The following is a 55,899-nucleotide window of genomic DNA, read 5'->3' as shown; positions in this document are numbered from 1 at the left end:
GACCTCACCTCCCTCGAGCCCGGCCCGCCGCACCGCGTGCGCAAGGGCATGTCCGGCAAGCTCCTGCGCCTGGGTGTCGTTGAACGCGCCGCGGTAAGCCTTTCCGATCGGCGTGCGTGCCGTCGAAACGATGACTGCTTCCCTCATGTCGCCTCACTGCTTCCTGTTGGCCCGGTTCGTCCGTCCGCCGGTTATATTTGAATTCGGCGTCAGGTTCAACCACGACCAGCTCTTGACAGTCCACCCTCACGACTGGAGGGTACCGACCAGTCGGTACGAAGAGGTGGGTCGTGACTCAGCTGAGCATCTCCACGGGGGCGGGCGTGTTCGACGCGATCGCGGCGGGTCCGCCCGAGGGCCGCCCGGCGCTGCTGCTGCACGGCTTCCCGCAGACCGGGCTGGTGTGGCGGCGGCAGATCGAGGCGCCGGCCGCGCACGGCTACCGCGTGGTGGCACCCGACCAGCGTGGGTACTCCCCCGGCTCCCGCCCCCAGCGGCCCGAGGACTATCGCATCAGCCTTCTCGTGGACGACGTGATCGCGATCAGTGAGGAACTGGGCTGGGCGGCATTCGACCTCGTCGGCCATGACTGGGGAGGCGCGGTGGCCTGGTGGACCGCGCACGCCCACCCCGGCCGCGTCCGCACCCTGACGGTGATCTCGACTCCGCACCCCGGCGCTCTGGCCACCACCCTGCGCACCGACCAGGATCAGCGCACACGCTCCCACTACATGATCGACTGGCGCGACACCCCCGCGACCGAGGAACGCATGCTCGCCCACGATGCCCAGGAGCTTCGCGATTTCTACGCCGGCAAGGTCCCGCAGGACAGCGCCGACGCCTACGTGTCGCACCTGTCCCAGCCGGGCGCCCTCACCGCGGCCCTGAACTGGTACCGGGCCGGCCGCCCCGACGGCGCGATCGGCGTCATCGACGTGCCCACGCTGTACGTCTGGAGCACGGAGGACAGCGCGTTCGGTCCGGCAGCCGCACAGGAGACCGAGCGATGGGTCAAGGGGCCGTACCGATTCGAGACCCTCCAGGGCGTCGGCCACTGGATCCCCGAGGAAGCGCCCGAAACGCTCAGCCGCCTGCTGCTCGAACACCTGCAGGCCCACGGCAAGTAGTGAACCCGCAGCGAATGTCCCACTCGCCGACTCTCCGAAGAGGTGACCCGATGCAGACCGCCCGCGCGGCCTGGCGCCGTCTCGAGCCCGTCCACGGCATGATCTACTTCGTCCCCGAGGCAAGGCGACGGTACGCCGACCTCGGCCTGAGCGGTCGCGCCGGGTACTTCACCTCCAGGAGCGCCGCATTCGGCCGGGCTTCCGCCGAGCTGGTCATCTCGACCTTCTACAACTTCAACCCCGATGTCGTACGGCAGGCGGTCGACGGGGCCTGGGACGCGACGACGCCGCAGCAGGTGCTGGACGCACGGTACGCCGCGGCGGGCGAAGCCCTGCGACGGGCGGGAATCCACGAGTTGCCCACCGTGGACGAGGTGCTGGCGCTGACCCGCCGGGCTGCCGAGGCGGCCTGTGAACACGCGCAGGGCCGCCCGCTGTTCGCGGCGCATGCCGCACTGCCGTGGCCGGAGGAGCCGGTGCTGCAGCTGTGGCATGCCCAGACACTGCTCCGGGAGTTCCGTGGAGACGGCCATGTCGCATGCCTGCTGAGCGAGGGTGTCGGAGGCCTGGAGGCGCTGATTCTGCACGCCGCGACCGGTGAGGTGCCCGTCGACTTCCTCAAAGCGAGTCGTGCATGGCCCGAGGAGGAGTGGGCCGGCACTCAGGAGCGCCTGCGCGAGCGAGGTCTCCTGGACGGCGACTTGCTCAGCCCGGAAGGCGTACGCCTGCGCCGGCACATCGAGGACCGCACCGACCGCCTGGCCCTTCCCGCCTACGCCGCCCTCGGTGACGCCGGCTGTGAGCGCCTCGCCGAACTCGCGGGCCCCTTCGGCAGTGCCGTCGTCGAAGCCGGCCTTCTCAAACTGGGCTGACCGGGCCCGCCCCTTCGAGCGGTCGACGGGCGGGCGGCAGTGTTCACAAGCAAGTCCCCGCCCGTCCGCGAGTCGGGGCAGGCCCGCTCGATGGTGGGGTTGATCTTTCCGTCAACGCACCCTTCCGCGCGGCCTCAGACGTGTCGATGGCAACTCGGGGGCCGGCAGCGGATCCCCGTCGTACCCCTTCACCTCGCCGAATCCCGACGCTTCCATCCAGTCCTGCCGCGAGGAGCAACTCAAGCACCGCAAGGTGGGCCGATCGGCTAGGGGCCGTCGACCGGCACGACCGCGTCGGCCCGGCCCATACCTGCAAGTGCAGCCGTCCGCCTTCTCTTGTCGATCGTTTGCCGAGTGTGGGGATACTCGGCAAACGATCCGACGTGTCGCCTTCCGAACCGTTCCTCCAGACCCAGCGGAGTTCCCCCTTGGTAGACCGCGCCGTACGCCGACGCCGTCGAGCTTTGTTCCTCTTGTTCTTCCTTCCAGGCATCGCCATGTCGTCCTGGGTCACGCGCACCCCCGATGTCCGCGATCAACTGGGCTTGTCCACTGGTCAGATGGGGCTGGTCCTGTTCGGTCTGTCCATCGGTTCCATGAGCGGCATCCTGTGTTCCGGCCGTTTCGTATCCCGGTTCGGCACCCGGCCGGTCATCGCGCTCGGCACTGTCCTGATCATCGCTGGCACGGTCGTCATCGGTATGGGCAGCGCCGTGCGGTCGGCACCCCTGGTCACCGCGGGGCTGTGCCTGTTCGGCGCGGGCATGGGCGGGGGCGAAGTGGCGGTCAACGTGGACGGCGCCGACGTGGAGCGCATCACCGGGACCGCGGTGCTGCCCACGCTGCACGGCTGTTTCAGCCTGGGCACGGTCATCGGGGGGTCGGCCGGAATGGCGGCCACCGCCGTCGCGTTCCCCGTCCACTGGCATCTGACCGTGGTCGCCCTGGTCGCCACGGGGATGCTGGTCCACGCTCTTCGTGCCGTTCCCGCCGGCACCGGCATCAGCGCCGCGCCGTCGACGCCGGGGCCGGTTCCGCGGCGACCATCCAAGCCGCAGGTGTGGAAGGACCGGAAATTGCTGCTGATCGGCGCCATCGTGCTGGCCATGGCGCTGGCCGAGGGCGCCGCCAACGACTGGCTGCCGCTGCTCATGGTCGACGGCCACGGCCTTGACGCCGCGATGGGCTCGCTCGTCTTCGTGGGGTTCGCGGCGGCGATGACCCTGGGCCGCTTCAGCGGCAGCTTCTTCCTCAGTCGTTTCGGGCGGGCCACTGTCGTGCGCGCGAGTGCCGTCTCCGGTGCCGTCGGACTCCTCCTGGTCATCTTCTCCGACAACGCTGTCGTAGCGGCAACAGCCGTGCTTTTCTGGGGGCTTGGGGCTTCCCTCGGTTTCCCGGTGGCTCTGTCGGCGGCGGGGGACTCGGGCCCCGACCAGACCGCCCGCGTCTCGCTGGTCGCCGTCATCGGCTACGTCGCCTTCCTCGTGGGGCCGCCCGCCCTCGGGTTCCTGGGCGACCACTACGGGCTGCGCTCGGCCATGGTGGTGGTTCTGGTGTTCGTGTCCGCCGCCATCGTCATCGCTCCCGCCGCCGACACCCGTGACCGCGCCGCCGCCGCGGTGGACCCGGCCCAGCGCAGGCGATCCGGCACAACTCCCGCAGGACAACACCAAGGAGACCACTCATGAGCCCGCAGGAAGCGTCCGGCACCATCGGCGTCCTCCTCCCCCGCGACATCCCCCGGGCCGACGTCATCGCCTTCGCCCAGGAGGCAGACGCCTACGGCTTCGACGAACTGTGGGTCGTCGAAGACCTCGGCTACCGCGGAGGCCTGGTGCAGGCCGCCACCGTGCTGGCCTGCACCCGCCGGATCCGTGTCGGAGTCGGGCTGCTGCCCGCCGCGGCCCGCAACGTCGCCTTTGCCGCGATGGAAGTGGCCACTCTCGCCCAACTCCACCCAGGCCGCCTCGACATCGCGGTCGGACACGGCATGCCCGACTGGATGCGCCGCGTCGGAGCCTGGCCGGCCAGCCCTCTGACATTGCTGGGCGAGTACATCCACACCCTCAGGACACTGCTGGCAGGTCGGCCGGCCGATACGGACGGTCGCTATATCCGGCTCGACGGACTCCTCCTGCACCCATCGGCGCTGCCCGAGCACGCCCCCGACATCTTCGCCGGCGTTCGCGGCCCCAAGTCGCTCGCCCTCGCGGGTGAAGTGGCCGACGGCACCCTGCTCGCCGAGCCGGTATCACCCGAGTACGTCCGCCAAGCCCTCACCAGCATCAACCCGCAGCGCCCGCACCGGATCACCGCCTACAACATCACCGTCGTCGACGACGACCCGCACAACGCCCTCCGCGCGGCACGGCCCGCCCTGCAACCCTTGGGCGATCCCGACTGGGCGCCCCACATCGTCCCCCTCGGCTTCCATGACGAGCTCGCCGCGCTGCGCCACACCAGCAAGAGTGCCGAGGCGTTCGCTCAAGCGGTACCCGAGGAGTGGGCACACCGGCTGGCCTTGACGGGCACCCCCGAGCAGGTCCGTGCCCGCGTACAAGACCTCTTCGAGTCAGGCGTCACCACCACCGTCCTCAGCCCGGTCGGCCCCGACTACCGGTCCGCGCTCGCCAGTCTGGCCAAGATCCTCTGACAGCGGGGCGAGTTCCCGTCCGGTGATCCAGTCCTGGTCACGGACGGAGGGGTCCCACACGTGGTGGTGTGTGTCGATGACGCCCTCAGCGTTGTTCGCCTCCAGGGCGGTCACCTCCACGACTTTTCGACTCCTCCTTCGGCCGATCGGCTTCGACGACCGGCATGGCAGCAGGGACCGGGACGCGCCGGGGCAGCAGCCCCTCGGCGCGCAGGCCGTCCCAGACCGCGGCCGGCATCGTTCGCCGCAGCTGATCCACCGTGTCGCGGACCTCCTCGGCGGAACGCGCGCCGGACAGTACGCTTGCGACCGCCGGATGGCCGAACGGGAAGCGCAGAGCGGCCGCGCGCAGCGGTACGCCGTGGCGTTCGACGACCGCCTTCATGTGCAGGGCCCGGTCGAGCACATCTGATGGAGTGGGCGCGTAGTCGTACATGGCCCCGGGCCTCGGGTCGGTGAGCAGACCGGAGTTGAACACCCCGCCGACGATGACACTCCTGCCGCGGGCGGCGGCCTCCGGCAGTACCTCCGCAAGCCCCTCCTGCTCCAGCAGGGTGTAGCGGCCGGCGAGCAGCACCACGTCGATGTCGGTCTCGCGCAGGAAACGGGCGGGGAGCGCGCACTGGTTCACTCCGATGCCGATCGCCTTGACGACACCTTCTCCGCGCAGCCGTTCCAGCGCCGGGTACGCCTCGGTGAGGGCCTGCTCGGCGTGGTGGTCCGGGTCGTGCAGCAAGGCGATGTCCACACGGTCCAGGCCGAGGCGGTCCAGGCTGGCTTCCAGGGAGCGCAGGACTCCGTCGGAGCTGAAGTCCCAGACGCGACGGTGGGTGTCGGGTACGGCGAAGCCGTGGGCGAGGTCGTCGCCGCGGCCACCTTCCGGGTGGGGTTCGAGCCGCCGCCCGACCTTGGTGGAGACGGTGTACGCGTCGCGGTCGCGTCCGCGCAGCGCGGCCCCCAGGCGTCGCTCGGACAGCCCGAGCCCGTAGTGCGGGGCGGTGTCGAAGGTGCGTACGCCCGCGTCCCAGGCCGCCTCCACCGCGGCGAACGCGGCCTCGTCGGTGACCGGGCGGAAGAGGTTGCCGATGCCGGCGGTCCCGAACGACAGCTCGGTGACCCTGACACCGGTGCCCCCCAGCGTGGTCGCTCTCATGCGCCGACCGCCGGGCGCAGCCGGAGCCCCTGCATGCCACCGTCGACGGCGAGGGCGATGCCGGTGACGGAGGCCGCGGCGGGGCTCGCCAGGTAGGACAGCCCGATGCCGGACGCGCCGCCGGTGACGACGGCCTTCAGCCCTGACAGGCCGCTCAAGCGGGTCAACTTGCTCAAGGGGGCGCCTTTCACGCTTGGCCGAAGGTCTGGCGCTGGGCGCCGAGGCCGTCTACGGAGAGCTCGACGGTGTCGCCGGGGCGGAGGTAGGGCAATGGAGGCGCTGGCGGCCGTCACGGTGTGCCGGGATCGCTCAGATGCCAGATCTCGGTCAGGTCCGACCAGCTGCCCCCGGCGCCGGTATCGGCCCAGGGCTCCTGGCAGGGGCCGGTGACCTTCCACCAGGCCTGCGTGGCCGCGTCGGCGCCGATCGCGGCCATGTCGGCCTCGAAGTCGTCGCCGTGGTACTCGAAGTAGCCGAACAGCGTGTCCTCGCGCAGAAAGATGCTGTAGTTGCGGATGTTCGCGGCCCGCAGCGCGGCCTCGACGCCCGGCCAGACCGCGGAGTGCAGGCGCAGATACGGCTCACGGTGCTCGGGCCGCAGGCGGATCGTCTGGGCAACACGTTTCATCGAGGTCCTTCCGGTGAGGGTGGGCGGCGTTGCCGGGCAGTTCTCCATGGGCCTGTCCGGTGACGCGGTGGCGTGGCCGTCCGCACGGCGTGGGGCTCGGCACGACGCCGACGTGAGGGAACGCCGGTTGAATACGACGGCGGCGCCGAGGGTGCGGCCGCCGCCTCACTCCTTTGTCGCGCCGGCGAGCATGCCGGCCACGAGAGCGCGTTGGGAGAAGAGGAACACGATCAGAACAGGGACGATGGTCACCAGGGTGGCCAGGGCCAGTTCGGGCCGCATGATCTGGTTTCCCGTGCCGCTGGAGGTGTTGAACAGCGGCGAGGCGGCGAGCAGGTTGTTCAGCCCCACCTGCGCCGGATATTGGGAGCTGTCGGGCAGCATCACGAACGGCAGGAAGAAGTTGTTCCAGTTGCCGACGAAGTTGAAGAAGCCGACCAGGGCGATCACGGGCTTGGCCAGCGGCATCGCGATGAGACGGAAGACCTGCCACTCCGAGCAGCCGTCGATGCGCGCTGCGGCCAGCAGGTCGGAGGGGACGTTGGAGGAGAAGTAGATGTAGGTGAGGTAGACCCCGAACGGGAAGAAGGAGAAGGGCAGGATGACCGACCAGATCGTGCCGTCCAGGTGCACGGCGTTCATCCCCAGGTACAGGGGCAGCACCATCGCGGCCGTCGGCATGAGCATCACGAGCATGGTGATGGTCAGCAGCGTCCGTCGCCCGATGAACTGGGTCAGAGCCAGCGCGTACCCGGCGGGAATCGACGTCACCAGGGTCACGGCCAGCGCGCCGAACGCGTAGAGCGCCGAGTTCAGCAGCCAGGTGAGGATGGCGCCGTCCTGGAACGCGTAGAGGTGGTGCCAGGTGTCGGTGACCGCGCCGAGAGAGCCGAAGGAGAACGGGTTGTCCCGCACGATCTGGCTGTCGGTCTTGGTCGGGGCCAGCAGGAGCCACACCACCGGCACACAGAAGAACAGCGCGGCCAGGGCCATGACGATGAGCCAGGCCAGCCGGGCCGCCAGTGAGCTCGGGCGGCGCTTCCGGCGCATGGGGTTCCTCGGGCTGGTGCGGGCGCCGGCGGTACGGGACGACGGGGTTCGGCGGGCTGTGGTCGTGGGAGCTGTGGTCATCCTTCGTCCCTGTCGAACAGGCCGGTACGGAAGACGACGAGCGCCGCGCAGGCGAGGCCCAGGGTGAGGAGGTCGACGGAGAGCGCCGCCGCGCCGTTGAAGTCGCCTGCCTGGAAGGCGTACTGGTAGGAGAGCTGGTTCGGTGACCAGCTGTCGGGGATCATGCCCCAGCTGGCGAGGGAGACCAGTTGCGGCTCGACGAAGAGCTGGGTGCCGGCCGCGAAGGCCAGGATCAGCATGTACGCGATCCACTTGGTGATCATCGGGATCTGGATGCGCAGGGCGATCTGGAGCGTACTGGCGCCGTCGATGCGAGCGGCCTCCAGGACCTCGTCGGGGATGCTGTTGAGCGCGCCGTACATGACCACGATCCAGCCGCCGGCGCCGGTCCAGAAGGCGATGACGGTGAAGAGCACCGGCAGGTGACCGGGGGCGTTGACCTGGGCGCGGGTGTTCCAGCCGAAGCTCTTCAGCAGCCAGCCGACGGGGCTGGCCGCCGGGTCGAGGAGGATCAGGAAGAGCAGTACGCTCGCCACCCCGGCGAGGGCACCCGGCAGGTAGAACAGGAACCGCAGGCTGGTGGAGGTCCTGCGCATGCGGCCGTGCAGCATCAGGGAGAGCAGCACCACCAGGATCATCAGGCTGGCCAGCCACACCACCAGGTACAGGCCGATGTGGAGGAAGGCCGGTCCGAAGCGGTAGTCGGTGAACGTCCGGGTGAAGTTGCCTAGTCCGACGAGCTGGTTGCGGGAGTTGGACAGCGCCAGCCACACCGCGTAACAGGTCGGCAGGACGCCGAAGGCGAACAGGAGGAGGACATAGCCGGAGACGAAGACGTAACCGGCGTGTCCGACCGGGTTGCGGGCCGAGCGGCCGCGGCGGCCGCTCCGCTCCGTTGCGAGGTGGGTGGTCATCGGTCCGCTTCGCTAGTTGACGGTGTATCCGAGGGACTTGGCCTTGTCGGTGATGGCCGTCTGCCAGATGTCCAGGGTGTCGGTGAGGGTCTTGCCGGAGTTCAGGGCGGGGACCACCGTGGAGGAGTAGATGGCTTCCTGGCTGTACTGCGTGGCGGACCAGCCGGGCCAGATCAGTTCCGCGGATTCCTTGAAGACGGGGCCGACGTCCTCGGCGAAGTAGCCGGTCTTCTTCTGGTTGGCGAGCCAGATGACCGCGGCCTTCTTGTATGCGGGGTAGGTGCCCGCGGTGCCCTGGTAGGCGTCGGAAGTCGTCATCCAGGTGACCAGGTCGGCCGCCGCCTTGAGGTTCTTGCTGTGGGAGGAGACGAACCACAGTCCGCCGCCGACGTTGCCGGTGTAGTTCTTGGCGTCGCCCTCGAACTTCAGCGGGGATGCGGCGGCGATCTGCCCCTTGGGGGTCTTGAAGGTGGAGTTGAAGAGCACCTGGCCGAACCAGGAGGGGCCAGGGAGCATCAGGACCTTGCTCGCCTTGTTCTTGATGAAGCCGGCGCTGAAGACGGTGTCCTTGGAGACCGAGCCCTTGGCGATCAGGCTGTCGAGCAGCTCGGCCATCCGGGTGCACCTGGAATCCTGCAGGTCGACCTTGACCTTCCTGGCACCGGTCGCCGTGCTGGCAGGGCACTGGCTCGCCCAGAAGTACACCTCGGGGCTCCAGGCGTCCCCGGCGGTTCCGACCAGGTAGCCGGGGTGCTCCTTGGCGACCTTCTTACCGAGTGCCTGGTACTCCTCCCAGGTGGTCGGGACGGAGTACCCGAACTTGTCCATGAGCGCTTTGTTGTACCAGAGCACGTTCTGCGCCAGGTCGTTGCGCAGGCAGTAGGTGGCGCCGTTGAAGGCGCAGGGTCCCAGCGCACCGTCGGCGAAGCCCTTGAGCGTGGACTGGGAGACCACGCCCTGGCTGAGGGGCGCGGCATAGGGGGTCTTGCCCTGGGATGCCCAGCTGGCGTCGTTGACATTGGCGCTGAAGGCGACGTCGGGCCACCCGCCGCCGGCCCGGTCGAACAGTTGGACCTTGGTCTGCAGATCGTTGGCACCGTTGGCGTCCCCGCTGTACGTGACGATCTTGATCTTCTCGTCCGGGTGAGCCTTCTGGTACGCCTGCACGCCAGGAACGCGGGTGGCGTCCGCCCAGACCGTGATCTCACTGCCTTCCTTCTGCGCGACAGGTTTGAACGCGGCGGGGGAGGAAGTCTTCGGCGGTGTGGGGTCCGCACTTCCGCAGGCAGCGAGCACGAGCAGGGAGACGGCGCCCAGGACAGCGACGGCCGAATGTCTGAGCGGGCGGCGGGAGGAAACCGGAACGTCGTCGTTCATGACTGACCTCAGATCTTGGGAAAAGACGCACAGCGGTGGGAGGCGCCGCGTTCGGGGAGCTCGGGACAGGCGGTCGGGCCTGGGGCTCCGGTCATCAGGCCCGGGGTGGGATGACAGTCTCCTTGTCGACAAATGCCTGAAGGGCGGGAGGGTAGTCCAAGCCCGCCGGAAGGGCGACGCCCGGACCGGTGGGGGCATAGACGAGGCCGTGGGCGTCGATGCCGCTCTCGCGACTGATGGGGTTGCCCATGACCAGCGACTCGTAGTAAGTGGTGTTCGAGATGGCCATGCACAGGTGCCGGTTGGGGATCTCCGGCCCGTGCACCTCGGCGCGCAGCCGGTAGGCGTCGGCGAGGTGGGCGGTGCGCATCGCGCCGGTGAAGCCGCCGCGCAGTTGGGTGGAGGCGCGGACTCCGAAGGTGGCGGCGCCGGCCTGGATGAAATCGGCCGAGTTCATGTGCGCCCCGTCGGAGGTCTCGGCCACGAGGAGGGGAACGGCCACCGCGTCGGCGAGGCGCTTGTACGCGGTGACACTGAACTCCCTCATCGGCTCCTCGTACCAGAGGTAGCCGGCGTCCGAGAGAGCGTGCCCGAGATGGATCGCGTCGGGGAGGTCGAAGCCCGCCGACCCGTCGAACATCAGCGGGATGTCGTCCCCCACATGCTCGCGCAGTGCCACCGACAGGCGGGCGTCGCGACGGGCGTCACCCCAGGCATGGAGCTTGATGGCGGGGTAGCCGAGCTCCAGGGCCTGGTCGGCGATGTCCAGGTACTCCTCGACCGAGGAGTACGTGACAGTGGAGGCGTAGGCGGGTATCGACGTGCGGTATCCGCCGAGCATCTGCCAGGTGGGCCGGTCGGCGAGTCGTCCGGCGAGGTCCCACAGCGCGATGTCGACCAGCCCCAGCAGGTAGAGCGGGAGCTCCTCCGTGCGGTCCAGCTCCCACATGCGGTGCCAGAGCCATTCCCGCTGCAGGGGATCGTGCCCCACCAACTCCTTGCGCAGTACGCGGTCCAGCAGATCCGTGAGGATCACACTGCTGCCCCGCCGGGGGGACATCGCCACCCCCTCGACCCCTTCGTCCGTGCAGATGCGCAGCACCGCGGCCTCACCCTCGGACGGGCTGCCCAGGAGTCCGTCCCGCCAGACGAAGGGCGGACTGACTCCCGGCACCCGGACCGGATGGCACTCGACTTCGGTGATGCGCACGGCTTGCACCCCTTGCACGGGAAAGTGCTGCTACGAAATTTCCGTGTAACGTAAGTCGTCATACGAATGCTGTCAAGGAGTTTCCGCGCAGTAGACTCGCCGTCATCCGCATCAGCAAGGGGATATCGCATGGCCAAGGACAGCACCGGCAGAACAGGAGAGCCTCCCGTTCTCAAGCCCTGGCCCAAGCGTCCGGCCCGACTGGCGCAGGCCGTCATGGAGAGCCTGACCGACACGATCGTGTCGGGCGCCATTCCACCAGGATCGACCCTGCCGGTGGAACCCGAGCTCTGCGAGACGTTCGGCGTCAGCCGGATCACCATCCGCGAGGCGGTCAAGTCCCTGGAGGCCAAGGGGCTGGTCCTGGCCCGGCAGGGCTACGGCACCACCGTCACCCCACCCGAGGAATGGAACCTCCTCGACCCCGTCGTGCTCGCCGCGACCGTCCAGCACGACGACCAGCTCGTCGTCCTGGACCAGTTGGTCGACATCCGGTCGACGCTGGAGGCCCAGATGACAGCCCAGGCCGCGACGCTGGCCACCGACGACGACCTGAGAGACATCGAGCGGCTGCTCGCCCGGCTCGACGAGGAGACCACCGTCCCGGCGCGCTTCATCGAGACCGATGTGGCCTTCCACGACCGGATCCTGCAGGCATCCCACAACAGGCTCGGCCGTTCCATCATCCGGATCCTCCACGCCCAGGCGCGCACGACGTTCCTGTACAACGGCACACCGGACGCGACCGCATGCGAGCGGGCGAACGAGGAGCACCGCGCGGTCGCCGAGCGCCTACTGGCCCGGGACTCCGACGGGGCCGCGCAGGCCATGGCGGCACACATCCAGAGCGCGTGGAGCCGTCGCCGCTTGCCGAACGTCGGCTCGCCCCCCTCCTGAGAGCACTGCCACCGACTCGCCCCCGAGCCACAGGCCGGGGGCGTTCGCATGTCGAGGTCCGGCCGAGCCGGCCGCGCGACCTATTGACGAAATTCGTATGACGTCTAATGTTACATCGCCGCTCTTACCCCTTCCCCCTCTTGCCGCTGGGCTCTCCCCCGCCCGCCAAGAGCACCACGGGCCCCCTGAACCTCCCGGAAGGTGCCACATGCGAACATCCCGCAGACGTCCCGCGGTTCCTGACCGTCTCCGATCATGGCTGGCCGCAGCCGCCGTCCTCACTGCCTCGACCGCGGCGGTCCTCACCCAGGCCGGCCCCGCCTCCGCGGCCGGCACGACGCTCTACGCCTCATCGAACGGCTCCGGGACCGCCTGCTCCGTGAGCCGGCCGTGCTCCGTCACCCAGGCCAAGACCAAGGTGCGGGCGACCAACAACTCCATGACAGGCGACATCACCGTCGAGCTCGCCGACGGCACCTACCGGCTCTCCGCGCCGCTCGCCTTCACCTCTGCGGACTCCGGCACAGGCGGCTACACGGTGACCTGGAAGGCCGCGCTGGGCGCCCATCCCGTCATCACCGGAGCGCAGAAGGCCACCGGCTGGACCGTGCAGGACTCGGCCAAGAACATCTGGAAGAGCAACGTCGGCACCGGCTTCGACACGCGCCATCTGTTCGTCGACGGCGTCCTGGCCACCCGGGCCCGCGCCGCGGTCCCCCGCTCGGACCTGACCGCGACCACCAGCGGCTACACGTTCACCAACAGCTCGCTGAGCTACCTCAACAGCCTCGCGCAGCCCGGCCGGACCGAGATCCACGGCATCGGCTCCTTCACCGACCGCTACGCCCCGGTGACCGGCATCAGCAGCGGCACCATCACCATGGCCCAGCCCGCGTGGGACAACAACACGTTCGGCTACGACACTCTTACGAGCCCCTTCCGGGCCGGCCCCCTCTACATCGAGAACGCCTACGAGTTCCTCGACACGGCCGGCGAGTGGTACCTCGACACCGCCACCGGCACCCTGTACTACAAGCCGCTCACCGGGCAGGACATGAGTGAGGCCGACGTCGAGGTGCCGAAGCTGGAGTCGCTCATCAGCGTCGGAGGGACGTACTCCTCCCCCGCCACCCACATCGCCTTCTCAGGGCTGCAGTTCTCCGGCACGAGTTGGCTGGACCCCACCGCCCACGGCTACGCCAGCCAGCAGACCGGCGCGTACCTCTCCGGTACCTGGGACCGTCCGTCGGACGCGCTGACCTCGTGTCAGAGCGGCTGCCCGCTCTTCGAGGCGGCACGCCCTCACTGGGAGCAGATGCCCTCCGCCGTCCAGGTCTCGGCCGCCGACCACATCGCGTTCACGGGTAACCGGTTCACCCAGCTCGGACAGAGCGGCCTCGGCATCGGCAACGACGCCAACGCCCACACCACCGGCGTGGGACTCGGCGCCCGCACCATCACCGCGACCGGCAACGTCTTCACCCAGAACGCGGGCGGCGGCATCGTCGTCGGCGGCGTTCAGGCGGACGCGCACCACCCCAGTGACAGGCGGATGACCAACCGGAACATCACGCTGAGCAACAACCTCATCCATGATGTGGCGCTGGAATACCGTGACATGTCGGCCATCCTCGTCACCTACGTGAACGGCGCGACCGTCTCGCACAACGAGGTGTACAACCTGCCCTACTCCGGCCTCACCATCGGCTACGGCTGGGGCGCCAACGACATCGGCGGCAGCCAGGACTACGTCAACCGGGGCCTGTACAGCTACCAGCCCATCTACACGACCGCGACCACCGCCGCGAACAACCACGTCACCGACAACTACATCCACGACCTCATGCAGCAGATGACCGACGGCGGCTGCATGTACACCCTGTCGGCGTCACCGGGCAGCACGTTCGAACGCAACTACTGCCACAGCAACAACGGTTGGTTCGGCTTCTACCACGACGAGGGCTCCCGGAACTTCACGGACACCAACAACGTCTTCCGGAACACCGGCGAATGGGGTCACGAGAACAGCAGTGCGACCAACAACACCGGCGCCCTGACCCTGACCGACAACTGGACGACCAACAGTTCCGCGAACATCACCAACACCAACGGCCGTGGTGACGTAGTCAGCGGCACCGTAGTCGTCAGGGACGGAAATTGGCCGTCGGCCGCGAAGACGGTCATGAACAACGCCGGTATCCAGCCCCGGTACCGTCCGCTGACCACCGACCCCGTCAGCTCCCCCTACAGCGCCTACTCCTCCACCCCCGCCAACACGGGCCAGAGCGGCGGCCACTTCACGATCACCGACGCGGGCGAGGACATCCGGGGTGCCGGCGGACAGCACTCAGACGAGTACGGCACCGTCTTCCGCAACGGGGCAGCTGTCGACGGCACGTCAGTGACCGCCCGGGTCGACAGCCTGGACAAGACCAGCGGCCGGGCCAAGGCCGGCGTCGTCCTGCGCAACGACCTCAGGGACGACGGCTCCTCCGCCGGATACGCGGCTGTGGTCGTGACCCCGAACAACGGCGTCAGCTTCCAGCGGGACTCCAACGCCGACGGCTACCTCGACAAGCTCACGTCCACCGCCGCCACCGTCAAGGCACCGGTCTGGTTGCGGCTCACCCGCACTGCCACCCAGGTGTCCGCCTACTACTCCACCGATGGATCCACCTTCACCCAGGTCGGCTCGAAGGTGACCCTGCCGTCCATGGCGACCACCCAGGATGCCGGTGTCATCCACACAGCCCACAGCCCCACCGCCGGCAGTGCGACCTTCAGCAACCTGCGCATCGTCACTTCTCCCTACAGGGCATACAGTTCGATCCCGGCCGCCGTCAGCCAAAGCGGCCCAGTGACCTCCCTGACCGGCGCAGGCATCGACGTATGGCGCTCCGGCACGGCTTACGACGACGAGTATTCCGCCGCCTACCGGACGGGGGCCGCTGGAACGTCCTCGACCGTCACCGTCCGCGTCGCCAGTCAGGACAAGACCAACAGCTGGGCCAAAGCCGGCCTGATGCTGCGAAACAACATCGCCTCCGCCGGCTCGTCCACCGGGTACCTCGTCCTCGCCACCACCCCCGGCAACGGAATCGCCCTGTCGTCGGACTCCGACGGTGACGGTTACCTCGACACCAACACCATCAAGACCGGGAGCGCCACCGTCGCCCCGGTCTGGCTCCGCCTGGTCAGGAGCGGCACGTCGGTCATCGGCTCTTACTCCGCCAACGGCACGGCCTGGACGACTGTCGGCACTGCGACACTGACCGGGGCGAACAGCACCCTGGACGCGGGCATGTTCTCCACGGCCCACGCCGGAAGTACCGGCACCGCGACCTTCAGCCAGTTCTCTGTCAGCTGACGAAGAGGTTCGGGCCACGATCTCCGAAACGAGCTCCGCGTGTGGCACCCGCTCGGCCGGCAGGCTCCAGCGGAGCACCCTTTCACAGCCACGTCGGCCATCCGTGAGCGCCCCGGCGCCCAGGCCGTGACTGCGCTCCGGGGCGTTGTCACCGCAATCAATGCCATCGATCCACAGGAGTGGGCCATGTCCTCACGAAGAATGACTCGTCGTACGCTTCTCGGTGCGGCGGGGGCGGCAACCGCCGCGACCGCCCTGCCGATCGTCCCCGGCTTCTCCCGCCTTCTACCGCAGGCGGCCGCCGCGGACACGCAGACCAACCTGAGCAAGATGGTCGACATGCGGTTCGGCATGTTCAACCACTTCAGCCTGGGCACGTTCACGGACCAGGAGTGGGCCGAACCCAACCAGAGCCCCACCCTCTTCGCTCCCCCGAGCGTCAACTGCGCGCAGTGGGCCGACGCGGCGGCCGCCGCGAAGATGAGTTACGGCATCCTGACCACCAAGCACCACGACGGCTTCGCCCTGTGGCCGAGCGCCTACGGCACCCAGAACGTCGCGAACAGCTCCTACAAGCAGGACGTGGTGCGGGCGTACTGCGATGCGTTCCGGGCGAAGGGGCTGAAGGTCGGGTTCTACTACTCGATCTGGGACCGCACCTTCGGCGTCGAGGCATGGGAGAGCCGGCACAAGGTGACCGGGCTCGACATCACCGATGCCATCCAGCCCGGCGACATGGCCTTCATCCTCGGCCAGATCACCGAGTTGCTCACCCACTACGGCACCATCGACATGTTCATGACCGACGGCTACGCATGGCAGATGGGGCAGCAGGCCGTCTCCTACCAGAGGATCCGCTCGCTGGTGAAGCAGCTGCAGCCGGACTGCGTCATGATCGACATCGGCGGACTGACCGAGCCCTTCCTCAGCGACGCGATCTTCTTCGAGGAGCCGCTGGGGATCACCGCGCCGGCGGGCAACACCTACGCCGGAATGCAGGGGCAGACCATCAGCAACGGATGGTTCTGGCACCCCTCCACCCCGACCGAGAGCCTCATGAGCAAGGCCGCGATCCTGTCGCACCTGGCCGACCTGGAGCCGAAGTACACCTCCTTCATCCTCAACTGCCCGCCCAACCGCGACGGCCTGCTGGACACCAACATCGTCAACCGGCTCGCCGAAGTGGGTGCCGCCTGGAGCCCGAACACCTCCCGGCCACCGCTGCCCACACAGCCACTGCGCGCCGAGCACCCGGTCACACCCGTCAACGCGTATGCGACCGCCTTCCACACCGGCGAGGGACCACTCCACGCCATCGACGGACTCAGCGACGTCCGCTACGAAACCTGCTGGTCGACCTGGGGCCTGCCGCTGCCGCAGTCCATCACCATCGACCTGGGCGGGGTGTGGAGCAACGTCTCCACCCTGGAGTACCTGCCCAAGCAGTGGAACCGCACCGACTCCACCGACGGTGACATCACCTCGTACACCATCTCCACCAGCACCGACGGGGTCACCTTCACCCAGGTCGCCACCGGCACCTGGGCCGGCAACGGCAAGTTCAAGCTGGTCGAGTGGCCGGCCAGGAACGTGGGCTTCGTACGGATCAAGGTCAACGCGGCCACCGGCGGCTACGCCAACATCGGCGGCCTCAGGATCGGCGGCCGGACGGCCAAGCCCGCGCCGGTATCCACCACACTGCCCGGCGACGGCACCGTCTACCGGCTGGTCGCCCGGCACAGCGGCAAGGTCGCCGACGTGGAGGGCGGGCGCACCGCCAACGGCACCAACGTCCATCAGTGGCCCTGGCTCAACCAGGCGAACCAGAAGTGGACCTTCACCAGCACCGGCGACGGCTACTACAAGATCAAGGGCGTGGGCAGCGGCAAGCTTCTGGAGGTCGCCGGTCTCTCCCGCGCGGACGGCGGCAACGTCGGCATCTGGGCAGACGCCAACGCCCCCCAGCAGCACTGGGCCGTCACGCCCACCGGTGACGGAAACTACATCCTCGTCAACCGCTACAGCGGGCTCTGTCTCGGCGTCGACGAGGGCAGCACCGCCGACGGGGCCAACATCGAGCAGCAGCCGTACGCGTCGCAGACGCGGCAGCAATGGCAGCTCATCCCGTCCTGACCTGTCCTCCGCCCCCTCCTCCATGGCAGAGAATCCCCGCCGGCACTCCGGCGGGGATCACGTCAGGCTGAGCGCGGCACTCGGCACCGTGACGTGTAGCGCCACGGTCAGCGTCAGGTCGGCGAAACGACTCGGACCTCACGTGGAAGCGGGCAAGATCCTCGGCGGCACTGCAGGGGCCGGCCCGGGCCGACGCCCCCGCCGCTTCGAACCGACGAATGCCGGTCCGGCCGCGGGCGGTCACCACGGGCCGCACCCCGCGGGTAGCGGTGGTGTGCATGCCGTCGGGCTAGATGAGTTCCGCGATGCCGGGCGAGTCGACCCGCTGCTCCCGGTCGAAGGCGACGGGGTCGAAGGCCGGGTCGGCCATCGCGGTATCCGGCGGGAAAGCACGTCCTCCACCGTCGGGGCCGGTGCCCGGAGCAGGGCGGATGCCGCCGTGCGGACGAACAGCCGGTGCCGGTCCTCCGTCAGGTACTCCACCGGGGACTTGCCGTCCACGCGCGCGAGCAGCAGCGCGGGCAACAGGGAGGCGGCTCGTGCCTCGACGGCAGGCCGGGGCTCCCAGTCGGCGGATGAGAACACACGACGGAAAGTCAATCATCCGCCACCGACGAACGCTCATTTTCGCAGGTCAGCGCACTCTGCCCCGTGGCTTCAGAGGCGTCACCGGCAGCTCAGGGGCAGGCAGGGGATCCCCGTCGTACCCCTTCACCTCACCAAAACGTGTCCCTTCCATCCAGTCCCGCCGCGCCTGTTCGATCTCCTCCTGCGACCGTCCGATCCAGTTCCAGAACATGATCAGTTCCTCCTCGAACGGCTCGCCGCCCAGGAGCATCAGGCCCGCGTCCGACTCCGCCCGCAGCGGCAGTTCGCTGCGGCCGCAGCCGAGGTAGAGCATCGAGCCTGGCAGGACCGGGACGCCGTCCACGTGGGCCTCGCCGGACATGGACAGGACGGCGTACTCGAAGTCCGGTTCCAGCGGGAGGCGTACGTCCGCGCCTCGGGTGAGGGCCAGGTCGGCGCCGGTGATCGGGGTGTACGCCGTGCCGGGCGAGGTCGCGCCGTCAAGGTCGCCGAGGATCAGCGTCGCCTTGATGCCGGGTGCCGTGACGACCGGCAGGTCGGCGTGGTGTTCGAAGCGCGGGTCGGTGTGGCGGTGGCCGTCCGGCAGGGCGACCCACAGTTGCGCGCCGTGCAGGAAACGGGCGTGCGAGCGGGGGCTCTCCTCGGAGTGGCTGATCGCCCGGCCCGAGGTCATCAGGCCCAGTTCGCGCGGCCGGATCGTCTGGAGGCTGCCGGTGGAGTCGCGGTGCAGGACCTCCCCCTCGTGCAGCCAGCTGACCGTCTGGAGTCCCATGTGGGGATGCGGCGGCACCTGCATACCGGGTTCGTCGGCGATGTCGTCGGGGCCGTAGTGGTCGACGAAGCACCAGGCTCCGACCATGCGGCGGCCGAGGTTGGGCAGCAGCCTGCGGACCTCGCTGGATTCGCCCAGCTTGACGTGGCGCGGACTGAGGAGTTCGCGAACCGGCTCCGCTACGACGAAGCCGCGGCCACCGCACAGGGAGGGAGCCGCCTCGCGCTCAAGATTGCTCATGACGCACAACCTAGTCCGGTGGAAGGGCCCGCGTCAGCGCGTCATTCGGGCTGTGGCCGGGCGTCCCGGCCTGGCCGAACCTGCCGCCCTCGGCGAGTACCAGCTGATCCAGTAGTGGAATATTAAACCAACACGTTCGGTTGTCGGCCTCGAAGGAGGCACGAGTGAACACGACCTACGACGCGACGTACTACGCCCACGGGACACCGGCGGAGCGCTGGGAGCGCGCGCAGATGTTCTTCGACGCCAAGGACTACGCCGCCGCCGCGCGGGTCCTGGGCGGGCTGGTCGAGGAGGTGCCCGAGCAGACCGGGCCCCGGCTGCTGCTGGCGCGCTCCTACTACCACTCGGCCCAACTGCGCCGCGCGGAGGCCGAGTTGCGGACGATCGTCGAGCGGGACCCGGTCGAGCACTACGCCCGGCTGATGCTCGGCCGCACGCTCCAGCGGCAGAACCGGCACGAGGAGGCGGAGCCGCATCTGCGGATCGCCTCGGCGCTCGCGGGTGACTTCGAGCAGCGCTGACCGGTACGTACCTGACGGTGCCCGGCCCCCCACGGGGAGCCGGGCACCTGCGCGTCGGCCGGTCCGCTACCGCGCCGGCGTCCCCGCCCCGTACGTCCGCCGTCCCCGTCGGTAGGCGATCTCGCCCAGCAGGATGTCGACGGCCAGGAAGGCCGCGAGCGGGATGCCGAACAGAGGCAGGAAGTAGCCGAGGACGGCGACCCCCGCCAGCAGCGGCACCAGGATCTGTGGCGGCACCCGCTGCCACGCGCCGCGTGGGACCGGGCGGCCGAAGGCGGAGCCACGGCCACGCTGCCACCACATGCGGTAGCCCCACACGATCAGCAGGATCAGACAGAGCGCGAGCAGCATCAGGGCGATCTGGTTGGCCAGGCCGAACAGGATGCCGGTGTGCAGGTCGATGCCCCACCGGGTGAGCTTCGCGAGCACCGGGTAGTCGGCGAACCGCACCACGTCCATGACCTCGCCACCGGCCGGGTCGATCGCGACGGAGTCCTGCTTCTCCGGCCAGCTGCGCTGTACCTGCCGGACGACGTACGCCGACTGCGCGTCCGCCGGCGGCACGATCTCCACCGGGTCGCCCAGCCCCTCGGCCCGGGCCGCCGCCAGGACCTTGTCCAGGCCCACCCCGTGCGCGGCGTCTCCGGCCTGCCCGGCGGCCGAACCGTGGCCGGTGTGTTCGCCACTCGCCGACGCCGACACCGCCGGGGTGGCCTGCCCCAGCGAGGTCCGCAACTCGTCGATGTTCGCCCCGGCGTGGGCCGACCAGGTCAGGCCGGTCGCCGAGAGGAAGAAGAACCCGGCCGCCGCCCACACGCCGACGCTGCCGTGCAGCCCGAGGGTGCGGCGCTGTCCGTTCGTGCCCCGCACCCTGCGCAGGGCACGGCGGCGGGAGAACCACAGCACCAGTCCGCCGGCCGAGATCACCCACAGCCAGCTGGCCGCCAGTTCGCTGTACAGCCGCCCCGGCTCGCCCAGGTGCAGGTCCCGGTGGAACTCGTCGATCCAGGTGCGCAGGGGCAGCGCACCGGTCGAGCCGTACTGGTCGAGGGAGCCGCGCACCTTCGCGGTGTACGGGTCGACGAACACGGCGAGCGTGTGTCCCTCGTCGACGCCCGGAACACCGGACAGCATCACCCTGGTCGTCGCGTCCGCCTCGGGTGAGGGGCGTACGGCCGAGACCGTGCCCTCGGGATGGGCCTCGCGGGCGGCGGCCACCTGCTCGCTGATCGGCAGCTTCCGCTCACCCGCGGGGACGGTCAGTTCATGGTCGTACACGATCTTCTCGGCCTGGAAGGAGGCGGCGTACAGCAGGCCGGTGGTGGCGGCGACGATGAGGAACGGCGCCACCAGTACCCCGGCGTAGAAGTGCAGGCGGAGGATGAGCGGGCGTAGTGGGGCCCAGTTGTTCTTCGACGGCGCCGGGGCGGCGGGTCGCGGGGCCTCGTCCGTGGTGGTCGAGGGAGCGGTGGTCATCGGCGGGTTCTCCCGGGGACGTCTTCGTGGCCGTTGCGGTGCAGTAGTCGGGCTGAGGGGGCGTCCAGTTCCCGGGAAGTGCGTGTGACGTGCGACACGCGAGGGTGGGGGGTGCCATGTCATCCTGACGCGATGGGAACTCCGAGCGATCGTGCACCCCTGGCCGAGCGGGTCGAGGAACTCCTCGCCGGTGGCGGCCCGTTGACCATCGTGGCGGCCGGTGATCCGGTGCTGCGGCGCGGCACCGAGCCGTACGACGGTCAGCTGGGGCCCGCGCTGCTGGCCCGGTTCGTCGAGGCCCTGCGGAGCACCATGCGCGCGGCGCCCGGGGTCGGCCTGGCGGCGCCGCAGGTCGGTGTGGAGCTCAGGATCGCGGTGATCGAGGACCCGGCGCCGGTGCCGGAGGAGGTGCGGCTGGCGCGCGGGCGGGTGCCGCAGCCGTTCCGGGTGCTGGTCAATCCCGTCTACGAGCCCGTCGGCGGCGCGCGGGCCGCGTTCTTCGAGGGCTGTCTGAGCGTGCCGGGCTGGCAGGCGGTGGTGGCGCGGGCCGCCGAGGTGCGGCTGACCGGGCAGGACGAGCACGGGCACGCGCTGGACGAGGTGTTCACGGGCTGGCCCGCGCGGATCGTGCAGCACGAGACGGACCATCTCGACGGGGTTCTGTATCTCGACCGGGCCGAGTCGCGGTCGCTGTCGTCCAACCAGGCGGTGACGGAGCGCTGGGCTCAGCCGACGCCGGAGGAGGCCGCGCGGGCGCTCGGCTTCGAGCTGCCGTAACGCCGACTGCCGCCATGACGCCGACCGCCGCGGAAATTCGGAGGCGCCCGGCAGGCGCCTCCGTTACCGTGACGTTCATGTCTACGCCCCGAATTTCCTAGCCGAGGACCCGCTTCCACGCCACCCGTGTGTCCTCTTGCTTGTTCGGATTGCTTGTTCGGAGCGTTTTCTCATGATCACCGTTCGTGACGTCGACGTGCGCGTGGGCGCGCGTCTGCTGCTGTCCGGCGTCTCCTTCCACGTCTCCCCCGGCGACCGCATCGGCCTGGTCGGCCGCAACGGCGCGGGGAAGACGACCCTGTTGCACACCCTGGCGGGCACCCTGCGGCCCGCCGCCGGGACCGTCACCCGCACCGGTGACGTCGGTCATCTCCCGCAGGATTCGCGCGCGGCCGACCAGTCGGTCACCGTCACCGACCGGATCCTGTCCGCGCGCGGCCTGGACCACGCCGTACGGGCCCTGCGCCGCGCCGAGGCCGCGATGGCCGACGGGACGGAGCGGTCGATGAACGCCTATGTGCGGGCCGAGGCCGAGTTCCAGGCGCGCGGCGGATACGCGGCCGAGGCGGAGGCCGCCCGGGTCGCCGCCGGCGTCGGACTGCCGGCGGGGCTGATGGACCGGCCGCTGCGCGCCCTGTCGGGCGGTCAGCGCCGGCGCGCGGAGCTGGCCCGCATCCTGTTCGCCGGGCACGGCACACTGCTGCTGGACGAGCCGACGAACCATCTGGACGCGGACTCGGTCGCCTGGCTGCGCGGGTTCCTCACGAGCCACCAGGGCGGGCTGGTGATGATCAGCCACGACACGTCCCTGCTGGCCGGCACCGTGAACCGGGTCTTCCACCTGGATCCCGGGCGGGCCGCGCTCGACGTCCACAACACCGGCTGGGAGGAGTATCTGGCCCAGCGGGACGCCGACGAGCGGCGGCGGGCCCGCGAGCGGGCGAACGCCGAGCGCAAGGCGGCGGCGTTGCACGCCCAGGCCGGCAAGATGCGGGCCCGGGTGGCGACCGCGGTGGCCGCGCGGAACATGGCCCGCCGCGCCGACCGGATGCTCGCGGACCTCGAACCGGCCCGGCGCGCCGAGAAGACCGCCAGGATCCGGCTGCCCGAGCCGGCGCCCTGTGGCCGGATCCCGCTCGGCGCGGTCAGTCTGACCAGGTCGTACGCCGGGCAGCACGTCCTGCGTGGCGTCGATCTCGCCGTCGACCGGGGCAGCCGCCTGGTGGTGCTCGGGCCCAACGGCGCCGGAAAGACGACCCTGTTGCGGATCCTCGCCGGGCAGGACACGCCGGACAGCGGCCGGGTGGTCCACGGGCACGGGCTGCGCCTCGGCTACTTCGCCCAGGAACACGACACGCTGGAACCGGAACTGACGGTGCGTGAGCATCTGGCGGGTGCCGCACCGCACCTCGCCGACGGCGAAGTGCGCCAGGTCCTGGGCGCGTTCCTGTTCTCCGGCGACGACGCCGACAAGCGCGTCGGCGTCCTCTCCGGCGGCGAGAAGACCCGGCTCGCCCTGGCGGGGCTGGTGCACTCGGGCGCGAACGTGCTGCTCCTCGACGAGCCCACCAACAACCTCGACCCGGCCTCGCGTGCCGAGGTCCTGGCCGCGGTGGGCACGTACCCGGGCGCGATCGTCATGGTCACGCACGACGAGGGCGCCGTCGACGCGCTGCGGCCCGACCGGGTGCTGTTGCTGCCGGAGGCGGAGGAGGACCTGTGGAGCGAGGACTACCGGGAGCTGGTGGTGCCCGCGCACGCGTGACCGTCGGGCCCGGCCGGCGCCGGAAGCCCGGGGCCGGTCCCGGGCCCGGCGGGAACCGCCCCGGGGCCGGACCGGCCGGACGATGCGGAGGTCAGGCGTCGCGATAGGCCTCCAGCAGCCGCAGCCACACCTCGCTGATCGTCGGGTACGACGGGACGGCGTGCCACAGGCGGCCGATCGGGACCTGGCCGGCGACGGCGATCGTGGCGGAGTGGATGAGCTCGCCGACGCCGGGGCCGACGAGGGTCACTCCGCGCAGGATCTCGTCCTCCAGGTCCACGACCATGCGGGCGCGGCCCTTGTAGCCGTCGGCGTACAGGCCCGCGCCCGCGACGGTGGACAGGTCCACGTCGACGGCCTTCACCCGGTGCCCCGCCTGCTCGGCCTCGGCGAGTGACAGGCCGACGGCCGCCGCCTCCGGGTCGGTGAAGACGACCTGGGGGACGGCCGCGTGGTCGGCGGTCGCGGCGTGGGCGCCCCAGGGCTGGGCGAGGAGGGATTCGCCGGTCGCCCGCGCGGCGATGGCGGCGCCCGCGATCCGGGCCTGGTACTTGCCCTGGTGGGTGAGGAGGGCGCGCCGGTTGACGTCGCCGACCGCGTACAGCCAGTCGTGGCCGGTGACGCGGAGGCTGTCGTCGACGTCGAGCCAGGAGCCCGGTTCCAGACCGATCGTCTCCAGCCCGAGGTCGTCGGTGCGCGGCGCGCGGCCGGTCGCGAAGAGGATCTCGTCGCCCTCGACGCGGTCGCCGCCGTCCGTGACGGCGACGACGGTGCCGTTCTGGCGGGTCACCGACTCCACCGATGTGCCGGTGCGGACGTCGGCGCCGGCCTCGGTGAGCGCCTCGGCGACGAGCTCTCCGGTGAAGGGCTCCATCCGGGGGAGCAGGCCCTTGCCGCGGACCAGCATGGTGACCTTCGAGCCGAGGGCCTGCCAGACGGTGGCCATCTCGGTGGCGACGACGCCGCCACCGACCACGATCAGGCGGCCGGGCACGCTCTTGGAGCTGGTGGCCTCCCGGCTGGTCCACGGCCGGACCGCGTCGAGTCCGGGCAGGCCGGGCAGGGCGGCGCGGCTGCCGGTGCAGACGGCGACGGCGTGCCGGGCGGTCAGGACGCGGTCACCGCCGTCCGGGCCGGTGACCGTCACCGTGCGCGGGCCGGTCAGGCGCCCGTGGCCGCGGTACAGGTCGGCGCCGATGCTGTCGAGCCATCCGACCTGCCCGTCGTCCTTCCAGTTCGAGGTGTAGTAATCCCGGTGGGCGAGGACCGCGGACGCGTCGAGGGGGCCCTGCACCGACTGGCTCAGGCCCGGCACGCGGCGGGCGTCCGCGCGGGCGATGACCGGCCGCAGCAGGGCCTTGCTGGGCATGCACGCCCAGTACGAGCACTCGCCGCCGACCAGTTCGCTCTCCACGACCGCGGTGGTCAGACCGGCCGCGCGGGTGCGGTCGGCGACGTTCTCCCCCACGGGTCCGGCCCCGAGCACCACGACGTCGTACGCGTTGGTTTCCGTTTCCGTCATGAGGTCAGTCTGGTGGGTGGTGTGCGCCCTGGCCACACGGGTAGGGGCGCGGAATACGTACCAGGTCGGCCGTGTTGTGCCGACGGCTTGACCCACACCAGGAAGAGGGATTTACGCCATGAGCAGCACCGTGGAGCTCACCAAGGAGAACTTCGACCAGACGGTCACGGACAACGAGTTCGTCCTGATCGACTTCTGGGCGTCCTGGTGCGGGCCGTGCAAGCAGTTCGCGCCGGTCTACGAGAAGGCGGCGGAGGAGAACCCGGACCTCGTGTTCGGCAAGGTGGACACCGAGGCGCAGCCGGAGCTGGCCGCGGCCTTCGGTATCCAGTCGATTCCGACGCTGATGATCGTCCGTGACCAGGTCGCCGTGTTCGCCCAGCCGGGCGCCCTGCCCGAGGCCGCCCTGACGGACGTCATCGGGCAGGCCCGCAACCTCGACATGGACGAGGTCCGCAAGGCGATCGCCGAGCAGCAGGCCCAGGAGGGGCAGCAGGCGCCGCAGGGCTAGAACGGATACGGAGCCACGTCTCCGCGTACCGTCGTCCAGCGCAGTTCGGTGAAGGCCTCCAGGTTGGCCTCGCCGCCGAAGCGGGCGCCGGTGCCGGAGGCGGCGACTCCGCCGAAGGGTGCCACGGCCTCGTCGTTGACGGTCTGGTCGTTGATGTGGACGATGCCGGTCGGTATGCGCTCGGCGAGGTCCAGGCCACGGGCCGTATCGCGGGTGACGATGCCCAGGGAGAGTCCGTAGGAGCTCTGCGCGGCCAGGGCCGCCGCCTCGTCGGGGGTGGTGAAGGAGCGTACGGGCGCCACGGGCCCGAAGACCTCCTCCGTGTACGCCGGGGTGTGGTCGCCGACGTGGGCGAGGACCGTGGGCCGGTAGAAGAGCCGGTCGTGGGTGCCGCCCGCGGCGAGCTTGGCACCCGACGCCTTGCTGGACTCGACCAGGCCGCTGATCTTGGCGAGCTGGCCGGAGTCGATGATCGGGCCCAGGTGGACCTGTTCGCGGAACGGGTCGCCGACGGCGAGCGAGTCCGCCTTGGCGGCGAGCCGCTCGACGTACTCGTCGTACAGGGACGCGTGCACCAGGTGGCGCCCGGTCGTCATGCAGATCTGGCCCTGGTGGAAGAAGGAGCCCCAGGCGGCGGTGGAGATCACCGCGTCGAGGTCGGCGTCCGCCAGCACGATCATGGCCGAGTTGCCGCCCAGTTCCAGGTGGGCCCGCTTGAGGTGACGGCCTGCGGCCTCGCCCACGGCCCGCCCGGCGGGGGTGGAGCCGGTGAAGGAGATGACCGGCACGCGCGGGTCGGCGACCAGGGCCTGTCCGGCGTCCGGGCCGCCGGGGAGCACGTGCAGCAGGTCCTGCGGCAGGCCCGCGGCGGCGAAGACCGCGGCGAGGGACAGCCCTCCGCAGACGGCGGTGCGCGGATCCGGCTTGAGGACGACCGCGTTGCCGAGGGCCAGGGCGGGTGCGACGGAGCGGATGGACAGGATCAGTGGGGCGTTGAACGGGGAGATCACGCCCACGACACCGGCCGGGACGCGGCGCGTGTACGACAGGCGCGGCGCCTCGCTGGGCAGGACCTGGCCGGCCGGGCGGGAGGCGAGTGCGGCGGCCTCGTAGCACTCCTGGGCGGCGACGTGCAGTTCGAAGTCGGCCTTGCCGGGGACGGAACCGGACTCGCGGACGAGCCATTCGCGCAGTTCGGCGGCGTGTGCCGTGAACAGGTCGCCGGCCCTGCGGAGCACGGCGGCCCGGGCGAAGTGCGGGGCACGGGCCCACTCGCGCTGGGCGGCGGCGGCCCTCTCGGCGGCGGCCTCGACGTCCTTCGGGCCGGCGAGGGCGAGGCTGCCGAGGGCTTGGCCGGTGGCGGGCTCGGTGACGGTGTACCCGGGGCCCGTCAGGCTCTGGGGCTGCCAGGTCCTGCTGTCGAGCAACGGCATGACGGCTCTCCGATCGATCGGTCACCGGCTGACGGGGCGAGCGGAACTCCCGTGCGTGCGCGGCCGGTTCGGCGGTCACATGGCGGGACGCGCCGACCGGTCCGCAGCGGTGGGTGCCGCGGCGGCGTTCGTAAGCGTCCGCATTTTGTTGAGCATGCAACATCCTAGTCATGCCGAGGGACGCCGCCCGGGCCGACCGCCCTCCGCGGCGGCCGCGCGGTCCGGACCGGTGGCCGCGCGGTCATGGCCGGGGGGCCCGTGCGGGCCGGGCCGGGGGCCCGGTCCGGACCGGTGGCCGTGCGAACCGACCGGTGATCCCGAGTGGCTACCGAGCGGCGGCCGCGCGGTCCGGACCGGTGGCCGCGCAGTCATGGCCGGGGGCCCGTGCGGGCCGGACCGGCAAGCCGTGCCGTCCGGACCGGGAACCCGTGCCGTCCGGACCGGGGGCCCGTGCGGTCCGGACCGGGGCCCCGGTCCGGACCGGTGGCCGCGCGAACCGACCGGCGATCCCGAGTGGCTGCCGAGCGGTGGCCGCGCGAACCCGAACGGTCGCGCGCGATCCGGACCGCCTGCCGCGCGATCCCGAACGGTGACCGGGGATTCCCCGACCGTGACCGCGGGATCTCCGAGCAGCTGCCGCGCGAACCCGACCGGCTGCCAAGGGAAGCCGAGTGGTGGCCACGCGAACCAAACCGCCGCCACTCCAACCCGACCGGCTACCCGCGAACCCGAGCAGTGGCCGCGCGAACCCGACGAGCCGCCGCTGAGCCGCACCCGGCAGGGACGGCTAGCTCGACTCTCGGTGCAGCACCGTCGCGCCCAGGACCTTGTGCGTCTCGGGCTCGGTACCGGGCTTGCGCACGGCGCGGTCGACCAGTTCGGCGAGTTCCCGGCCGGAGGGCAGTTCCAGGCGGACCGTGCTGAGCCGCGGCCGCAGCAGCCGGCCGAGCATCAGGTCGTCGGCGCCGATCACGGCCGTCTCCTCAGGGATGCGGACGCCCTCGTCCTGCAGGGCCCGCATCAGCAGCATCGCGTACTCGTCGTTGTAGGTGAACACGGCGTCCAGGCCGAGGCCCCGCCAGCGGGCGGCGAGGCGTGCGGCGGCCTCCTCGTCGTAGGCGAGGGGCAGTTCGGTCAAGGTGGCGTCGGTACCCCGCAGGGACTCGCGCACACCGTGGAGCCGGGGCGCGGAGAACGCCTCGAGGCCGGGTTCCCGCGGGACGACGACGCCGATACGGCGCCTGCCCCGGTCGTAGAGGTGGGAGCCCGCGCTGTGGCCGACCACGTCGTGGTCCATGAGCAGGGCGTGCGCGCCCTCGATGGTCTCGGGGCCTAGGGTGACCACGGCCCGCGCCCCCGAGCGCTTGAGCACCGCCACCCCGCGCGGGCCGAGCCCGGAACCGGGCACGAGCACGGCCACGGGCCGCAGTTCGGCCCAGGCGCGGGCGGCTTCGTCGCCGTGCGGGCCGCCGGTGCCGTACTGCACCACCGTGTAGTCCAGGCTGCCGAGCGCACCCTGCAGGTCGGCGAGGAACCGGCTGTAGAGCGGGCCGACGGGGAAGGTCGGCGCGGGGATCAGGACCATACGACTGTGCCCGGCACGCAGGCTGCGGGCCGCCGCGTGCGGGACGTACCCGAGTTCCTTCGCGGCCTCGTGGACCCGGCGGCGGGTGGGCTCGCTGATCCGTACGGCGCTGGTGTTGTTGAGGACGTAGGAGACGGTCGCGCGCGAGACGCCGGCCAGGCGGGCCACATCGGCGCTCGTGGGCACGGAGCGCAGCGGTGCGGGCGACGGGGGCGCGGGCGTTTTGGGTATCTGCACCATGACGTACGGCATCTTGGCAGAAGCCCCAATGCGCCTGTCGGGCGGGGGAGTTGTGAGGAAGCCGTGAGCGGTCACGGGAGCCCGGGACGGGCGCTCAGCCGCCCGCGGCCGTGCCCGTCACCCGGTCGACGAGGTCGGCCCAGGCGTCCTCCAGGCGGGCCATGGGTATCCCGCACTGCCTGGTCAGGTGGTGGATCAGCGCCGGGTCGAGCTGGCCCATCAGAGTGTGGGAGAGCAGTTCGCAGTCCGCTTCCGGGACGGCCTGGCGCAGCAGCATGGTCACGTGGTGGCGCAGCACCCGGCGGGGCGGGGCGGTGAAGCGGCGGCTGGCGCCCGGCTCGGCCGCCAGTTGCAGCTCCAGTTCGTCGGCCGAGCGGCGCAGCATCGCGTGGCCGAATGCGCGCAGCCGCTCCACGGGCGGCGCTCCGGGTCCGAGCGGCGGCGGCCCGGCGAGGAAGGCGGCCTGGAACTTCTTCTCGGAGTGGTCGAGCAGCGCCGTCAGCAGGCCGGTGCGGTCGCCGAACCGGCGGAAGACCGTGCCCTTGCCCACACGGGCCTCGGCGGCCACCGCCTCCATCGTGACGGCGTCCGCGCCGCGCTCCGCCACCAGCCGCGCGGCGGCCTCCAGCAGCCGGGCCCGGTTGCGCGCGGCGTCGGCCCGCAGGCACGGCTCGTCGGGCGCCGGCGCGGTGCCCAGCTGGAACAGCTCGGGATGACCGACGGATTCCTGAGGCGTCGGGAAGGGGGGTGGGACGGTGGCCATGAAGCCAGCGTAAAGCATCGGGAACAAAACTGGACCGCGGTCCGGTTAGGATGATACAACTTTAAACGGACCCCGGTCCGGATCGTAACGGCAGTGTTTCGGAGCCGTCCTTCACTACGTGGGAGTCACCATGTCTGTTCGTATCCTCGCCCTCGTCGGCAGCCTTCGCGCGGGTTCGCACAACCGCCAGCTCGCGGAGGCCGCCGTCAAGCTCGCCCCCGAGGGTGCGGAGGTGGAGCTGTTCGAGGGGCTGGCGGAGATCCCCTTCTACAACGAGGACATCGACGTCGAGGGCGACGTACCGGCCGCCGCCGCGAAGCTGCGCGAGGCCGCCAACGCCGCCGACGGCCTGATCCTGTTCACGCCCGAGTACAACGGCACCATCCCGGCCGTCCTGAAGAACGCCATCGACTGGCTGTCCCGCCCGTTCGGTGCCGGTGCCCTCAGCGGCAAGCCGGTGGCCGTGGTCGGCACCGCGTACGGCCAGTACGGCGGTGTCTGGGCGCACGACGAGACGCGCAAGTCCGTGGGCGTGGCCGGCGGCAAGGTGCTGGAGGACGTCAAGCTGTCCATCCCCGGCTCCGTGACCCGCTTCGCCGAGACGCACCCGGCCGACGACGCCGAGGTCGCCGCGCAGCTGACCGAGGTCGTCGCCCGTCTGCACGGCCGCGTCACGGAGCCGGCCGCTGCCTGACCCGCTCGCGCGCGATGCCACGGAGGGGCCCCGGCCGTCATCGGCCGCGGCCCCTCCGGCATGTCGTCGGCGAGGGTACCGCTCAGACCGGCTGCGGCAGCGGCCCGGCCGCCCGCTCGTCCCGGTGGATCGGGGTGTCCGCGCCGGTGAGCGGCCGGCCCGTGCCGCCGTGCCGCGCGGCGACGATCTCGGCCGCGATGGACAGGGCGGTCTCCTCGGGCGTACGGGCGCCCAGGTCGAGGCCGATGGGTGACCTGAGCCGGGCCAGCTCGCGCTCGCCGACGCCTGCCTCCCGTAGCCGCCGGTTGCGGTCCTGGTGGGTGCGGCGGGAGCCCATGGCGCCGACGTAGGCGACGGGCAGCCGCAGGGCTTCGGTCAGCAGGGGAATGTCGAACTTGGCGTCGTGGGTGAGCACGCACAGCACCGTCCGCGCGTCCGTGTCCGTGCTCGCCAGGTAGCGGTGGGGCCAGTCGACGACGATCTCGTCGGCCTCGGGGAAGCGGGTCCTGGTCGCGAAGACGGGGCGGGCGTCGCAGACCGTCACGTGGTAGCCGAGGAACTTGCCCGCGCGTACGAGGGCGGCGGCGAAGTCGATCGCACCGAAGACGATCATGCGGGGCGGTGGGACGGCCGACTCGACGAGCAGCGTGAGACCGCCCGGGCAGTGCGAGCCGTCCTGGGAAACCTCGACCGTGCCGGTGCGGCCGGCCTCCAGCAGGGCGCGGGCCTGGGCGATCGCCGTGCGGTCCAGCTCGGGGTGGCCGCCGAGGCCGCCTTCGTGGCTGCCGTCGGGGCGTACGAGCACCGCCCGGCCGAGGAGGCCGGCCGGGCCGTGGACCACTCGGGCGAGAGCGACCGGCTCGTCGTGGGCGGCGGCCGACAGTGCGGCGGTCCGGGCCGCATCGTCGGCGTCGTACGGGGTGACCATGATGTCGATGACCCCGCCGCAGGTCAGTCCGACCGCGAAGGCGTCCTCGTCGCTGTAGCCGAACCGCTCGACCCGGGTCTCCCTGTCCTGGAGTGCCTGGAGGCACAGGTCGTACACCGCGCCCTCCACACAGCCGCCGGAGACCGAGCCGATGGCCGTGCCGTCCGCGCAGACGGCCAGGGCGGCGCCGGGAGGGCGCGGGGCGCTGCCGCCGACCGCCACGACGGTGGCGACGGCGAAGTCCCGGCCCTCCTCGGCCCATTCGTGCAGGTGCCCGGCGAGGTCAAGCATCGCCGTCCGCCATCAGCACACGGTCGGGGCGGATGGGCAGGTGGCGGTGGCGGACGCCGGTCGCGTGCCACACGGCGTTGGCGACCGCCGCGGCGGCGCCCACGATGCCTATCTCGCCGATGCCCTTGATGCCGACCGGGTCGTCCGGGTCGGGGTCGTCGACCCAGTCGGCCTCGATGTGCGGGATGTCGGCGTGCGCGGCGACGTGGTAGCCCGCGAGGTCGGCGCCGTAGACACCGCCCGTGGCCCTGTCCCGGACGGCTTCCTCGTGCAGGGCCATCGAGATGCCCCAGATCATGCCGCCGACCAGCTGGTTGCGGGCGGTGAGCGGGTTGACGATCCGGCCGGCCGCGAAGATGCCCAGCATGCGGCGCACCCGGACCTCACCGGTGGCCGGGTCGACGGCGACCTCGGCGAACTGCGCCCCGAAGGAGTGCCGTTCCTTCTGGGCGAGGGCGCCGATGGCCTCGGCCGTGTTCGACCGTACGGTGATGCCCTCGGGCGGAATGTCGGCGCCCGGCGCGAGGCTCTGCCGCAGCTCCTCGGCGGCGGCCGTGACGGCCCACGCCCAGGAGCGGGTGCCCATCGAACCGCCGGCGATCATGGCCGGACCGAGGTCGCTGTCCCCGAGGCGCACCCGGACGCGGTCCGTCGGCACGCCCAGCGCGTCGGCGGCGACCAGGGTGAGCGCGGTCCGGGCGCCGGTGCCGATGTCCGCGGCGTTGACCCCCACCGTGAAGGTGCCGTCCGCCTCCGCGGTGACGGCCGCCGTGGAGGGCATGGCTCCCGAGGGGAAGGAGGCCGCCGCGGTGCCCGTGCCGAGCAGCCAGCGGCCGTCGCGGCGCACTCCGGGCCGCGGGTCCCGGCCGGCCCAGCCGAACCTGCGGGCGCCTTCCCGGAAGCAGGCGATCAGGTTGCGGCTGCTGAACGGCAGCCCCGACACCGGGCCGCGCTCGGGCTCGTTGCGCACGCGCAGCTCGATCGGGTCGATGCCGCACCGCTCGGCGAGCTCGTCCAACGCCGACTCCAGCGCGAACGAGCCGGGCGCCTCCCCGGGGGCCCGCATCCAGGTCGGGGTGGGCACGTCGAGCCGCACGATCCGGCTGGCCGTGTGATGCGCGTCGGCGTCGTACAGTACGCGGCCGGCCGCGGCGCTCGGCTCCACGAACTCGTGCACGGACGAGGTCATGTTCAGGGACTGGTGCTCCAGGGCGCGCAGCCGCCCGTCCGCGTCGGCGCCGAGCCTGACCCGCTGGGCCGTGGGGCTGCGGTAGCCGGCGAGCGAGAACATCTGCCGGCGGGTCATGACGACCCGGACCGGGCGTTGCAGGACGGTCGCGGCCATCACGGCGGCCACCTGGTGCGCGCGGACACCCTTGCTGCCGAAGCCGCCGCCGACGTGCTCGGAGCGCACCCGCACGGAGGCGGGGTCGAGGGAGAACAGGTTCGCGAGCTCGCCGGCGACCCAGATCGTGCCCTGGTTGGAGTCGACGACCTCCAGCCGGCCGCCCTCCCACAGGGCCGTCGCGGCGTGCGGCTCCATCGGGTTGTGGTACTCCTCCGGAGTGGTGTACTCCGCGTCCACCACGACGGCGGAGGAGGCCAGTCGGGCCTCCAGGTCGCCCTTCTCCACCACGCCCGGCAGGTGGGCGTCGACCGGATACGCCTCGGTCTGCCGCTCGGCGGAGAACGCGACGTCGTGCGGCTCCTCGTCGTACGTCACGACGAGGGCCTCGGCGGCCTCTCTGGCCTGCTCGGACGTCTCGGCGACGACCAGCGCCACCGGCCAGCCCATGTGGGCCACCCGGTCGTGCTGGAAGAGGGCGACCGTCGGGTCCGGCCGGGCACCCAGCAAGCCGACGTAGTCGCTGTCGACGCGCGGGGCGTTGTGGTGGTGGAGCACGGTGAGGACGCCGGGCATGGCGAGGACGGGTTCGGTGTCCACGGCGCGGATGCGGCCGCGGGCGACGGTGGACAGGACCAGCCAGCCGTGGGCGAGTTCGGCGAAGGGGATCTCGGCGGCGTAGCGGGCGGCTCCGGTGACCTTGTCGCGGCCTTCCACGCGGGTGTGGGAGGTGCCGACGGAGCCCTGGGTGGCGGTGGTCATCGGGCGGCCTCCTCGGCGAGTTCGCTCAAGCCGGCCACGACGAGGTTGCGCATCAGGGTCACCTTGTATCCGTTGTGGGGCAGCGGTTTCGCATCGGCCAGTTCGGCGTCCGCGGCGGCGGCGAAGTTCTCGGCGTCGGCTCGGGCCCCGATCAGGGCGCGTTCGGCCGCGCGGGCCCGCCAGGGGCGGGAGGCGACCGCCCCGAAGGCCAGGCGTACGTCCTGTACGAGGCCGTCCTGGACGTCGAGGGCGGCGGCGATGGAGCCGATGGCGAAGGCGTACGAGGCACGCTCGCGCACCTTGCGGTAGCGGGAGCGGGCCGCGACCGGGGCGGGCGGCAGGGTGACGGCGGTGATCAGCGCACCCGGCGGCAGCGCCGTCTCCAGATGCGGGGTCTCCCCCACGGGCAGATAGAAGTCGGCGAGCGGCAACTCCCCCGGCCCGTCGGCCGTTTCGTAGGAGACGACGGCGTCGAACGCGGCGAGCGCCACGCCCATGTCGGAGGGGTGCGTGGCCACGCAGTGGTCGGAGGCGCCAAGGATGGCGTGATTGTGGTGCTCACCGGTGATCGCGGGGCAGCCGCTGCCGGGGTTGCGCTTGTTGCAGGCGGAAGTGACGTCGGCGAAGTAGCCGCAGCGGGTGCGCTGGAGCAGGTTCCCGCCGACGGTGGCCATGTTGCGCAGCTGCCCGGAGGCCCCGGCCAGCACCGCCTGCGCCAACGCCGGGTAGCGGCGCCGGACTTCGGAGTGCGCGGCGAGGTCGCTGTTGGTGACCGTGGCACCGATGCGCAGTCCGCCGTCGCCGGTCGGCTCGATGCGGTTCAGGGGCAGTTCGCGGACGTCGACGAGCAGGGCGGGCCGCTCGACGCCGGTCTTCATCAGGTCGACGAGGTTGGTGCCGCCGCCGAGGAAACGGGCTTCCCCGTCGCCTTCGAGCAGCGCCACGGCGCCGGAGACGTCGTAGGCGCGCTGGTAGCCGAACTCCCTCATGCCGCCGCCCCCTTGGCCTCGGCGGCGCGGGCCACGGCCTGGACGATCGACACGTACGCGCCGCAACGGCACAGGTTGCCGCTCATCCGCTCCCGGATCTCCTCCGGCGTCAGCGGTGGCGGTCCCGCGTCGGGGCGTATGTCGTCGGTGGCGGCGCTGGGCCAGCCCGCCACGTGCTCCTCGATCACCGCGATGGCCGAGCAGATCTGCCCCGGCGTGCAGTATCCGCACTGGTAACCGTCGAGGTCGAGGAACGCCTCCTGCACCGGGTGCAGTTGATCGCCGTCGGCCACGCCCTCGATGGTGGTGATCTCACGCCCCTCGGCCGCCACCGCGAGCTGGAGGCAGGACACGGCCCGGCGGCCGTCGACCAGGACCGTGCAGGCACCGCACTGGCCCTGGTCGCAGCCCTTCTTCGTGCCGGTCAGATCCAGGCGCTCGCGCAGGGCGTCGAGGAGGGTGGTGCGGTGGTCGACGGTCAGCGTGTACTTCTCGCCGTTGACGGACAGGGTGAGGTCGCTGGACGTCGATGGGGGCATGGAAGCCTTCTTTCTCACGTCTCAAGGTCAGGCGGCAGGGGGTGTGGGTGGCGGGGCCGGTTCACAAAGGTGCAGGATGCGGGGCAGGCCGGCCGCGGCGCGGCCGTCTCGGGCTGTCCGCGCGGGCGTCCCGCCGATACGATGAGGCAAGCGGACACTTGTCCGTTACCCGGGAAAACGTAACGGACAGCTGTCCGCTTATCAAGGACCGGTTTCGGCCAAGGACTGCGAGGAGGGCGAGTGCGGCAGAAGAAGGACGCTCCTCTGCGCTCGGACGCGCAACGCAATCGCGAGCGGATCCTGGAGGTTGCGCTGGTCGAACTGACGCGTTCGGCGGACGCTCCGCTGAGTGCGATCGCCAAGAAGGCGGGCGTCGGGCAGGGGACCTTCTACCGCCACTTCCCGAGCCGTGAGGCGCTCGTCATGGAGATCTACCGGCACGAGATGCAGCAGGTCGCCGACACCGCGGCACCGCTGCTGGAATGCCGGGAACCGGACCAGGCACTGCGCGAGTGGCTGAACCGTTGCGCGCAGTTCGCCATGACGAAGGCCGGTCTGGCCGACGCGATCCGCCAGGCCACCGGCGGCCCGGGAAAGCCGGCGAAGCCGGCCCCTACGCCGCTGACCGAGGCGGCCGAAATCCTCCTGCGCGCGAACGAGAAGGCCGGCACCATCCGCCCGGGGATCACCGCGGACGATCTCTTCCTGGCCGTCGGCGGCCTCTGGACGATCGACCCGCACACCGACTGGCAACCACGCGCCAACCGCCTGCTGGACCTCGTCATGGACGCGCTGCGGGTGGGGGCGCCCGGGGCCTGACCCTTGCCGTCCGCGGGTGCGCGGTGGCTGTTCGCGCAGTTCCCCGCGCCCCTGAGTGCGCTCAGCGCTTCAGGCGACTGCCGTGGGAGCCAGTTCCCGTAGTTCGCGGAGGGCCGTCGCCACCGCCGGGCGGGCGTGGCCGCCGCCGCGGGTGCAGGTCAGGAGCTTGCGGTGGGGGTTGCCTTCGCAGCGCACCCGGGTGATCGGGAGATGCGGGGTCAGATGGGCGAGCCGCGGGATGAGGGCGACGCCCAGCCGGTGGGCGACGAGGTGGGCGGCCACGTTCCAGTCCAGGGCGTGATGGACGACGTCGGGCGTGAACCCTGCCGCGCCGCAGGCGGACAGGACGTGTGGGCGGCAGGCGCTCTCCTCCACCGGCGCGATCCACGCCTCGTGTGCCGCCTCCGCGAGATCGACCCGGGCCCGTCCGGCCAGCCGGTGCCCGTCGGGGACGACCAGGTCGAACGGGTCGTCGAGCAACGGCTGCTGGTCGAACCGCGTGTCGCTCAGCGGCGGGTTGTGCGGGGTCGACTCGACGATCGCCAGATCGATGTCACCCTCGAAGAGGAGGTCGAAGCTCTCCGGGACGCCCGCCTCGGTGATCCGTACGGACAGCCGCGGGTGCCGCTCCCCCAGCCGGGCCGCCATCGGCGCCAGCAGGACCGAGATGGCCACCGGGAAGCCCGTCACGCGCAGCACGCCGGACGGCGCCCCGTGGTCGGCCCGCAGATCGAGTTCCGCCTGGTCCCAGCGGGCCTGAATGGCGTCGGCATGCGCGAGCAGGCTCTCGGCGGCCGGAGTCAGGCGGACTCCGCGCCCCTGCGGCTCCAGGAGGTCGACGCCCAGGTCACGGGCGAGCTGCCGGATCTGCTGGGAGGCGGCGGACGGGGTGAAGTGCAGGGCTCGGGCGGCCGCGGTGACCGTGCCGTAGTGGGCGACCGCCCTCAGGACGTGCAGCCGGCGCAGGTCAATCATGAAGTACACGCTTCACAATGACGTCCACAAAGTCAACCTGGACGTGTACGGAGTCTTCGACGCACCCTGGCTGTGTCGCGACGGTCAACCAGCCACGAAACGCGAGGAGTCAGAGACATGACCAGCACCACCGGCACCGTCTGCCCGCACTGCGGCTGGCCGGACGGAGGCGATCCGTTCCAGGTGCTGTCCCGGCACACCACCGCGACGGGCCGCACGGAGTGGACGCGCTGCGGTTGCGGCTCGCTGCAGGTCCGGGTCGTCGACGGCTGCGGCATGCGCGTCGTCTCACGCAGCAGGCCGCCGTCCGGGTCCGCTCCGGCCCGGTCCGGCACGGCGCGCCACTGAGCGTTCAGGCCGGGCCGTGCTGGGCCAGCCGCTCCCCCAGCGGGCTGCGCCGGTAGAGGACGTGGCGGCCGTCGCGGGCGCGGGTGACCAGGCCCGTCGCGTGCAGGACGCGCAGGTGCTGGGACACGGCGCTCGGGGTCACCCCGAGGCGCCGGGCCAGCTCCACCGTCGCCAGGGGCTCGGCCAGCAGCCGCAGCAGGGTGCTGCGGGGCGCGCCGAGCAGGGCGGTCAGGGCGGGGGCGTCCGGCTCGGGCTCCGGTTCCCACAGGGTGGCGGCGCCCCGGCCGGGGTAGGCGAGCATCGGCGGTTCCGCGGCGCTGACCGGGGGCGCCGGCTGGTGCGCGAAGAGGGACGGCACCAGGCGCAGGCCGCGTCCGGAGCCGTCCACGTGATGACGTCCGCGCATGCGGTCGACGCGCAGGACGCCGTCGTCCCAGCGCAGGTTGCGGTGCAGGTCGGCGAAGAGCAGCCGGGCGCCGCCGGTGGCCAGCTGCCGTGCCCGGTGGGTGATGTCGGCCTCCAGCACGAGCCGCATCCGGGGCCAGTACGGCGACAGCGCCGACTCCCAGTACCGCCGCAGGAGGGCGCACAGCTCCTCCAGCAGCTCCGCGACGGGTGCGTCACCGGGCGCGGTGACCGCCCGCAGGGCCGGCGGCAGGGGCCTGGGCGCGTGGGCGGCGAGCAGGTCGCGGCGTACGGCCTCGGGGGGTGTGGCGCGTACGACGGTCAGCTGCTCGTCGAGAGCGGGCGCGAAGGATTCCGGCCTGGGGGTCAGGAAGTCGGGCAGCGCCAAGCTGTCCCCCACCAGGGCCGCGAGCAGCCGGGCATCGGCCGGGTCGAGCTGCTGGAGCACGGCGGCGCGCCACCGGACGTGCAGGGGGTAGAGCGCGGGGGCGCGCAGGGCACGCAGGCTGCCCATCACCTCGCGCAGAGGCGAGATCGCGAAGCGGGTGTCGGCGAGGTCCGCGGCGTCGAGCCGGAAGCTGATCATTGAGGCCCCCGCTACATCCTTTGGCAACCGCCCTGCCATGGCGTGGACTTCGGTCCATGACGGATCAGGATCGACGGCAGCCTACCGCGCACCCGGGCGCGAGTCCCCGGGTGATCCTCGCCCTGGCGCTCGTCTGCGGCGCGGCCGTGGGCAACGTCTACTTCCCGCAGGCCCTCAGCCCACTGATCGCGTCCGGGCTGCACGTCTCGCCCGACGCGGCCGCCGGCGTCGTCACCGCGACGCAGTTCGGCTACGCGGCCGGGATCTGCCTGCTCGTCCCCCTCGGTGACCGCCTCCCGTACCGCCCGCTGCTGGTCACCCTCCTGACGCTGACCGGCCTAGGGCTGTTCGCGGCGAGTGCCGCGCCGGGGCTGGTGCCGCTCGTCGCCGCCAGTGCCCTGGTGGGGGTGACGACGGTGGCGGCGCCGCTCGCCGGGCCGCTGGCGGCCGGTCTGGTGCCGCAGGAGCGGCGGGGCGTCACCGGCGGCACCCTGCTGAGCGGCTCCCTCGCGGGCATGCTGCGCGCACCGCCGGCGGCGCGCTCGGCGAGTGGCTGGGCTGGCGGGCCCCGTACGTCCTGGCCGCCGTGCTGTCCCTGGCGGTGGCCGCGCTGTCGGCACGCCTGCTTCCGCTGACGTCCGCGTCCTCCTCCCAGTGTTACGTCGCGCTCCTGGCCGAGCCGCTGCGGCTGCTGCGCTCGGAGCCCGGACTGCGGCGCTCCTGCCTGTACCAGGCCCTGGTGTTCGCCGGTTTCTCCGCGGTGTGGACGGGCGTGGCGCTGCTGCTCACGGGTCCGGTGTACGGCAGGGGCGCGGGGGCCGTGGGGCTGCTCGCCCTGGTCAACGCGGTGACCATGGTGTGCACGCCGGTCGCGGGCCGCCAGGTCGACCGGCGGGGGCCGGACGCGGTCAACCGGGTGTGCTTCCTGGTGGTGGGCGCCTCGACCGCGGTGCTGGCGCTGGGCGGCGTAGGCGGTGCGGCGGGGGTGGCGGCCCTGATCGTGGGCACGCTGCTGCTCGACGTCGGCATGCAGTCCGGGATGGTCGCCAACACGGTGCGGATCCAGGCGCTGCGCGCCGAGGTGCGCAGCCGGCTCACCACCGCCTATATGACCTGCGCGTATCTTGGGGGCGCCGTCGGCTCGTGGCTGGGTGTGCGGGCGTACGGCAGCTTCGGGTGGCTCGGGGTGTGCGCGTTGGTCGCGGCGCTCACGGCCGTGGCCCTCGCCCGCCACCGGTGGGCCACCCGCCGTACGGCGGGGAGGTTCCGCCGGACGGCGGCGCCCGGGTCCGGTGCGGCGGGACCGATCATGGCAGCACGAGCCGCCGCGACCTCGCCCGAGGAGACGTCATGACGCATGTTCCGCCCCCGTTCGACCCGGAACTCGCCGGAGCCCTGGAGCTGATCAAGGACATGATCAGCCCGGGTCTCACCCTGGACGAGATCGCCGAGGTGCGCCAGGGCCCTGGGATACAGCTGCTGGCCGATATGGACCTGACGATGGGCGGGACGTTCGAGGTGGAGGACCGGCAGGTGCCCGGGCCGCAGGGCGAGCCCGACATCTCGCTGCTGATCTGCCGGCCGACCGCTCCGGCGAGCGCCGGGGCGCGGCCCGTCATCTACCACGTGCACGGCGGCGGCATGGTCATCGGGAACAACCGGGTCGGCGTCGACGTCCCGCTGGCGTGGGCGCAGGCGCTGGATGCGGTGGTGGTGTCGGTGGAGTACCGGCTGGCGCCCGAGCATCCGCACCCCGCGCCGATCGAGGACGTGTACGCCGGGCTGCTGTGGACGGCGGACCACGCCGCCGAGTTCGGTGCCGACCCCGAGCGGATCGTCATCGCGGGCGCCAGCGCGGGTGGCGGGCTGTGCGCGGCCCTGGCCCTGCTCACGCGGGACCGCAAAGGGCCGCAGCCGATCGGGCAGGTCCTGCTGTGCCCGATGCTCGACGACCGCAACGACACGCCGTCGACGTACCAGATGGCGGGCCTCGGGGTGTGGGACCGCACCGCCAACGAGACCGGCTGGACGGCGCTGCTGGGCTCGCGGCGCGGCGGCCCCGACGTACCGGCGTACGCGGCACCGGCCCGTGCGGAGGACCTGACCGGGCTGCCCCCGGCGTTCCTCGACGTCGGCTCCGCGGAGACCTTCCGGGACGAGGTCGTCGCCTACGCCTCGCGCATCTGGCAGGCCGGCGGCGTGGCCGAGCTGCACGTGTGGCCCGGCGGCTTCCACGGCTTCGACGGCTTCGCGCCGCAGGCGGCGCTCTCCCAGTCGGCGCGGGCGGCGCATGTGAACTGGCTGCGGAGGCTGCTGAGCGCGTGACGGGCGGGGGGCCCGGTGCGCCGGCCACGGCCGGAGCGCTCGGGCCGCCACCGGCGATCGGGGCCCGTTCGGCGGCCGCATGCCGCACCATGGCCCTATGAAAGAGCTGGCCGGGCGCCTGACCGCGCTCGATCCCGATGCCGGTGCGGCGGTCCGGGTCATCGCCTACTTCGACCGCCTGGCCGAGTCCAGGGCCGGTGTGGAGGCGCTCGTACGCGGTGCCGCCGTACTGGCCGGCTGCCCGGCCCGGCTGGTCGACCCCGAACGGCGCGTGCACGTACGCGTGGAGCCCGACGGCACCAGACGGGACACGCAGGATCCACCGGACCCCGCCTGGCCGTCCGCCCGGCTGTCCCCGGAGGGCACGGCGGCCCTGTGGCTGGAGCGGGCCGGGGCGGCGCGCGGCGTTGTGCCCGCGAGCCGCACCGGGTCGGCGAGCGCGCACCCTGGCGGCTCGGCGCCGGGCATGGTGAAAGCCGACCTCGGCGGGCCGGCACCGGGCGTTGTGACAGCGGACCGTGGCGGGTCGGCGCCGGGCACCACGACAGCGGACCGCGCCGGGGGCGCATCCCACGCAGCCGACATCGACCGCGCCGGAGCGGCGGCCCGCAGGGGTGGCCTTGGGCACGCCCGGGGCGGGTCCAGTGTGGTCGACGCGGTGATTCTCGAGCGGGCCGCCGGTGTGCTGCGGCTCGTGCTCGACCGTACCCGCGGACGGGTCCCGGCCGACGATCCGGCGCTGGTCGAGACCCTGCTCGACGGCACGGCCCCGGAAGCGGCCCGGCTGCATGCCGCCCGCCGCCTCGGCCTGGACCCCGCCCTTCCGGCCCGGGCTCTCGCCCCGCTGAACGAGCGGCCTCGGGTCGTACCCGCCGGGGCGGAGGCCGACGGGGTCGTACGGCTCGGCGTCGGGCCCGCCGTACCCGTGCTGGAACTCCCCCGGTCGTGGGCCGAGGCCCGTACCGCCCTGCGGTTCACCGCCGAGGGCACCCCGCGGGACCCCGGGCCGCGCGTCGTGTACGCCGAGGAGCTGGGCGGCATCGCCCTCCTCGCCGATCTCGTCGTACCCGGCGCGGAACCGCCGCCGGACGTCCGTGCCCTGGAGACAGCCGCGGCGAGCGCGCCCTGGCTGGCGGCGACCCTGCACGCGGTCGCGTCCACGGCGAGCTTGCGGGCGGCGGCCTCCGAGATCAACGTCCACCACTCGACGCTCCAGGACCGGCTGGCCCACGCCGAGCACCTGCTCGGCTGGCCGGTGCGCACCCCGCAGGGCCGGCTCCGGCTGCAACTGGCGCTGGCGATGCGGCACCTGGCCCGCTCTTGAAGCCCGGGCTCAACCGCCGCCGTCCGGCTGGGAGAGACTGTCCGGGCGCCGTCCGGTACGAGGTTCAGGAGCATGAGGCATGAGCGTGCAGCGGTATCCCCTGGCCGGGGTCACGGTGGTCAGCCTGGAGCAGGCCGTGGCCGCGCCCTACGCCACCCGGCAGCTCGCCGACCTCGGCGCCCGCGTCATCAAGGTGGAGCGGCCGGGCGGCGGCGACTTCGCCCGCCGGTACGACACGACCGTGCACGGCCACTCCAGCTATTTCGTGTGGCTCAACCGCTCCAAGGAGTCCCTCACCCTGGACCTCAAGGATCCACGGGGCCGCGAGATCCTGCACGAACTCCTCGACGGCGCCGACGTGTTCGTGCAGAACCTCGCCCCGGGCGCCGCCGGCCGGCTCGGTCTGGACGCCGCCACCGTCACCAGCCGCCGCCCCGGTCTGATCCCGTGCACGATATCCGGCTGGGGCACGACCGGCCCCTGGGCCGACCGCAAGGCCTACGACCTGCTCGTGCAGTGCCAGACCGGGCTGGTGTCCCTGACGGGAACCCCGGAGGGGACCGCCCGGACCGGGATCTCCGTCGCCGACATCGCCGCCGGGATGTACGCCTACAGCGGCGTCCTCACGGCCCTGTACACCCGCGCCGTCACCGGCGAGGCCCACCCGGTGGACGTGTCCCTGTTCGAGGCGCTGGCGGAGTGGATGGGCCAGCCCGCCTACTACACCCGGCACGGCGGCACCCAGCCCCCGCGCCTGGGCACCCAGCACGCCACCATCGCGCCGTACGGGACGTACGAGGCCGCCGACGGCAAGGAGGTGCTGTTCTCCATCCAGAACGAGCGGGAGTGGGCGGCCCTGTGCGCCGAGTTCCTCGGCCGGCCGGAGCTGGTCGCCGATCCGCGCTTCGCCACCGCCTCCGACCGCGTCGCCCACCGCGAGGAGCTCAACGCGATCGTCGCCGCGCGCTTCGCCCGGTCCGGCTCCGAGGAGATCCTCAAGGACCTGGAGGCCATCGGCATCGCCTGCGCCGGGGTCAACGACGTCGCCGCGTTCCTGGACCACCCGGTGCTGGCCGCCCGCGGCCGCTGGACCGAGGTCGAGGTGCCTGGCGCCACGGTGGAGGCCCTGCTCCCGCCGGCCGACCTCGCGGGCCTGCCCGCCCGGATGGACCCCGTACCGGCGGTCGGCGAGCACACCGGGGCGATCCTCGCCGAGCTTGGCCGCACCGCCGAGGAGGTGTCGGCCCTGCGCGCGGACGGCGTCGTCTGACGCCCCCGGCCGGCAGAACCTACCGGGACCCGGTGACCCCCTCCGCCTCCCCGGCCTCGGCCTCCTGCTTCTTCGAGGCCCGCAGGCTGGTGAACGTCGTCACGGCCAGCACCAGCACGATGAAGCCGAGCGAGAAGGGGATGCTGATCTCGGGCACATGCACGCCCGACTCGTGCAGGGCGTGCAGCACCAGCTTGACGCCGATGAAGCCCAGGATGATCGACAGGCCGTAGGAGAGGTGGACCAGCTTCTTCAGCAGGCCGCCGATGAGGAAGTACAGCTGGCGCAGGCCCATGAGGGCGAAGGCGTTCGCGGTGAACACGATGTACGGGTCCTGCGTCAGACCGTAGATCGCGGGGATCGAGTCGAGCGCGAACAGCACGTCGGTGGAGCCGATGGCGAGCATCACGACCAGCATCGGCGTCATGATCCGCTTGCCGTTCTCGGTGACGAACAGCTTCGTGCCGTGGTAGCGGTCGGCCACCCCGAAGCGCCGCTCCGCCATCCTCAGCAGCTTGTTCTCCTGGTACTCCTCCTCGTGATCCTGCTTGCGGGCGTCCTGGATCAGCTTCCAGGCGGTCCAGACGAGGAACGCGCCGAAGAGGTAGAACACCCAGGAGAAGGCGGAGATGATCGCCGCGCCGGCCGCGATGAAGCCGGCCCGCAGCACCAGGGCCATCAGGACGCCGACCATCAGCACCCGCTGCTGGTACTGCGAGGGCACCGCGAACTTCCCCATGATCAGGACGAACACGAAGAGGTTGTCGACGCTCAGCGACTTCTCCGTGATGTAACCGGCGAAGAACTCACCCGTGGGCCCGCTCCCACCGAAGTACCACAGCCCCAGCCCGAACAGCACGGCCAGGACGATCCACACCACCGTCCACGTCCCGGCTTCCTTCACAGACACGTCGTGGGGCTTGCGGCCGACGAGGAAGTCGACGGCGACGAGCAGACACAGAGCTGCCACGGTCAGCAGCCACACGGTGGGCGAGACGTTCACTGATGCTCCTGTTGCAGGTGTGGGGGTGGAACATCCTTGTCCGTCGTGGCTGATTTCCGCCACACCTGACAGGTGAACAATGGATCACAGTTGCGCGTGCAGCGCCTCCAGGACGTCCTGGTCCGTCAGCTGGTCGAAGTTCTCGTACCAGAGGCCCACGGCCATGAACGCGGCCGGCTGGTACAGGCAGATCACCTCGTCGGCCTCGGCGCGCATCAGCTCGGCCGCCTCCGGGGAGCACACCGGCGCGGCCAGCACCACCCGTTCGGGCGCCTGACGGCGGACGAATCGCAGCGCGGCCCGGGCCGTGGACCCGGTCGCCAGGCCGTCGTCGACCACGATCACGGTGCGTCCGCGCAGGTCGGGTGCGGGGCGGCCCTGCCGGTACAGCGCCTCGCGACGGCGCAGTTCCGCGCGCTCCCGCTCGATGACGGGCGCGAGGGCGGCCTCCCTGAGGCCCAGATGGCGCATGGCGTCCTCGTCGAGGAGCGGCACCTCGTCCCCGGCCATCGCGCCGACGCCGAGCTCCTCCTGGAAGGGCGCCCCCGATCTTCCGTACGACGAGGACGTCGAGCGGGGCGTCCAGCGCCCCGGCCACCTCGCGCGCCACGGCGACCCCGCCGCGGGGCAGGGCGAGGACGAGGGGATCGGGCAGCGCCCCCTCGATCTGCCGGGCACGCAGTGTTTCGGCCAGTTCCCCGCCGGCCTGCCGGCGATCACGGAACCGCATGACGGTCACCTCTGCTTCCCGCACGGAGAGGGCCCTTCGCCGGTCCGGCTCCCGCGTACCCCCGGCCCACCGGACAATGCGCACCTTCCGGACCTCCGTCACACTCGGAACGCGGGGTGTTTCCGGCCGTGCGGCCCAGGCAACCCGGGACCGTGCGCACGGCACGGACCGTGCGCACGGGCACGGCCCCCTCCGCACCACCGGCGCAGCGCACCAGGGCACTGAGCAGACTCCGACGCGACGGGAGCACCCGGATGACCACTGCCCCTTCTCATCCGCAGCCCGCCCGGCCGGGCCCGCGCATCGGCGTGCTCGGTTCGTACGGCGGCTTCAACATCGGCGACGAGTCGATCCTGACCTGCGTCCTGCACTGTCTGCGCGCCCAGCGGCCCGAGGCCCGGCTGGTCGTCTTCAGCCGGAACGCCGAGCACACCCGGGCCCATCACCCGGGCGCCGACGAGGTGGTGGACTGGGAGGGCGTCAGCCGCCACCAGGTGCTGGACGCCCTGGCCTCGCTCGATCTGCTGGTCCTGGGCGGCGGCGGGCTTCTCTTCGACGGCGAGGCGCGGCGTTATCTGCGCCTGGTCCGGGCCGCCCAGGAGCGTGGCATCCGCACCTTCGCCTACGCCATCGGCGCCGGCCCGCTGCGCGAGCCCGACGACCGGGAGGCCGTGCGGACGGTGCTGGCGGACATGGACGACGTCGTGGTGCGGGACGAGGAGTCCAAGCTGGTGCTGGAGGAGGTCGGTGTCGAACGCGACGTCGTCGTCACCGCCGACCCGGCGCTGCTGCTGGAGCCGGAGCCGTTCACCGACGAGATGATGCGTCACGAGGGCGTGCCCACCGACTCGCGTCTGGTGGGGATGTCGGTGCGGGAGCCGGGCCGGGCGGCCGAGAAGCTGGACGAGGGCGACTACCACGCGCTGCTCGCCGACGTCGCCGACTTCCTCGTCCGCCGACTGGACGCGCACGTGGTGTTCCTGCCGATGGAGCGGCACGACGTGCGGCACGCGCACGCCGTGCTGTCCCACATGACCGCTCCCGACAAGGGGCGGATCCTGCACGGCGCGTACAGCCCGGGGCAGGTGCTCGGCTTCATGCGCCATCTGGATCTGGCGGTCGGCATGCGCCTGCACTTCGTGATCTTCGCGGCGCTCTCCGGGCTGCCGGTGCTGCCGCTCCCCTACTCCGGCAAGGTCTTCGACTTCGCACGCCGGATGGGGGCTCCGGCCCTGGTGGGCGTGGCTCGGGAGCAGGCCGGGCTGCTGCTGGCGGAGGTGGACCGGCTGTGGGACGAGTACCCGGAGCGCCGGGAGGAGCTGCACTCCCGCGTCCGGGAGCTGTCCGGGCAGGCCCTGGAGACCTGTGCACGCTGCGGACTGCTGCTGGACGAGGTCGACGGCGGGACGGAGTCGGCCGTCGGCGCCGCCCCCCTGGACACGCAGGCGGATCCACCGCCCGCGCCCACCACCGACCCCCGTCCGCTGGGCGTGTGACGCCGCCACCGAGGCCCCGCCCGCGGGAGGACCCGAATGCCGATCCTGCAAGAACCGCGCGAGCCCCGCACCGTCACCCTGCCCGAGCGGCCCGCCCGGCACGGCGGCCGGACGCAGGTCCTGGTGGTCGGCGGCGGCCCGGCCGGGTTCGCCGCGGCGGTCGCGGCGGCCGACGCCGGGGCCGAGGTCGTCCTGGTGGAGCGCTACGGGTTCCTCGGCGGCAACGCGACGGCGGCGCTGGTCATGCCGCTGATGTCGTTCCACAACGAGCACAAGCAGGCCACGTTCAGCGAGTCCGGTGAGGACGCCCGGCTGCTGCCCACCGACCACGGCGAGGGAGAGCCGGTCGTGCAGGGGGTGCTGTGGCGGCTGCTGGACCGGCTCATGGGGCGCGGTGGCTGTCTGAAGCCCTCCCCGAGGACCGGGTACACGGTCCCCTTCGACCCCGAGCTCTTCAAACTGGTCCTGCTCGACATGGTGGACGAGGCGGGCGTGCGGATGCTGTTCCACGCCTTCGCCTCCACGGCGCTGCGCCTCGACGACGGCTGGCGTGTGGTGTTCGAGACCAAGTCGGGGCCGGTGGTGATCGACGCCGACGTGGTGGTGGACGGCACGGGCGACGGCGACGTCGCGGCGGCCTGCGGGGCGCCGTACGAGATCGGGCGGCCGGAGGACGGGCTGGTGCAGCCGATGACGCTGATGTTCCGGGTCGCGGACTTCGCACGGCCGGACTTCTCGGAGTACGTGCGGGAGCATCCCGACCAGTGGCGCGGGGTGCACGGCCTGTGGGACCTGGTCGAGGAGGCCCGGGCGGACGGTGATCTGCGGTTGCCGCGCGAGGACATCCTGTTCTTCGCGACGCCGCATCCGCGCGAGGTCAGTGTCAACAGCACCCGCGTGAACAGGGTGCTGGGCACCAGCGTGTGGGACCTGACCCGGGCCGAGTACACCGCCCGGCGCCAGCTCGCGGAGATCGACCGCTTCCTGCGCACCCGCGTGCCCGGTTTCGAGGAGTCGTACGTGGTGCAGAGCGGCACGCACATCGGTGTCCGGGAGACCCGGCGGGTCATCGGCGACTACCACCTCACCGGCCACGACATCCTGGCCGCCCGCCGCTTCCCGGACGTCGTCGCGCACGGCGCCTACCCGGTCGACATCCACAACCCGCGCGGCTCCGGAACGGTCCTGAAGCGGGTGCCCGCGGGCAGCTTCTACGACATCCCGCTGCGCTGTCTCGTCCCGCAGGGCACGGAGCGGCTGCTGGTGGCGGGCCGGTGCATCTCGGGGACACACGTGGCGCACTCGTCGTACCGGGTCATGCCGATCGCGATGGCGACCGGACAGGCGGCGGGTGTGTGCGCCGCGCTGACCGTGCGTCACGGGCACGGGCCGCGGGGTGTGCCGTACCGGCTCGTGCAGCGGGAACTGCTGCGGCAGGGCGCCCGGTTGCGCATCGATCTGCCGGTGGGCGGCTGACGCCGGCCGCCGTCAGCCCGCGGCGGTTCTCAGCTGGTCGTGGCACCACTGCCGGGCCACCTCGGTGACCTGGTCGAGCGCGCCCGGCTCCTCGAACAGATGCGTGGCGCCGGGCACCACGTGGAGGGTGTGCGGGACGTGCAGCCGCCGGGCCGCTTCCTCGTTGAGCCGCAGCACGTGCTGGTCCCGGCCGCCCACGATCAGCAGCACCGGCGCCCGGACGGCGTCCAGGGCGTCGCCGGCCAGGTCGGGCCGCCCGCCGCGCGAGACGACCCCGGGTACCCGGTCGGGCCGTTCGGCGGCGGCGACCAGGGCCGCGCCCGCGCCGGTGCTGGCGCCGAACAGGACGACGGGCAGGCCCTGGGTGCCGGGCGACTGTGCCAGCCAGTCGATGGCGGCCACGAGCCGGCGGCCCAGCAGGGGGATGTCGAAGCGGAGTTCGGCGGTGCGGACGTCCAGCCGTTCCTCCTCCTCGGTGAGCAGGTCGATCAGCAGGGTGCCGAGTCCGGCGGTGCGCAGGCCGGCGGCGACCTCGCGGTTGCGGGGGCTGTGCCGGGAGCTGCCGCTGCCGTGCGCGAACAGCACGACCGCGCGGGCGGCCGGCGGCACGGTCAGATCGCCGGTGAGCGCGGCGCCGCCGACGTCCACGGTGACCGTCTGGGAGATCATCACAGGCCTCCTCTCCCCCGGTTCGCTCGTCCTGCCGCCCGCCTACCCACACTGCGGCGACCGTCCCGCCTCGCCGCAGGCATGGCGCGATCCGTGGGGTGCGTGTCGTTGACGCCATGCGCAGGGCCGGAGGAGCGTGGAGGGCATGACGTCCCGCCGTATCGTCTTCGTCGTCTTCGACGGCTTCCAGCCGCTCGACCTCACCGGTCCGCACGAGGTGTTCCACAGTGCGGGCGACGACTACGTCTGCGAGGTCGTGGCGCCCCGGGCGGGACCGGTCAGGTCGGCCGGCGGGCTGGTCGTGCATGCCGGGCACGGCGTTGCGGACCTCGGCCCGGCCGGGATCGACACGCTCGTGGTGGTCGGCGGCCGGGGTGTCGACCAGGCGCGGCAGGACAAGGCGCTGGTCTCCTGGATCGCCGCCGCGGCGGCCGGTGCCCGGCGCGTGGCCTCGGTGTGCAGCGGGGCGTTCCTGCTGGCGGCGGCGGGGCTGCTGGACGGGCGCCAGGTCACCACGCACTGGGCCCGCGAGGAGCAGCTGGCCCGGGAGCACCCCGAGGTGCGGGTGGACTGCGAGCCGATCTTCGTCCGGGACGGGCCGGTGTGGACGTCGGCCGGTGTGACGGCCGGGATGGATCTGGCGCTCGCCCTCGTGGAGGACGACCTGGGCCGGGACGTCGCGCACGCGGTGGCCCGCCAACTGGTGCTGTTCCTGCGGCGGCCGGGCGGCCAGTCGCAGTTCAGCGTGGCGTTGTGGTCGCGGCAGCCGGCGACGGACCCGGTGCGGGCCGCCGTCACCGCGATCCACGCCGATCCGGGTGCCCGGCACGACATCGCCGGCCTCGCCGCGCACGCCGGGCTGAGCCCGCGGCACCTCCAGCGCCGCTTCACCGCCGAACTGGGCGTGCCCCCGGCCGCGTACGTCGAGCGGGTGCGCGTCGAGGCGGCCCAGCGCGCCCTCACCGAGGGGGACGAACCGGTCGAGGCCATCGCCCGCCGCTACGGCTTCACCACCGCGGAGACCCTGCGCCGCACGTTCCACCGCCGGCTCGGCATCGCGCCGTCGGACTACCGCGCCCGCTTCCGCTCCACCGCGGAGCCCGCCGGCGCCCACCACCTCTCACGGAATGGGGAATCCCTATGACGACATACGGTCTGCTGGTCTTCGAGGAAGCCGAGGAGCTCGACTTCGTGGGGCCCTGGGAGGTCTTCACCGTCTCCGCCCGGCTCCGGGACAGCGCCGACTCGGCCGTGATCGTCGCCGAGCACTCCGGCCCCGTGCGCTGCAACAAGGGCCTGCGCGTCCTGCCCGACCACACCCTCGACGACCATCCGCCGCTGGACGTGCTGCACGTACCGGGCGGCCGGGGCGCGCGCGAGGTGCAGGTGCACAACCCGGTGGTCACCGACTGGATCGGCAAGACGGCGGAGCGGGCCGCGTGGGTGCACGGCGTGTGCACCGGCACCTTCCTGCTGCACGCCGCGGGTCCCGCGCGCGGGCGGCGGGTGGCCACGCACTGGAGCCAGGAGGACACCCTGGAGGCCCGCGGTGACGTGACGGTCGTCCGGGACGTCCGCTACGTCGTGGACGGCAACCTGGTCACCAGCCAGGGTGTCTCGGCCGGTATCGACAGCGCGCTGTGGCTGGTCGGGCGGCTGCACGGCCGGGACCACGCGCGGGCCGTACGGCGCTACATCCAGTACGACCCGGCGCCGCCGTACCTCGCGGACGAGCCCGTCTGAACCAGCGCCGGGCCGGTCGCTGCATGGGTGGGGCAGCCTCGGGCAGTCGATGTTCATGGGTGGTGACAGGGGCGACGACGGGCAGGGACGGCAGGCGGGCGAGTGCGGGCACCGGGCGGTGCCGCATCCGGAGAACATCCGGATCGAGGCGTGGGCGGCGTGCCGGGAGCACTGTCTGGCGGAGGCCGTCCTGGCGATGGTGGAGTGCTTCGCGGACGTCTCCGGAGTGCGTCCGACCGCCGTGGACCGGGTACGGCTGGCCGAGGCCAGCGACGACGACCTGCTCGCCGCACTGCTGGACGAGATCATCTTCCGGTTGGAGGTGTACGGCCAGGTGCCGGTGGACGTGGAGGCGGACGAGGCCGACGGCGGGCTGGACGTACGGCTGGCGGTCACCGGCCTCGCGGACGTGGAGGTCACCGGGGCGGTCCCGAGGGCGGTGGCGTGGGACGAGTTGCGGATCGGGCCGGGTCCGTACGGGTGGTCGTGTGCGGTGACGGTCGACGCGTGACCCCGCCGGCCGGGGTGCGCCTACCGTGGAGATGTGGGCGGCGGCGTCGTGACGCTGTTCCTGTGCGGTGACGTGATGCTCGGGCGCGGCGTCGACCAGATTCTGGCGCACCCCGGTGATCCGGCACTGCGGGAGGCGTACGTCGAGGACGCGCGGTCCTACGTCCGGCTGGCGGAGTCGGCGCACGGCCCGGTGCCCGCGCCCGTCGTTCCGTCCTGGCCGTGGGGCGAGGCGCTGCGGGTGCTGGACGAGGCGGCCCCGGACGCCCGGATCGTGAACCTGGAGACGTCGGTGACGTCCGCGGACACGTTCGCCCCGGACAAGGAGATCCACTACCGGATGCACCCGGCCAACCTGCCTGCCCTGGCCGTGGCCCGGCCCGACGTGACCGTCCTCGCCAACAACCACGTCCTGGACTTCGGCCGCCCGGGCCTGCGGGAGACGCTGGACGCGCTGGCCCGGGCGGGCCTGCGGACGGCGGGTGCGGGGCGTGACGCCGAGGAGGCGTACGCACCCGCCGCGGTTCCGCTCCCCGGCGGCCGCCGGCTCCTGGTCTTCGCCGTGGGCGCGCGCTCCAGCGGCATCCCGTCCGGCTGGGCGGCGACGGCCGGCATCCCCGGTGTGGCGTACCTGCCGGAGCTCTCGCCCGCCGCGGCCGACACCGTACTGCGGCACGTCCGGCGGTCCCGCCGGGCCGGTGACCTGACCGTGGTGTCCGTCCACTGGGGCACGAACTGGGGGTTCCGCGTCCCCCGCGAGGAGGTCCGTTTCGCGCACGCCCTGGTGGACGGCGGGGTCGACGTCGTCCACGGCCACTCCTCACACCACCCCCGCCCGCTGGAGGTGTACCGGGACCGGCTGATCCTGTACGGCTGCGGCGACTTCATCGACGACTACGAGGGCATCACCGGCTACGAGGAGTACCGCGACGACCTGCGGCTCGCGTTCCTCGCCTCGGTCGAGGCGGACAGCGGACGACTGGCGGGCCTGCGCATGGTTCCGCTCCGGGCACGCCGCATGCGCCTGGAGCCCGCGTCCCGGGCGGACCGCGCGTGGCTGCGGGCGACTCTTGACCGGATCAGCGGCGGGGTGAGGGTGACACCGATCCCGGACGGCTCACTGGCGTTGACGGGTGGGTGAACCGGGGGTGGTGGCTCGGGCGGGGGATGTCAGCCCGCCCAGGCCATCAACCGCTCGCGGTTCTCGGGCGCCCGTAGGCGGGCGAGGGACTCCTTTTCCAGCTGGCGTACCCGCTCGCGGGTCAGGCCGACGCGGCGGGCGACCTCTTCGCGGCTGCGGGTGTGGCCGTCGTGCAGGCCGTAGCGGAGGCTGAGGATCATGGCCTCGCGGGGCGCGAGCGTGCCGACGGCCTCCTGCAGTTCCTCGGCGAGGGCCTGGTACTCGGCCACCTCCGGGGCCTGGAGCACCTCGGTGTCGGGGATGAGGTCGCCGACGACGGTCTCGCCGGTCTCGTCCACGGGCGTGTCCAGGCTGACGGCCTGCCGGCCGACGCGGCGCAGCCAGCCGATCCTGTCGGCGGCGAGGCCGCTCTCGCGGGCCACTTTGTCGACGCTCGGTTCGCGACCCAGGTCGAGTTGCAGACGCCGTTCGATCTTGGCGACCTTCTGGAGCTGCTCGACGACGTGCATCGGCAGCCGGACCGTGCGGGCGTGCGCGGCCAGGCCCCGTTCGATCGCCTGACGGATCCACCAGGTCGCGTAGGTGGAGAACTTGAAGCCCTTGGTGTGGTCGAACTTCTCCACGGCCCGGATCAGCCCCAGGTTGCCCTCCTGGATGACGTCCAGCAGGGGCAGCCCCCGGTGGGCGTGCCGTTTGGCCATCGACACGACGAGCCGGAGGTTGGCCCGGACCATGTGGTCCTTGGCGGCCTGCCCGTCCCGTGCGGCCTCCTCCAGCTCTCCTCGCCGCTCCGGCGCGAGGTCGAGCTCACCGGCGTCGGCCCGTTCCAGTTCCTCAAGCGCCCGCACACCGGCCTCCATCCGCCGGGCCAGCCGGACCTCGTCCTCCGCCGTGAGCAGCGGTGTCGCCGCGATCTGCGCGAGGTACTGGCCGAGGAGGTCGGGCTCCTCGTCGGGCTCGGGGATGCGGTTGCGCAGCCGTGCGGTGCGGGCGGGGGCGCGGCGGTCCTCCCGGGGGTGTGCCGCGGAGTCTTCTGCCAGGGGAGACATCCTCGTGATCCTCCGTCCCCTACCTCTTCACGGCTGGATCCGGAGCACTTTTCCGGCGCGTTCCGGACGGCTCACGGGTACCCGAGGCGGTCCGTCCCGAACCGCATGCCCGGGTCCCGCGGGGGTACCCCGGGGCACATGACCGGCATCGAACTGCGCAGCAACGCGTTCAACGACCACTCCTTCATCGCGCGCCGGTACGCGTACGAGGGACCGAACGTCTCTCCGCCGCTGACCTGGAGCGGCGTACCGGACGACGCGGCCGAGCTGGTCCTGCTCTGCGAGGATCCCGACGCCCCGTCGGGCACCTTCGCGCACTGGGTCGTCGTCGGCATCGACCCGCACAGCGACGGCGTCGAGGCCGGGCACTGCCCGCCGGGCGGCACGGAACTCGTGAACGGCTACGGGCAGCAGGGCTGGGGCGGCCCGCATCCCCCGCCCGGGGACGACGCACACCACTACTTCTTCCGGCTCTACGCCCTGTCCGAGCCGTGCGTCCTGCCCGACGCGCCCCGCCCGGACCAGGTGCACGAGGAGGTCGAGAAGCGCCGCATCGCGGACGGCACGCTGGTGGGTCTCTACCAACGCTGAGACGACCCACACGCGGACCGTCCCTCGCCCGGGGCACAACCAATCGTTGTGTCACGGGTGACGGACGGTTGTTTGCCCGGGCGTCCCGCCGCCCGCTTGGATGGCTGCCGGTCAACACCGGGTTGTCCGCGGGAGCTGGGGGTGTGCGCCGGGTATGGCGGGCAGACGGTCGCTGGGGCGGCGGTTCGGGTGGCTGTGGGGCGCGTACGCGGTCAGCACGGCCGGCACATGGCTCGCGTTCGACGCGTTCGCGCTGCTCGCGGTACTGGTGCTGGACGCCGGTCCGACACAGGTGTCGCTGCTGGCGGCGGTGGGACCGGCGGTCGGCGCGGCCGTGTCGGTGCCGCTCGGGCCGTGGGTGGAGGTCCGCCGCAAGCGGCCGGTGATGATCGCGACGGACCTGGTCCGGTGCGCGGTGCTGCTGAGCATCCCCGTGGCGTTCGCCCTGGGCCGGCTGGGCTTCGTACAACTGCTGCTGGTGTCGGTGGCCGTAGCGGCGGCCGACATCACCTTCAACGCGGCGGCCGGGGCGTTCCTGAAGGATCTGGTGCCGCGGCGGGACCTGCTCGTCGCGAACGGCCGGTTCGAGGCGACGAGCTGGACGGCCAGCATGGTCGGGCCGCCGCTGGGCGGGGCCGCGATCGGCCTGTTCGGTCCGGTGACGACCGTGGTGGCCGACGCGGTGAGCTATCTGCTCTCGGCGTTCGGCCTCCGGGCGATGGGCGGCGAGGAGAAACACCCGGTGCGGCCCGCGGCCGGCCAGGCCCGGCCCCGGGCGGGCGACCTGCTCGCCGGCTGGCGCTACATCCTGGCCGACCCGGCGCTGCGCCCGCTCTTCTTCAACACGGTCCTCGCCAACTCCCTGATCATGGCGGCTTCTCCCCCGCTCATGGTCCTGATGGTCGGTGAGCTGCGGTTCGCTCCCTGGCAGTACGCGCTCGCCTTCGCGGTGCCCTGCACGGGCGGTCTGCTCGGCTCACGTCTGGCACCACGGCTCGTCGCGCGGTGGGGCCGGCACCGGGTCATGTTCACGGCGGGGGTGCTGCGGGCGTGCTGGTCGCTCGGGCTGGCCTTCGTCGGTCCCGGTGCGGCCGGGCTGGCGCTGGTCATGGTGATCGAGTTCGGGCTGATCACCTGCTGTGCCGTGTTCAATCCGGTGTTCGCCACGTACCGTCTCGACCGGACCCCCGCGGACCGGATCACCCGCACCTTGTCCGCCTGGTCGGCCACCGGCAAGGCCACCACGGCGGCCGTGACCGCCCTGTGGGGCCTGGTGGCCCATCTGACCGGCCCCCGTACGGCCATCGCCCTGGCCGGCGCCTTCCTCCTCCTCACCCCCGTCCTGCTCCCCCGCCGCGACCAGGGACCGCCGGACACCGGCGGACCCGAGCCGGCTTCCCTGGCGCTGCAGGACGGCGCCTGAACAGCCGGTCCGGGGCCGGGACCGGGAACAGGCAGCTCGGTTCACGAAGTCCCGTTCCCGGCCCCTGCCCGGCTCAGATCGCCCCGGGCACGTCCTCCGTGACGCCGTTCAGCGGCGAGGAAGGGTCCGCGCCGTACGGGCGGGTGATGATCTCCAGGCCGTGGCCCGCCGGGTCGAGGAAGTACACGCCCCGGCCACCGTCGTTCCGGTTGATCTTGCGCGGGTGGTTGCCGTGCGGGTCGGCCTGGATGGGGATCCGGGCCGCGACGAGCCGGGCGAGGGCCTCGTCGAACTCGTCCTCGGAGACGAGGAACGCGTAGTGCTGCATGGGGATGTCGGCGTCGATGGTGAGGAAGTCCAGCGTGACACCGTTGGCGGTCGTCACCGGCAGGAACACCCCGGCCGGTGCCCCGACCTCCAGACCCAGGATCTCCGCGAGAAAGCGGGCGGACTTCTCCCGGTCACGGGACAGGACGATGGTGTGATTGAACTCGACTGACACGGTTGAATGCCTCCACGGGCATCTCCGCGGCACCTCCATGCCTCACCCGGACGGTGACCGACACGCGATGCCGCGCGGTGGATCGTAGACAGAGCCGGCTGTGGTCGTCGAGCGGTTTTCGGCCGTATCGCGCCGCCCACACCCGGCGGGCCAAGTCCCGCCGTGCGCACCCCAGTTGTTTCGCCCGACCCTGACAATTGTCAGGGACCGTGTCGCCCCTGGTCTCCCTACAGTTCTGAGCGTCAGGCCAGACCTCAGGGGGAACTCGACATGTCCACTCGCATCTTCACCAGGGCCGCGCTCGTCGG

General features: G+C 72.0%; 49 protein-coding genes and 5 pseudogenes (2 of these 54 cut by a window edge). 27 read left to right on the top strand and 27 right to left on the bottom strand.

Annotated features, from left to right (window positions below):
• Window positions 1-147 carry the start of an acetyl-CoA C-acyltransferase gene (locus tag QF034_RS37330; RefSeq protein WP_307179074.1) on the bottom strand. The gene continues 1,053 nt to the left of window position 1, outside the view, so the window shows 147 of its 1,200 coding nt (coding positions 1-147); the start codon lies at window positions 145-147; the stop codon falls past the left edge of the window.
• A gap of 143 nt (window positions 148-290) precedes the next feature.
• Here QF034_RS37330 and QF034_RS37325 point away from each other — a divergent pair, with 143 nt between their 5' ends.
• Together QF034_RS37325 and QF034_RS37320 are read left to right on the top strand one after the other, a co-directional pair.
• Entirely contained in the window at window positions 291-1,127 is an 837-nt protein-coding gene (locus QF034_RS37325; RefSeq protein WP_307179073.1) for an alpha/beta fold hydrolase, read from the top strand.
• 50 nt (window positions 1,128-1,177) lie between these two features.
• Window positions 1,178-1,999: an SCO6745 family protein gene (locus QF034_RS37320; RefSeq protein ID WP_307179072.1), complete on the top strand. Its 822-nt coding sequence runs from the start codon at window positions 1,178-1,180 to the stop codon at window positions 1,997-1,999.
• Between the two features lie 111 nt (window positions 2,000-2,110).
• Here the strand turns inward: QF034_RS37320 and QF034_RS37315 are convergent.
• Window positions 2,111-2,230, bottom strand: a pseudogene (locus tag QF034_RS37315) (pirin family protein); the annotation flags it as partial.
• A 197-nt stretch (window positions 2,231-2,427) separates the two neighbouring features.
• Here QF034_RS37315 and QF034_RS37310 point away from each other — a divergent pair.
• Window positions 2,428-3,687 (top strand): MFS transporter, encoded by a 1,260-nt coding sequence (locus QF034_RS37310; protein WP_307179071.1) that lies wholly within the window; start codon window positions 2,428-2,430, stop codon window positions 3,685-3,687.
• Window positions 3,684-4,652 carry an LLM class flavin-dependent oxidoreductase gene (locus tag QF034_RS37305; RefSeq protein WP_307179070.1) on the top strand — a complete coding sequence of 323 codons (969 nt, stop codon included), beginning with the start codon at window positions 3,684-3,686 and terminating at the stop codon, window positions 4,650-4,652. Before QF034_RS37310 ends, QF034_RS37305 begins: the two co-directional genes overlap by 4 nt.
• Window positions 4,653-4,737: 85 nt before the next feature.
• Here QF034_RS37305 and QF034_RS37300 read toward each other — a convergent pair whose 3' ends face one another.
• From QF034_RS37300 to QF034_RS37270, 8 genes and pseudogenes are all read right to left on the bottom strand, one after another.
• A complete protein-coding gene (locus QF034_RS37300; RefSeq protein WP_307179069.1) occupies window positions 4,738-5,805 on the bottom strand; it encodes an aldo/keto reductase in 1,068 nt (355 codons plus the stop codon).
• Window positions 5,802-5,903, bottom strand: a pseudogene (locus tag QF034_RS37295) (short-chain dehydrogenase); the annotation flags it as partial. The gene QF034_RS37300 and the pseudogene QF034_RS37295, both read right to left, overlap by 4 nt.
• An 89-nt stretch (window positions 5,904-5,992) precedes the next feature.
• Window positions 5,993-6,082, bottom strand: a pseudogene (locus tag QF034_RS41650) (fumarylacetoacetate hydrolase family protein); the annotation flags it as partial.
• Window positions 6,083-6,094: 12 nt separating this feature from the next.
• The gene (locus QF034_RS37290; RefSeq protein ID WP_307179068.1) at window positions 6,095-6,433 is read right to left on the bottom strand and encodes an L-rhamnose mutarotase; all 339 of its coding nucleotides are present in this window, start codon (window positions 6,431-6,433) and stop codon (window positions 6,095-6,097) included.
• Window positions 6,434-6,598: 165 nt separating this feature from the next.
• Window positions 6,599-7,483: a carbohydrate ABC transporter permease gene (locus tag QF034_RS37285; RefSeq protein ID WP_307179067.1), complete on the bottom strand. Its 885-nt coding sequence runs from the start codon at window positions 7,481-7,483 to the stop codon at window positions 6,599-6,601.
• Between the two features lie 77 nt (window positions 7,484-7,560).
• Window positions 7,561-8,478 carry a carbohydrate ABC transporter permease gene (locus QF034_RS37280; protein WP_307179066.1) on the bottom strand — a complete coding sequence of 306 codons (918 nt, stop codon included), beginning with the start codon at window positions 8,476-8,478 and terminating at the stop codon, window positions 7,561-7,563.
• A gap of 12 nt (window positions 8,479-8,490) precedes the next feature.
• Entirely contained in the window at window positions 8,491-9,855 is a 1,365-nt protein-coding gene (locus QF034_RS37275; protein ID WP_307179065.1) for an ABC transporter substrate-binding protein, read from the bottom strand.
• Between the two features lie 94 nt (window positions 9,856-9,949).
• Window positions 9,950-11,065, bottom strand: coding sequence for an enolase C-terminal domain-like protein (locus QF034_RS37270; RefSeq protein WP_307179064.1), 1,116 nt, complete (start codon window positions 11,063-11,065; stop codon window positions 9,950-9,952).
• Window positions 11,066-11,194: 129 nt separating this feature from the next.
• Between QF034_RS37270 and QF034_RS37265 the strand changes: the two genes are divergently transcribed.
• The 3 genes from QF034_RS37265 to QF034_RS37255 all read left to right on the top strand — a co-directional run bounded on the left by QF034_RS37265 (window position 11,195) and on the right by QF034_RS37255 (window position 17,462).
• Window positions 11,195-11,962, top strand: a complete 768-nt coding sequence (locus QF034_RS37265) for a FadR/GntR family transcriptional regulator (protein ID WP_307179063.1) — start codon at window positions 11,195-11,197, stop codon at window positions 11,960-11,962.
• A gap of 208 nt (window positions 11,963-12,170) precedes the next feature.
• On the top strand, window positions 12,171-15,329 hold the full coding sequence (locus QF034_RS37260) for a DUF1349 domain-containing protein (RefSeq protein ID WP_307179062.1): 3,159 nt from the start codon (window positions 12,171-12,173) through the stop codon (window positions 15,327-15,329).
• A 186-nt stretch (window positions 15,330-15,515) separates the two neighbouring features.
• On the top strand, window positions 15,516-17,462 hold the full coding sequence (locus QF034_RS37255) for an RICIN domain-containing protein (protein ID WP_307179061.1): 1,947 nt from the start codon (window positions 15,516-15,518) through the stop codon (window positions 17,460-17,462).
• 634 nt (window positions 17,463-18,096) lie between these two features.
• On the opposite strand, the gene QF034_RS37250 is transcribed toward QF034_RS37255, so the two are convergent.
• Window positions 18,097-19,062: a pirin family protein gene (locus QF034_RS37250; protein ID WP_307179060.1), complete on the bottom strand. Its 966-nt coding sequence runs from the start codon at window positions 19,060-19,062 to the stop codon at window positions 18,097-18,099.
• A 233-nt stretch (window positions 19,063-19,295) separates the two neighbouring features.
• Here QF034_RS37250 and QF034_RS37245 point away from each other — a divergent pair, with 233 nt between their 5' ends.
• On the top strand, window positions 19,296-19,586 hold the full coding sequence (locus QF034_RS37245) for a tetratricopeptide repeat protein (protein ID WP_051185616.1): 291 nt from the start codon (window positions 19,296-19,298) through the stop codon (window positions 19,584-19,586).
• Window positions 19,587-19,652: 66 nt separating this feature from the next.
• On the opposite strand, the gene QF034_RS37240 is transcribed toward QF034_RS37245, so the two are convergent.
• A complete protein-coding gene (locus QF034_RS37240) occupies window positions 19,653-21,062 on the bottom strand; it encodes a PepSY-associated TM helix domain-containing protein (protein WP_307179059.1) in 1,410 nt (469 codons plus the stop codon).
• 132 nt (window positions 21,063-21,194) lie between these two features.
• Between QF034_RS37240 and QF034_RS37235 the strand changes: the two genes are divergently transcribed.
• Entirely contained in the window at window positions 21,195-21,839 is a 645-nt protein-coding gene (locus QF034_RS37235) for a peptide deformylase (protein ID WP_307179058.1), read from the top strand.
• A gap of 172 nt (window positions 21,840-22,011) precedes the next feature.
• Entirely contained in the window at window positions 22,012-23,604 is a 1,593-nt protein-coding gene (locus tag QF034_RS37230) for an ABC-F family ATP-binding cassette domain-containing protein (RefSeq protein WP_307179057.1), read from the top strand.
• 91 nt (window positions 23,605-23,695) lie between these two features.
• Here the strand turns inward: QF034_RS37230 and QF034_RS37225 are convergent, their stop codons facing one another.
• Window positions 23,696-25,126 carry a dihydrolipoyl dehydrogenase family protein gene (locus QF034_RS37225; protein ID WP_307179056.1) on the bottom strand — a complete coding sequence of 477 codons (1,431 nt, stop codon included), beginning with the start codon at window positions 25,124-25,126 and terminating at the stop codon, window positions 23,696-23,698.
• Window positions 25,127-25,244: 118 nt separating this feature from the next.
• Here QF034_RS37225 and trxA point away from each other — a divergent pair, with 118 nt between their 5' ends.
• Window positions 25,245-25,637, top strand: a complete 393-nt coding sequence (gene trxA / locus QF034_RS37220; RefSeq protein ID WP_020273887.1) for a thioredoxin — start codon at window positions 25,245-25,247, stop codon at window positions 25,635-25,637.
• Here the strand turns inward: trxA and QF034_RS37215 are convergent.
• The 3 genes from QF034_RS37215 to QF034_RS37205 form a co-directional block, all read right to left on the bottom strand.
• Entirely contained in the window at window positions 25,634-27,070 is a 1,437-nt protein-coding gene (locus tag QF034_RS37215) for a benzaldehyde dehydrogenase (protein ID WP_307179055.1), read from the bottom strand. The two genes, trxA and QF034_RS37215, sit on opposite strands and share 4 nt — an antisense overlap.
• Before the next feature lie 787 nt (window positions 27,071-27,857).
• Window positions 27,858-28,907, bottom strand: a complete 1,050-nt coding sequence (locus QF034_RS37210; protein ID WP_370880912.1) for a LacI family DNA-binding transcriptional regulator — start codon at window positions 28,905-28,907, stop codon at window positions 27,858-27,860.
• A gap of 82 nt (window positions 28,908-28,989) precedes the next feature.
• On the bottom strand, window positions 28,990-29,658 hold the full coding sequence (locus tag QF034_RS37205) for a TetR/AcrR family transcriptional regulator (protein ID WP_307179053.1): 669 nt from the start codon (window positions 29,656-29,658) through the stop codon (window positions 28,990-28,992).
• A gap of 130 nt (window positions 29,659-29,788) precedes the next feature.
• On the opposite strand from QF034_RS37205, the gene QF034_RS37200 reads away from it, so the two are divergent.
• Window positions 29,789-30,352, top strand: coding sequence for an NAD(P)H-dependent oxidoreductase (locus QF034_RS37200; protein WP_307179052.1), 564 nt, complete (start codon window positions 29,789-29,791; stop codon window positions 30,350-30,352).
• An 82-nt stretch (window positions 30,353-30,434) separates the two neighbouring features.
• Here the strand turns inward: QF034_RS37200 and QF034_RS37195 are convergent, their stop codons facing one another.
• The 4 genes from QF034_RS37195 to QF034_RS37180 are packed head-to-tail and all read right to left on the bottom strand — an operon-like array spanning window position 30,435 to window position 35,206.
• A complete protein-coding gene (locus tag QF034_RS37195) occupies window positions 30,435-31,571 on the bottom strand; it encodes an XdhC family protein (RefSeq protein ID WP_307179051.1) in 1,137 nt (378 codons plus the stop codon).
• Window positions 31,564-33,678, bottom strand: coding sequence for a xanthine dehydrogenase family protein molybdopterin-binding subunit (locus QF034_RS37190; RefSeq protein ID WP_307179050.1), 2,115 nt, complete (start codon window positions 33,676-33,678; stop codon window positions 31,564-31,566). Before QF034_RS37190 ends, QF034_RS37195 begins: the two co-directional genes overlap by 8 nt.
• The gene (locus QF034_RS37185) at window positions 33,675-34,667 is read right to left on the bottom strand and encodes an FAD binding domain-containing protein (RefSeq protein WP_307179049.1); all 993 of its coding nucleotides are present in this window, start codon (window positions 34,665-34,667) and stop codon (window positions 33,675-33,677) included. Before QF034_RS37185 ends, QF034_RS37190 begins: the two co-directional genes overlap by 4 nt.
• Window positions 34,664-35,206 carry a 2Fe-2S iron-sulfur cluster-binding protein gene (locus QF034_RS37180; RefSeq protein WP_307179048.1) on the bottom strand — a complete coding sequence of 181 codons (543 nt, stop codon included), beginning with the start codon at window positions 35,204-35,206 and terminating at the stop codon, window positions 34,664-34,666. Before QF034_RS37180 ends, QF034_RS37185 begins: the two co-directional genes overlap by 4 nt.
• Before the next feature lie 240 nt (window positions 35,207-35,446).
• Between QF034_RS37180 and QF034_RS37175 the strand changes: the two genes are divergently transcribed.
• A complete protein-coding gene (locus QF034_RS37175; RefSeq protein ID WP_307179047.1) occupies window positions 35,447-36,025 on the top strand; it encodes a TetR/AcrR family transcriptional regulator in 579 nt (192 codons plus the stop codon).
• Window positions 36,026-36,094: 69 nt separating this feature from the next.
• On the opposite strand, the gene QF034_RS37170 is transcribed toward QF034_RS37175, so the two are convergent.
• The gene (locus tag QF034_RS37170; RefSeq protein ID WP_307179046.1) at window positions 36,095-37,000 is read right to left on the bottom strand and encodes a LysR family transcriptional regulator; all 906 of its coding nucleotides are present in this window, start codon (window positions 36,998-37,000) and stop codon (window positions 36,095-36,097) included.
• 117 nt (window positions 37,001-37,117) lie between these two features.
• Between QF034_RS37170 and QF034_RS37165 the strand changes: the two genes are divergently transcribed.
• The gene (locus QF034_RS37165) at window positions 37,118-37,348 is read left to right on the top strand and encodes a hypothetical protein (protein ID WP_307179045.1); all 231 of its coding nucleotides are present in this window, start codon (window positions 37,118-37,120) and stop codon (window positions 37,346-37,348) included.
• 4 nt (window positions 37,349-37,352) lie between these two features.
• On the opposite strand, the gene QF034_RS37160 is transcribed toward QF034_RS37165, so the two are convergent.
• A complete protein-coding gene (locus QF034_RS37160) occupies window positions 37,353-38,339 on the bottom strand; it encodes an ArsR/SmtB family transcription factor (protein ID WP_307179044.1) in 987 nt (328 codons plus the stop codon).
• Window positions 38,340-38,395: 56 nt separating this feature from the next.
• Here QF034_RS37160 and QF034_RS41645 point away from each other — a divergent pair.
• The 4 genes and pseudogenes from QF034_RS41645 (at window position 38,396) to QF034_RS37135 (ending at window position 43,258) form a co-directional block, all read left to right on the top strand.
• Window positions 38,396-39,693 (top strand): annotated as a pseudogene (locus QF034_RS41645) (MFS transporter).
• Window positions 39,690-40,664, top strand: a complete 975-nt coding sequence (locus QF034_RS37145; protein ID WP_307179041.1) for an alpha/beta hydrolase — start codon at window positions 39,690-39,692, stop codon at window positions 40,662-40,664. Before QF034_RS41645 ends, QF034_RS37145 begins: the two are co-directional and overlap by 4 nt.
• A 97-nt stretch (window positions 40,665-40,761) precedes the next feature.
• Window positions 40,762-41,988 carry a helix-turn-helix domain-containing protein gene (locus QF034_RS37140; protein ID WP_307179040.1) on the top strand — a complete coding sequence of 409 codons (1,227 nt, stop codon included), beginning with the start codon at window positions 40,762-40,764 and terminating at the stop codon, window positions 41,986-41,988.
• 79 nt (window positions 41,989-42,067) lie between these two features.
• A complete protein-coding gene (locus QF034_RS37135) occupies window positions 42,068-43,258 on the top strand; it encodes a CaiB/BaiF CoA transferase family protein (protein ID WP_307179039.1) in 1,191 nt (396 codons plus the stop codon).
• Between the two features lie 19 nt (window positions 43,259-43,277).
• Here QF034_RS37135 and QF034_RS37130 read toward each other — a convergent pair whose 3' ends face one another.
• Together QF034_RS37130 and QF034_RS37125 are read right to left on the bottom strand one after the other, a co-directional pair.
• Complete coding sequence (locus QF034_RS37130; protein ID WP_307179038.1) at window positions 43,278-44,261, bottom strand: TerC family protein; 984 nt, start codon at window positions 44,259-44,261, stop codon at window positions 43,278-43,280.
• Window positions 44,262-44,345: 84 nt separating this feature from the next.
• Window positions 44,346-44,991 (bottom strand): annotated as a pseudogene (locus QF034_RS37125) (phosphoribosyltransferase).
• A 254-nt stretch (window positions 44,992-45,245) separates the two neighbouring features.
• Here QF034_RS37125 and QF034_RS37120 point away from each other — a divergent pair.
• Entirely contained in the window at window positions 45,246-46,487 is a 1,242-nt protein-coding gene (locus tag QF034_RS37120; protein ID WP_307179037.1) for a polysaccharide pyruvyl transferase family protein, read from the top strand.
• Window positions 46,488-46,523: 36 nt separating this feature from the next.
• Window positions 46,524-47,963, top strand: a complete 1,440-nt coding sequence (locus QF034_RS37115) for an FAD-dependent oxidoreductase (RefSeq protein WP_307179036.1) — start codon at window positions 46,524-46,526, stop codon at window positions 47,961-47,963.
• A gap of 12 nt (window positions 47,964-47,975) precedes the next feature.
• Here the strand turns inward: QF034_RS37115 and QF034_RS37110 are convergent, their stop codons facing one another.
• Complete coding sequence (locus QF034_RS37110; RefSeq protein WP_307179035.1) at window positions 47,976-48,632, bottom strand: dienelactone hydrolase family protein; 657 nt, start codon at window positions 48,630-48,632, stop codon at window positions 47,976-47,978.
• A 145-nt stretch (window positions 48,633-48,777) separates the two neighbouring features.
• On the opposite strand from QF034_RS37110, the gene QF034_RS37105 reads away from it, so the two are divergent.
• The 4 genes from QF034_RS37105 to QF034_RS37090 are packed head-to-tail and all read left to right on the top strand — an operon-like array spanning window position 48,778 to window position 52,026.
• Window positions 48,778-49,776 (top strand): GlxA family transcriptional regulator, encoded by a 999-nt coding sequence (locus QF034_RS37105; protein ID WP_307179034.1) that lies wholly within the window; start codon window positions 48,778-48,780, stop codon window positions 49,774-49,776.
• Window positions 49,773-50,375: a DJ-1/PfpI family protein gene (locus QF034_RS37100; RefSeq protein WP_307179033.1), complete on the top strand. Its 603-nt coding sequence runs from the start codon at window positions 49,773-49,775 to the stop codon at window positions 50,373-50,375. The genes QF034_RS37105 and QF034_RS37100 overlap by 4 nt, the downstream gene beginning before the upstream one ends.
• A gap of 55 nt (window positions 50,376-50,430) precedes the next feature.
• Window positions 50,431-50,886, top strand: coding sequence for an archease (locus QF034_RS37095; protein WP_307179032.1), 456 nt, complete (start codon window positions 50,431-50,433; stop codon window positions 50,884-50,886).
• Between the two features lie 33 nt (window positions 50,887-50,919).
• Window positions 50,920-52,026 (top strand): CapA family protein, encoded by a 1,107-nt coding sequence (locus tag QF034_RS37090; RefSeq protein WP_307179031.1) that lies wholly within the window; start codon window positions 50,920-50,922, stop codon window positions 52,024-52,026.
• Between the two features lie 29 nt (window positions 52,027-52,055).
• Here QF034_RS37090 and QF034_RS37085 read toward each other — a convergent pair whose 3' ends face one another.
• On the bottom strand, window positions 52,056-53,075 hold the full coding sequence (locus tag QF034_RS37085; protein ID WP_307179030.1) for a sigma-70 family RNA polymerase sigma factor: 1,020 nt from the start codon (window positions 53,073-53,075) through the stop codon (window positions 52,056-52,058).
• A 138-nt stretch (window positions 53,076-53,213) separates the two neighbouring features.
• Here QF034_RS37085 and QF034_RS37080 point away from each other — a divergent pair, with 138 nt between their 5' ends.
• A complete protein-coding gene (locus QF034_RS37080; RefSeq protein ID WP_086564953.1) occupies window positions 53,214-53,666 on the top strand; it encodes a YbhB/YbcL family Raf kinase inhibitor-like protein in 453 nt (150 codons plus the stop codon).
• Window positions 53,667-53,820: 154 nt separating this feature from the next.
• Complete coding sequence (locus QF034_RS37075; protein ID WP_307179029.1) at window positions 53,821-55,089, top strand: MFS transporter; 1,269 nt, start codon at window positions 53,821-53,823, stop codon at window positions 55,087-55,089.
• Between the two features lie 73 nt (window positions 55,090-55,162).
• Here the strand turns inward: QF034_RS37075 and QF034_RS37070 are convergent, their stop codons facing one another.
• The gene (locus QF034_RS37070; RefSeq protein ID WP_020275995.1) at window positions 55,163-55,591 is read right to left on the bottom strand and encodes a VOC family protein; all 429 of its coding nucleotides are present in this window, start codon (window positions 55,589-55,591) and stop codon (window positions 55,163-55,165) included.
• A 270-nt stretch (window positions 55,592-55,861) separates the two neighbouring features.
• Between QF034_RS37070 and QF034_RS37065 the strand changes: the two genes are divergently transcribed.
• A protein-coding gene (locus tag QF034_RS37065; RefSeq protein ID WP_307179028.1) for an SH3 domain-containing protein crosses the window boundary here: on the top strand, window positions 55,862-55,899 show its start. It continues 337 nt past the right edge of the window; the window shows 38 of its 375 coding nt (coding positions 1-38); it begins with the start codon at window positions 55,862-55,864; its stop codon lies off the right edge, out of view.

Source organism: Streptomyces africanus (assembly GCF_030816955.1).
In the GTDB taxonomy this organism is placed as follows: Bacteria; Actinomycetota; Actinomycetes; order Streptomycetales; family Streptomycetaceae; genus Streptomyces; species Streptomyces africanus.
This window is presented reverse-complemented; position numbering and strand designations above follow the sequence as displayed.

Excerpts from the sequence above, each read along its gene's own strand:
- QF034_RS37215 (WP_307179055.1), bottom strand. The coding sequence starts at position 27,070 with ATGCCGTTGCTCGACAGCAGGACCTGGCAGCCCCAGAGCCTGACGGGC.
- QF034_RS37085 (WP_307179030.1), bottom strand. The coding sequence starts at position 53,075 with ATGTCTCCCCTGGCAGAAGACTCCGCGGCACACCCCCGGGAGGACCGC.
- QF034_RS37275 (WP_307179065.1), bottom strand. The coding sequence starts at position 9,855 with ATGAACGACGACGTTCCGGTTTCCTCCCGCCGCCCGCTCAGACATTCG.
- QF034_RS37230 (WP_307179057.1), top strand. The coding sequence starts at position 22,012 with ATGATCACCGTTCGTGACGTCGACGTGCGCGTGGGCGCGCGTCTGCTG.
- QF034_RS37290 (WP_307179068.1), bottom strand. The coding sequence starts at position 6,433 with ATGAAACGTGTTGCCCAGACGATCCGCCTGCGGCCCGAGCACCGTGAG.
- QF034_RS37285 (WP_307179067.1), bottom strand. The coding sequence starts at position 7,483 with ATGCGCCGGAAGCGCCGCCCGAGCTCACTGGCGGCCCGGCTGGCCTGG.
- QF034_RS37260 (WP_307179062.1), top strand. The coding sequence starts at position 12,171 with ATGCGAACATCCCGCAGACGTCCCGCGGTTCCTGACCGTCTCCGATCA.
- QF034_RS37160 (WP_307179044.1), bottom strand. The coding sequence starts at position 38,339 with ATGATCAGCTTCCGGCTCGACGCCGCGGACCTCGCCGACACCCGCTTC.
- QF034_RS37250 (WP_307179060.1), bottom strand. The coding sequence starts at position 19,062 with ATGAGCAATCTTGAGCGCGAGGCGGCTCCCTCCCTGTGCGGTGGCCGC.
- QF034_RS37245 (WP_051185616.1), top strand. The coding sequence starts at position 19,296 with ATGTTCTTCGACGCCAAGGACTACGCCGCCGCCGCGCGGGTCCTGGGC.
- QF034_RS37190 (WP_307179050.1), bottom strand. The coding sequence starts at position 33,678 with ATGACCACCGCCACCCAGGGCTCCGTCGGCACCTCCCACACCCGCGTG.
- QF034_RS37100 (WP_307179033.1), top strand. The coding sequence starts at position 49,773 with ATGACGACATACGGTCTGCTGGTCTTCGAGGAAGCCGAGGAGCTCGAC.
- QF034_RS37235 (WP_307179058.1), top strand. The coding sequence starts at position 21,195 with ATGGGAACTCCGAGCGATCGTGCACCCCTGGCCGAGCGGGTCGAGGAA.
- QF034_RS37265 (WP_307179063.1), top strand. The coding sequence starts at position 11,195 with ATGGCCAAGGACAGCACCGGCAGAACAGGAGAGCCTCCCGTTCTCAAG.
- QF034_RS37080 (WP_086564953.1), top strand. The coding sequence starts at position 53,214 with ATGACCGGCATCGAACTGCGCAGCAACGCGTTCAACGACCACTCCTTC.
- QF034_RS37165 (WP_307179045.1), top strand. The coding sequence starts at position 37,118 with ATGACCAGCACCACCGGCACCGTCTGCCCGCACTGCGGCTGGCCGGAC.
- QF034_RS37185 (WP_307179049.1), bottom strand. The coding sequence starts at position 34,667 with ATGAGGGAGTTCGGCTACCAGCGCGCCTACGACGTCTCCGGCGCCGTG.
- QF034_RS37120 (WP_307179037.1), top strand. The coding sequence starts at position 45,246 with ATGACCACTGCCCCTTCTCATCCGCAGCCCGCCCGGCCGGGCCCGCGC.
- QF034_RS37195 (WP_307179051.1), bottom strand. The coding sequence starts at position 31,571 with ATGCTTGACCTCGCCGGGCACCTGCACGAATGGGCCGAGGAGGGCCGG.
- QF034_RS37320 (WP_307179072.1), top strand. The coding sequence starts at position 1,178 with ATGCAGACCGCCCGCGCGGCCTGGCGCCGTCTCGAGCCCGTCCACGGC.
- QF034_RS37075 (WP_307179029.1), top strand. The coding sequence starts at position 53,821 with ATGGCGGGCAGACGGTCGCTGGGGCGGCGGTTCGGGTGGCTGTGGGGC.
- QF034_RS37305 (WP_307179070.1), top strand. The coding sequence starts at position 3,684 with ATGAGCCCGCAGGAAGCGTCCGGCACCATCGGCGTCCTCCTCCCCCGC.
- QF034_RS37300 (WP_307179069.1), bottom strand. The coding sequence starts at position 5,805 with ATGAGAGCGACCACGCTGGGGGGCACCGGTGTCAGGGTCACCGAGCTG.
- QF034_RS37115 (WP_307179036.1), top strand. The coding sequence starts at position 46,524 with ATGCCGATCCTGCAAGAACCGCGCGAGCCCCGCACCGTCACCCTGCCC.
- QF034_RS37170 (WP_307179046.1), bottom strand. The coding sequence starts at position 37,000 with ATGATTGACCTGCGCCGGCTGCACGTCCTGAGGGCGGTCGCCCACTAC.
- QF034_RS37140 (WP_307179040.1), top strand. The coding sequence starts at position 40,762 with ATGAAAGAGCTGGCCGGGCGCCTGACCGCGCTCGATCCCGATGCCGGT.
- QF034_RS37105 (WP_307179034.1), top strand. The coding sequence starts at position 48,778 with ATGACGTCCCGCCGTATCGTCTTCGTCGTCTTCGACGGCTTCCAGCCG.
- QF034_RS37180 (WP_307179048.1), bottom strand. The coding sequence starts at position 35,206 with ATGCCCCCATCGACGTCCAGCGACCTCACCCTGTCCGTCAACGGCGAG.
- QF034_RS37255 (WP_307179061.1), top strand. The coding sequence starts at position 15,516 with ATGTCCTCACGAAGAATGACTCGTCGTACGCTTCTCGGTGCGGCGGGG.
- QF034_RS37205 (WP_307179053.1), bottom strand. The coding sequence starts at position 29,658 with ATGGCCACCGTCCCACCCCCCTTCCCGACGCCTCAGGAATCCGTCGGT.
- QF034_RS37210 (WP_370880912.1), bottom strand. The coding sequence starts at position 28,907 with ATGCCGTACGTCATGGTGCAGATACCCAAAACGCCCGCGCCCCCGTCG.
- QF034_RS37280 (WP_307179066.1), bottom strand. The coding sequence starts at position 8,478 with ATGACCACCCACCTCGCAACGGAGCGGAGCGGCCGCCGCGGCCGCTCG.
- QF034_RS37200 (WP_307179052.1), top strand. The coding sequence starts at position 29,789 with ATGTCTGTTCGTATCCTCGCCCTCGTCGGCAGCCTTCGCGCGGGTTCG.
- QF034_RS37240 (WP_307179059.1), bottom strand. The coding sequence starts at position 21,062 with ATGACCACCGCTCCCTCGACCACCACGGACGAGGCCCCGCGACCCGCC.
- trxA (WP_020273887.1), top strand. The coding sequence starts at position 25,245 with ATGAGCAGCACCGTGGAGCTCACCAAGGAGAACTTCGACCAGACGGTC.
- QF034_RS37110 (WP_307179035.1), bottom strand. The coding sequence starts at position 48,632 with ATGATCTCCCAGACGGTCACCGTGGACGTCGGCGGCGCCGCGCTCACC.
- QF034_RS37145 (WP_307179041.1), top strand. The coding sequence starts at position 39,690 with ATGACGCATGTTCCGCCCCCGTTCGACCCGGAACTCGCCGGAGCCCTG.
- QF034_RS37225 (WP_307179056.1), bottom strand. The coding sequence starts at position 25,126 with ATGACGGAAACGGAAACCAACGCGTACGACGTCGTGGTGCTCGGGGCC.
- QF034_RS37135 (WP_307179039.1), top strand. The coding sequence starts at position 42,068 with ATGAGCGTGCAGCGGTATCCCCTGGCCGGGGTCACGGTGGTCAGCCTG.
- QF034_RS37095 (WP_307179032.1), top strand. The coding sequence starts at position 50,431 with ATGGGTGGTGACAGGGGCGACGACGGGCAGGGACGGCAGGCGGGCGAG.